Here is a 56,257-nt window from a genome sequence, read left to right on the forward strand (position 1 = left end):
ACGCCACCCGCGTCTTCCGGGGCGCGGAGCTGGCGCGCTTCACCCGGCTCACCGGTCAGGTGACGGCCCTGGAGCGCAAGGGGAAGTACCTGCTCCTCAGCCTGGAGGGCGGCCACGGCCTGATGGCCCACCTGGGCATGACCGGCAAGTTCGTGCGCCGCAAGGAGGGGGAGGCCGTCCCCTACAGCCGCGCCCGCTTCCACCTGGACGACGGCCACGTGGTCCACTTCGCTGATCCACGCCTCTTCGGCCGGATGGAGCCCGTGTCCGCGCAGGAGCTGTGGGAGCTGCCCGCGGTGAAGGCCCTGGGCCGCGACCCGCTGACCGACGGGCTCACCGGGCCCCAGCTCGAGGAGGCCGTGGGGGATTCCAAGCAGGACCTGAAGGTGGCGCTGATGGACCAGGGCCGCGTGGCGGGCCTGGGCAACATCCACGCCGCGGAGGCCCTCTTCCGGGCGGGGCTGCACCCGGCGCGAAAGCCCGGCACCCTCACGCCCGACGACTGGAAGCACCTGGCGAAGGCCATCCACGCCGCCTTCGACTTCGCCTTCAAGGAGCAGGAGGGCGAGGACATCACCTATCTGGAGGAGGCGGGCTCCGTGAACCGCTTCCGCGTCTACGGGCGGGCGACGGGGCCCTGCCCGAAGTGCGGGACGACGGTGGAGTCCTTCACCCAGGGTGGGCGCACCACGCATTTCTGTCCGAAATGTCAGCCGCTCTCCACCGTTCCCTCCCGCGCGTCCCGGAAGGGGCCGGCGGCGGGGAAGGGAACGGTCCCCGCCGTTGCAAGTACGAAGCCCCGCTCCCGTAGACGTTGACACCCCAGGGGTGCATGGCTTGAATCGCCCGCCCTTTACACCCGGCCGCGTCATGTCGCGGCCCCGGAGACCGTTGACCATGCCTCACGTCCTGCTGGCGGCGCTGCTCGTCGCCTCGTCCACGGCCACCGCGCAGACGCCGGTGCCCGATGGTGGCGCGCCCTCGGCACCCCAGGAGTCGGCGCCCGCCGAGTCTCCCGCCCCCGCGCCCGCCGCCCCGGCCTCCACCCCCAGCGAAGGCTCCGTCAGCCGCGAGGAGCTGGAGCAGCGCCTGGAGGCCACGCGTCAGGAGCTGCGCGAGGACATCCGCGCCCAGACGGCCACCCAGGCCGTGGCCAACAACGACTGGCAGGAGGAGTGGACGGAGGAGAAGCGCAAGCTGGAGCTGTTCACGCTCGACGGCTACCTGCGCGTGCGCCCCACGCTCTTCTACAAGTTCGACCTGGGCAAGCCCGCGCTGCCCTCCGGCACGCCCCTGGGCCGTCAGCTGTGGACGCGCTCGCCGCGCACCGCCTCCGAGCAGACCCAGGCCGGCGCCAACATGCGCTTCCGCCTGGACCCGTCCTTCAACGTCTCCGAGGACGTGCGCATCAAGGCGCAGGTGGACGCGCTGGACAACATCCTGCTGGGCTCCAACCCGGACAGCGCCTACAGCGGGGATGGCCGCAACACGTTCACGCTCTTCTCGGAGAACCAGTCTCCGTCCTCCTCCGCCGTCAACGCGTTCAAGGACTCCATCGTCGTGCGCCGCGCGTACGGTGAGGTGACGACGCCGGTGGGCATCCTGCGCTTCGGCCGCATGGGCAGCCACTGGGGCCTGGGCATGCTGCGCAACGACGGCAACTGCCTGGACTGCGACTACGGCGACACGGTGGACCGCATCCAGTTCGTCACCGAGCCCTTCGCCGGCTGGTACGTGACGCCCATGCTGGACTTCAACTCCGAGGGCCTGTCCACGGAGAAGGCCAACGCGCTGGGCGAGCCGGTGGACCTCACCCAGTCCGACGACGCGCACAGCCTGGTACTGGCCATCGCGCGGCGCGACACCGACCAGCAGCAGAAGGCCAAGCTGGACAACAACCAGGGCGTCCTCAACTACGGCCTGTACTTCACCTACCGCACGCAGCGCTACGCGACGACGACGGAGACGGGCGTGCCCTTCGAGGACGCCAACCCCTCCAACCCCATCAACACCACCGCGCCGGCGTTCGTCCCGCGCGGCGGCACGCTCTACATCCCGGACCTGTGGTTCAAGTACGCGGAGAAGAGCTTCCGCATCGAGGCGGAGTTCGCCGCGCAGCTGGGCAACATCGACGGGCGCGCGCTCACGGCCAACGACCCCACTACCCAGTCGCTGCGCGTCGCGCAGTTCGGCGGCGTGGTCCAGTCCGAGTTCCACGTCATCCCGGAGAAGCTGCACCTGGGCATCGAGCTGGGCTTCGCCTCCGGTGACAAGGCGCCGGGCTTCGGCAACTACCCGGGCCGCCAGGGCACCGGGACGGACGGCAACACCGCGCCGGGCGACGTGGAGGGCCGTCAGTACCGCTGCGACACCGGCGGCTGCAGCGACAACGCCATCCGCAACTTCCGCTTCAACCGCGACTACCGCGTGGACCTCATCCTGTGGCGGTCCATCCTCAACGGCGTCACGGACGCGTTCTACGTGAAGCCGGGCCTCAAGTACTCCATCGCGGAGGGCTTCGACGTCTTCGGCAGCGTCATCTACTCGCAGGCGTTCTACTCGGAGTCCACGCCCTCCTCCACGAGCAAGGCGCTGGGCCTGGAGGCGGACATCGGCGCGCGCTACATCACCGAGGATGGCTTCGTGGCGGGCATCGACTACGGCATCCTGTTCCCCCTGGACGGCCTGAAGGACACGGGCATCCCGGCGCAGGAGCTGAGCACCGCGCACGCCATCCGCGGCACGCTGGCCATCCGGTTCTAGAGCCCATGCGCACCTCGCTCATCCGGCTGTGTGCCGCCACCTGCGTGACGCTCGCGCTGGTGGCGTGCGGCATCAAGGGCAGTCCCCACGCGCCCCGTCCGGCGCCGCCGCCCGCGCCCACGTCGGAGACGGCGCCCATGCAGACCCCGCCGCGCGGGCCCATCGAGCCCTCCGGCCCCACGGTGCCGCCGTCCACCACGGACGGCGGGCTGCCCGAGTGAGCGCCTTCGCCTACAAGAAGGGCGCGCTGCACGCGGAAGGGGTACCCCTGTCCGCCATCGCGGACGCGGTGGGCACGCCCACCTACGTCTACGCCACCGCCGCCCTCGCGGAGCGCTTCCGCGAGGTGACGGACGCGTTCCAGGGCCAGAAGCACCTCATCTGCTACTCGGTGAAGGCCAACTCCAACCTGGCCATCCTGCGCCTCTTCGCGGGGCTGGGCAGCGGCTTCGACATCGTGTCCGGCGGCGAGCTGGCGCGCGTGAAGCAGGCCGGCGGCGAGCCCGGCAAGACGGTGTTCGCCGGCGTGGGCAAGACGCCGGACGAGATGGCCCAGGCGCTGTCCCAGGGTCTGCTGCTCTTCAACGTGGAGAGCGCGGAGGAGCTGGAGGCGCTGGACGCCGTGGGCCGCCGGCTGGGCAAGCGCGCTCCGTTCGCCCTGCGCGTGAACCCGGACGTGGACGCGCGCACGCACCGCTACATCTCCACCGGCCTGAAGACGTCCAAGTTCGGCGTGCCCTTCGAGGAGGCGGTCGCCCTCTACACGAAGGCGCGGAAGATGAAGGGGCTGAAGGCGCTGGGGCTGGACTGCCACATCGGCTCGCAGCTCACGCGCACCGCCCCCATGAAGGCCGCGCTCACCAAGGTGGCGGACCTCTACGCCACGCTCAACACCCAGGGCCACGCGCTGGAATACCTGGACGTGGGCGGTGGGCTGGGCATCACCTATTCGGACGAGACGCCGCCCAGCCCCCAGCAGTACGCGCGCACGGTGCTGGACGCGACGGAAGGCACCGGGGCCACGCTGCTGCTGGAGCCGGGGCGCTCGCTCGTGGGCAACGCGGGCGTGCTGCTCACGCGCGTGCTGTACCGGAAGCCCACCCAGGCGCGCACCTTCGTGGTGGTGGACGCGGGCATGAACGACCTGATGCGCCCGGCCCTCTACGAGGCGCACCACGAAATCCAGCCGGTGGTGAAGCGCCGCGGCCGGGACGTGGAGGTGGACGTCGTGGGGCCGGTGTGTGAATCCACCGACGTGCTCGCGCGGGCGCGCCCGCTGGTGCTGCCCCGCCAGGACGACCTGTATGCCTTCATGAGCGCCGGGGCTTACGGGATGAGCATGGCTTCCACCTACAACTCGCGGCCCCGGCCGGCGGAGGTGCTGGTGGACGGAGCGGCCTGGCGTGTCGTGCGGGAGCGCGAGCGCGTCGAGGACCTCTGGCGCGGCGAGCGGGCCTGAACGTATAAGCGCCGGCATGAAGACCTTCGAAGGCTCCATGACGGCGCTGGCCACCCCGTTCCTCAACGGGGCGCTGGACGAGGGGGCCTTCCGGGCCCTGGTCCGCTATCAGCTCGAGGGCGGCACGAACGTGCTCCTGCCCATGGGCACCACCGGCGAAGCGGTCACCATGGACGCGGACGAGCGCGCGCGCGCCATCGCCGTCGTGGTGGACGAGGTGAAGGGTCGCGTGCCGGTGGTGGCGGGCGCGGGCAGCAACAGCACGCGGGAGACGATTGAGTCCGTGCGCCGCGCGCGCGAGGTGGGCGCGGACGGCGCGCTCATCGTCACGCCCTACTACAACAAGCCCACGCAGGCGGGCCTGGTGGAGCACTACCGCGCCATCGCGAAGGCGCACCCGGGCTTCCCGCTGGTCGCCTACAACGTGCCGGGCCGCACGGGCGTGGACCTCTTGCCGGAGACGGCGCTGCGCCTGTGTGACATCCCGGAGGTCGTGGCGCTGAAGGAGGCCACGGCCAGCCTCATCCGCGCGGTGGACCTGGTGGAGAAGTGCGGTGACCGGCTGACGCTGCTGTCCGGTGACGACTTCACGGTGCTGCCCTTCATCGCGTGCGGCGGCAAGGGCGTCATCTCCGTGTCCTCCAACGTCGCGCCCCGCATGATGGCGGACCTGGTGGCGGCGGCGCGGAGCAACGACATCGCGAAGGCGCGCAGCCTCCAGGTGCGGATGAACGCGCTGCACCGGCTGCTCTTCGTGGAGTCCAACCCCATCCCGGTGAAGTGGGCGCTGCACCTGATGGGCCTGTTCGGCCCGGAAGTGCGCCTGCCGCTCGTGCAGATGGGCGAGGCGAACGCCGCGAAGCTCAAGGAAGAGCTGACCGGGCTGGGCCTGCTGAAGGGCTGAAGGAAGGGACACGCGCCATGACCCGCACCGTCATCACCGGCATCACCGGCCGCATGGGCAGCACGCTGGTCCGGCTGGCGAAGGCCGCCAGCGACCTGCCGGTGGTGGGCGCCACGGTGCGCCCGGGCAGCCCGCTGTCCGGACAGGACGCGGGGCTCGTGGCCCGGCTGGGCGCGCCGCTGGACGTGCTCGCGCAGGACGACCTGGGCCGCGCGCTGGACGGCGCGAAGGCGGACGTCGTCGTGGACTTCACCGGCCCGGAGGCCACGCTCCAGCACGCGCGCGTCTGCGCCGAGCGCGGCGTGGCGCTGGTGGTGGGCACCACGGGCTTCTCCGCCGAGGGCCGCGCGCAGCTGGAAGCGCACGGCCAGCGCATCCCCATCGTCGCGGCGCCCAACATGTCCGTGGGCGTGAACCTGGTCATCCGCATGGCCGCGGAGCTGGCGCGGGTGCTGGGCCCTTCGTTCGACGTGGAGGTGCTGGAGGCGCACCACCGCATGAAGAAGGACGCGCCCAGCGGCACCGCGCTCAAGCTGGCGGAGGTGCTGATGGAGGCGCTGGACCGCACGAAGGACGACCTCACGTTCGCTCGCGAGGGGCAGACGGGGGCCCGGCCGCCCGGTGAGATCGGCGTGCAGGCGCTGCGCGGCGGGGACGTGGTGGGCGAGCACACGGTTTACTTCTTCGGCGAGGGCGAGCGCATCGAGCTCACCCACCGCGCGACGAACCGTGATCAGTTCGCGCAAGGGGCGCTGAGGGCCGCGCGTTGGGTGGCGGGCCGCGCTCCGGGACTCTATGACATGGCCGACGTGCTCGGCCTCCAGGGGAAGACATGACCGCCCGTTACTGCCGCTTCCAGGTCGAGGGCCGCGCCAGCTACGGCCGCGTCGACGGCAACGAGGTGGTGGTGCTCACCGCCGCGCCCTGGGCCGGCGGCAAGGAGACCGGCCTGCGCCGCTCGCTCCAGGGGCTCACGCTGCTGACGCCCTCGGACGCGTCGAAGGTCGTCTGCATCGGCCAGAACTACCGCAAGCACGCGGAGGAGATGGGCAAGCCCATCCCCACGGAGCCGCTCATCTTCACCAAGCCCTCCACCGCGCTCAACGGCCCGGGCTCGCCCATCCGCATCCCCAAGGCGAGCCAGGAGGTGCACTACGAAGCAGAGCTGGCGCTGGTGATTGGCGAGCGGCTGAAGAACGCCGACGAGGCCACCGCCGCGCGCGCCATCTGGGGGCTCACCGCCTTCAACGACGTCACCGCGCGCGACATCCAGCGGAAGGAAATCCAGCACACCCGCGCCAAGGGCTACGACACCTTCGCCTGCGCGGGCCCCTGGGCCGTCACGGGCCTGTCCCCCGCGGACCTGCGGGTGGTGTGCCGGGTGAACGGGCAGGTGCGCCAGGATGGCCGCACGTCCGACATGGTGTTCAACGCCGCCCGCCTGGTGTCCTTCATCTCCCACATCATGACGCTGCTGCCCGGCGACCTGGTGAGCACGGGAACTCCCTCGGGCGTGGGCGCGCTCAAGGCGGGGGACACGGTGGAGGTGGAGCTGGAGGGAATCGGAACCCTGGTGAACCCGGTTGAGATGGAGCCTTGAGTGCGACCGTCTATGTAGGACTGGGTTCCAACGAGGGCGACCGCGAGTCCCACCTCGTGGCCGCCCTCTCCGCGATGTCCTGCATCGACGCGGTGTCGGTGCTCGGGTGTTCCTCCCTCTACGACACGGCCCCGGTGGGCCCCGCGCAGCCGCGCTTCCTCAACGCCGTGGTGGCGCTGGAGTGCGACCTGACGCCGCAGCGCCTGCTGTGCATCCTCCAGCGGATCGAGCAGGACCTGGGCCGCCGCCGCGTCCAGCGCTGGGGGCCGCGCACCATCGACCTGGACATCCTGCTCTGGGACGAGGAGGACCACTCCGTCGTCGCGGACGCGAACCTCCAGGTGCCCCACCTTGAACTGCACAAGCGCCGCTTCGCGCTGGAGCCCCTGGCGGAGCTGGCCCCCGACGCCCGCCACCCGGTGCTGGGCGTGACGGTGCAGGAGCTGCTCGCGAAGCTCGCCCCCCAGGACGTCCGCAAGCGCGAGGCCCTCTACTGGCCCGACATGGGCGCCCGTTTCCCCGTCCACGAACTATGAGCCTGTCCCTCGTCCTGGCCACGGCCGCGCTGCTCGCGGCCGAGCCCACCCCCCTGCCTCCCGGCCACCCCACGATTCCGCCCGGCACCCAGGCCTCGCCTACGGGCATGGGCTCGGGCGCGGGTGCCGCGAACGGCGCGCTGCCCCCCGGCCACCCCACGATGCCCGCGGGCTCTCCCGTGGCGCCGGGCACGCCGCTGCCGTCGGGCCACCCCACGGTGGACGCGAACAAGATGCCGCCCTCCGCCGAGGAGCTGATGAAGCAGCTCGACTCGTCCGAAGGGCTGCGCGAGCGCGAGAAGACCTTCGAGATCGCCTCGTCGCTGGGCAAGCTCTACTACACGAACGGCCGCAACGCGGAGGCGCTGACCTACCTGGGCCAGGCGCAGGCCAAGGCGGAGGGGCTGCGCTCGCTGTTCCTCGCGTCGAAGAAGAAGCTGGGCAAGGCCCCCATCGCCACGCCGGAGGCCGCGAGCTGCGGCTTCACGCCGGGCCAGGCGCTGGACGCGATGGAGGCCGTGGCGCAGGCCCGCGCGAAGTCCGGAGACACCGCGGGCGCCGCCGCGTGTGCTCGCGCCGCGCTGGTGCCCGCGCTGGACGTGGACGTGGTGCGCGGCAACGCGCTGTACCTGGGCGGTGACAGCGCCAACGCGCTGAAGGAGTACGCCCGCGTGCTGGAGGTGGAGCCGCTCCACGAAGAGGCGCTGTACGCGCACGCCTCGCTGCTCTTCGAGTCGAAGGGCGAGGACCTCCAGGCGCTCAAGGCCGCGCGCCAGGGCTTCGACACGCTGGTGGCGACGTATCCGCAGTCCCAGCGCGCGCCCATGGCCCGCGAGCTGAGCGTGCGCATCGAGGAGACGGTGAAGGCGGGCGGCCGCAAGAAGTGGCTCGCGTCGCGCGCCGAGGACCGCAAGGTGCGCCTGTCCCAGTCCACCGCGCAGGCCGCCGCGATGCCGCCGGACGCGCCGCGCCCGCTGACGCCGGAGATGGTGGACGCGGTGAAGAACACCGAGCGCACGCCGGAGCTGGAGGCGGGCCTCACCAAGCTGGTGGAGGAGGGCGAGGAGCACCTGGCGCGCGGCCGCTACCAGGAGGCCCTGGCCAACTACACCCGCGTGGTGCCCTTCCAGCCGGAGAACGGCCGCGCCAAGGCGGGCATGGCCTGGGCGCTCGTCGGCCTGGGCCGTCCCATGGGCGCGCGCGTGTGGAGCGTGGCGCTCCAGTCGGACGCGGGCGCGGTGGAGAAGCTGGGCGACACGCTGCTCGCCAAGGGCGACGCGAAGGGCGCCAAGGCCCTCTGGGAGAAGCTGTCCCAGGACGTGCCCAACTACCCCAACAAGGCGCAGCTCCAGGCGAAGCTGTCGCAGTAGCCCGCCACCAGGGCCTCCCGTCGGAGGCGCCGCCCACGAACTGGTCCGACAGTCGGACCAGTTGGGCCCGCTTCCGGCCGGAGGCGGGCCGCCTGGATGTCCAGGCGCCTAGACGAACTTCGCGGCCAGCAGGTCCTGGACGTCGAGCAGGCCCACCGCCCGGCCCTCGACGTCCACCACGGGCAGTTGGTCCACCTTCAGCTCGCGCATCTGCGCGGCGGCGGTGAGCACCAGCGTGTCCGGGGTGATGCAGCGCGGACGCTTGCCCATCACCTGTCGCACCGGCACCTCGAAGTCCGTGTGGCCGCGCTCCACCAGCCGGCGCAGGTCTCCGTCGGTGAAGATGCCCTCCAGCCTCCCGTCGCGGTCCACCACGCACGCGGCGCCCGGCCGGCCCGGCGTGTTGGTCATCACCACCACCGCCTGGGACAGCCGCGCGGTGTCCAGCACCAGCGGGTTCGCGGGGCCCGTGCGCATCAGCTCGTAGACGCGCAGCACGGAGCGCCCCAGCTTCCCGCCCGGGTGCAGGAGCGCGTAGTCGTCGCGTCCGAAGGGGCGGCTTCTGAGCAGCGTCATCGCCAGTGCGTCGCCCACGGCGTGCAGCGCGGCGGTGGACGCGGTGGGCACGAGGCCCATGGGGCAGGCCTCTTCAATCCGGCCGATGTCCAGCACCACCTCCGCGCCCTTCGCGAGCGCGCTGTCCGCGTCCCCCGTGAGCGCCACCACCGGCGTGCCCATGCGCTTGAACAGGGGCAGCAGGCGCAGCAGCTCCTCCGTGCTGCCGCTGTTGGACAGCGCGAGGATGACGTCGCCCTGGCCTACGCGGCCCAGGTCGCCGTGCACGGCCTCCGCGGGGTGCAGGAACACGGAGCGGATGCCCGTGGACGCGAGCGTGGAGGACAGCTTCTGGCCGATGTGGCCCGCCTTCCCCATGCCCGTCACCACCACCTGGCCGGGGCAGTCGCGCACCAGCCGCAGCGCGCGCAGGAACGCGTTCCCCAGCCGGTCCGTGACTCCGAGGATGGCGCGGGCCTCCGCCTCCAGCACGCCGCGCGCGTAGGTGAGCGCGGCCTCGTCGTCGGCGCTGCGGGCTTCGGCGCGCACGGCGGCGGGGGAGGGCGCGCGGCCGGGGAGGGCGCGCAGGCGGGGCTGCTTCTTGGCGGTGGAGCGGGGAGCGCGGGCCATGGCTGGGCGCTACCTCTAACCCAGCCTCCCCGTGGGCGGCCATCCTTGACGCATGGGGGGGCCTGGGCTACGGCCTGCCCGCCCGGCCGCCCGTGGCCGGAAAACACCAAGGGGACGGCATGAAGTTCTTCATCGACAGCGCGGACGTCGGCGAAATCCGCAAGGCCCACGAGATGGGCTGCGTGGACGGCGTCACCACCAACCCGTCACTGCTGGCCAAGGTCGGGCGCAACCTGGAGGAGACCATCCGGGAGATCTGCTCCATCGTGGACGGTCCCATCAGCGCCGAGTGCGTGTCGCTGACCGCCCCGGAGCTCATCAAGGAAGGCCAGGGCCTGGCGAAGATCCACGACAACGTCGTCGTGAAGATTCCCATGGGCGTGGAGGGCATGAAGGCCGTCAAGGCGCTCACCGCCGACGGCATCCGCACCAACGTCACCCTCTGCTTCTCCGCCAACCAGGCCCTGCTGTGCGCCAAGGCCGGCGCCACGTACGTGTCGCCCTTCGTGGGCCGGCTGGACGACATCTCCCAGGACGGCATGGAGCTCATCGCCCACATCCTGGAGATCTACCAGAACTACGACTTCACCACGCAGGTGCTGGTGGCCAGCGTGCGCAACCCCGTCCACGTCCTCCAGGCCGCGCGCCTGGGCGCGGACGTCGCCACGCTGCCCTACAACGTCATCACCCAGCTGGCGAACCACCCCCTCACCGACGCGGGCATCCAGAAGTTCCTCGCGGACTGGGAGAAGGTCCCCAAGCAGGCGAAGCCCGCCGGGAAGTAGCCGCCCGGTCGTCTCCCCCGCCGTTCCGGTGTCCCTGGAACGACGGGGGGACCCTCGCGGGGGCTGGCGCCAGGACGCCGGGAGCGGTATGGCAGTGGGAGCGGATTGATATTTGAATCAACCCTCCCGGAGCCCCGCCCATGGATTTCCAGCTCAGCGAAAATCAGCGCGCCTTGCAGGAAGCCGCGCGCAAGTACGCCCGTGAAGTGGTGCGCCCCAAGGCCCCCCACTACGACGAGACCTCCGACTTCCCCAAGGACCTCATCTCCGCGGCCTTCGAGCTGGGCCTGCTGAACATGGCCATCCCGTCCGAGTACAACGGCGTGGGCCTGACGCACCTGGAGCAGGTCATCGTCTGTGAGGAGCTGGCGTGGGGCTGCGCGGGCGTGGCCACGTCCCTCATCGCCAACGACCTGGCGAACCTGCCCATCATCCTGGCGGGCACGGATGACCAGAAGAAGCGCCTGCTGGCCCCCTTTGGGGAGAAGCTCAAGCTCAGCTGCTTCTGTCTCACGGAGCCCGCCGCCGGCTCCGACGTGGCGGCCATGGGCACCACCGCGCGCCGCGAGGGTGACGAGTACGTCCTCAACGGCAGCAAGTGCTTCATCACCAACGCCGGCTACGCGGACCAGTTCACCGTGTTCGCCACGCTGGACAAGGGCAAGAAGCACAAGGGCATCACCTGCTTCGTCGTGGAGGGCCGTCCGCAGGGCCTGACCACCGGCAAGCACGAGAACAAGATGGGCCAGCGCGCCAGCAACACCACCACCGTCACGTTCGACGAGGTGCGCGTCCCGGTGAAGAACCGCATCGGCGAGGAGGGCGAGGGCTTCAAGATCGCCATGGCCACGCTGGACAACAGCCGCCCGCTGACGGCGAGCATCTCCATCGGCATCGCCCGCGCGGCGCTGGAGCACTCGCTGGAGTACTCCGCCCAGCGCCAGACGATGGGCAAGCCCATCCGCGAGCACCAGGCCGTCCAGTTCATGCTGGCGGAGATGGCCATGAACACCCACGCCGCGCGCCTGCTCACCTACGAGAGCGCCCAGGTGCTGGACGAGGGACAGCGCAACACCCTCCAGTCCAGCTATGCGAAGTGCTTCGCCGCGGACATGGCCATGAAGGTCGCCACGGACGCCGTGCAGGTGTTCGGCGGCTACGGCTACATGAAGGAATACCCCGTGGAGAAGCTGATGCGCGACGCCAAGCTCATCCAGGTCTACGAGGGCACGAGCCAGGTGCAGCGCCTGGTCATCGCGAAGGAACTGTTCAGGTAGAAAAGCAAAACTGTGCCCGGCGGGGCTTTCCCGTTGCCGCCGCCGTGTACGGATGTCTATTACTCCCGCCCTGATGCGCGGCGCGTCAAGCCGCCCCGAATTCCAAACACTCCCCACTGAGGAGAGCCCGCCGTGAAGATTCTCGTCACCGCCAAGCGCGTCGAAGATCCCGAGTCGAAGATCAAGGTGAAGCCGGACGGCTCGGACATCGTGAAGGAGGGGTTGAAGTACAAGATCAACCCCTTCGATGAAATCGGCGTGGAAGAGGGCCTGCGCCTTGCCGCGAAGCACACCGGCGAGGTCGTCGTGGTCTCCATCGGCGGCAAGGAGGTGCAGGAGCAGCTGCGCCACGCGCTGGCCATGGGCGCCAACCGCGCTGTCTGGGTGAACCACACGGGCCCGCTGGATCAGCTGGGCATCGCGGGGCTGCTCCAGAAGGTCGCGGAGAAGGAGAAGCCGGACATCGTCCTGCTGGGCAAGCAGTCCATCGACGACGACCAGAACCAGGTGGGCCAGTACCTGGCCGAGTTCCTGGGCTGGGGCCAGGCCACGTTCGCCTCCAAGGTGGAGTCGCTGGAGAGCGACCAGGAGAAGAACAAGGTCCCGGCGGTGGTGCTGTCCGCGGACAAGAAGAGCGTCCAGGTGGTGCGTGAAGTGGACAACGGGCTTGCCACCCTGGAGGTCCAGCTGCCCGCGGTCGTCACCACGGACCTGCGCCTGAACCAGCCGCGCTACGCCAGCCTCCCGGGCATCATGAAGGCCAAGAGCAAGCCCATCGAGGAGCTGACCCCGGCGGGCCTGGGCGTGGACGTGGCGCCGAAGATTCAAGTGCTCAAGCTGGCGTCGCCCCCGGCGCGCAAGGCGGGCATCAAGGTGCCGGACGCGGCCACCCTGGTGGAGAAGCTGCACAACGAGGCGAAGGTCGTCTGACCCGCGCTGCCAACCCTTCCAACGATTCCGGAGACAGACACCATGTCCATCGTCCTCATCGTCGCCGAGCAGCAGCCGGACGGGAACCTGCGCAAGGCCTCCCTGAACGCCATCGCCGCGGGCAAGCAGCTGGCCGACAAGGCCGGCGCCGAGCTGCACCTCGTCCTGCTGTCCAAGGACCCGTCCAAGCTGGCGGAGGAGCTCAAGGGCTCCGGCGCCAAGGCCATCCACACCGCGGCCGCTCCTGAGTTCGAGCACTACCTGGCCGAGGTCTACGCCCCCGTCGTCGCGGGGCTGGCGCAGGAGCTGAAGGCCACCTTCGTGGGCGCGGCCTCCACGGCGCAGGGCAAGGACCTGCTGCCGCGCGTCGCCGCCCGGCTGAAGGCCGCCATGGCCACCGACATCACCGCCATCAACGGCAGTGGCGCGGACATCACCTTCACGCGCCCCATGTGGGCCGGCAACGTGTTCGCCGAGGTGAAGCTGTCCACGCCCGTGCAGGTCATCAGCATCCGTGCCACGGAGTTCTCCGCCGCGGAGGCCGGGGCCGGGGCCGCGGAGGTGAAGTCCTTCCAGCCGAAGCTGGAGGCCTCCAAGACGAAGTTCGTCAGCTTCAACGAGGTGAAGAGCGCCCGTCCGGAGCTCACCGAGGCCAGCGTGGTGGTGTCCGGCGGCCGCGGCACCAAGGGCGACTTCAAGGAGATTGAGGCGCTGGCGGACCTGCTGGGCGCCGCGGTGGGCGCGTCCCGCGCGGTGTGCGACGCGGGCTGGGTGCCCAACGATTACCAGGTGGGCCAGACGGGCAAGGTCGTCGCGCCGAAGCTGTACATCGCCGCGGGCATCAGCGGCGCCATCCAGCACCTGGCGGGCATGAAGTCCTCGAAGACCATCGTCGCCATCAACAAGGACCCGGAGGCCCCCATCTTCCAGGTGGCCGACTACGGCCTCGTGGACGACCTCTTCAAGGTCCTGCCCGCGCTGCGCGAGGGCATCCAGAAGCTGAAGTAGTCCGCGGCGGACCGTGACTCACCGTGGGGCGCGTCACCGGGAACCAACCCCGGGGGCGCGCCCTTCGTCATTTCCTACAGCTCGATGTCGCTGCCCTGGCCGGGCTTCTTCCGGGCCGGCGGCTCTGAAGGCTCCGGCGGCATTCCTTCCGGGTCCACCTCCTCGTGCGTGTCCGGGGGTTCCCCGGCGGGAGCGTCGCCCGTGTCGAGCAGGTCGATGCGCTGGCCGCCCTCCACCTGGACATAGAGGGTGCTGAAGGTCCACGCCTCGCCGTTCTTGTCGGCCACCGCGTGGAGGTTGCCGTCCGCCTTGGGGCCGTCCAGCGGCACGACGAACTCCGCGTGGGAGCGGCCGTTGACGTTGCTCACCTGGGTGCTGCTGGGGAAGCCCGGCTTGAAGGTGCCGCCCAGGGCCTGCTGCACGTGCGGGTCCTCCTGGGCCTCGGTGATGGCGTCCGTGTACGCGTCCATGTCCTTGATGGACGAGTAGCCCCAGCCCACCGCGATGGCGGCGAAGCAGAAGCACGAGCCCACCATCCCCAGGCAGCCCACGGGCAGCGCCCACTTCCAGTTGCGGCTCCACCACCCCTGGCGGGGCACGGGGGCGTAGTCACCCTCGGGACTTGTCTGCGACGGCATGGGCCCTCCTGGCCTGGACCTGGGGCCGTGTCATAGCCGGTTCCGGACGAAGCGGGAGCGCGGCCTGCACCGGGGGCGGGTTTCGGGGGCGCCTTCATGACAGAGTGGGTGCCATGCCCTCTGGTGGCGTCTCGACGGCCGAGCTCGCGGACCTGCTTGCGGCGCTGCCCTTCGGCCACCGGCTGTGGGTGCGCGGCATGGGGCGGTGTCTCTACCCGCTCTTGCGCAGCGGGGACGCGGTGCGGCTCTTGCGCTGCGGACCGGAGCGGCTGGCGCGCGGGGACGTGGCGCTGGTGCGGCACGGGCCCCGGCTGGCCGCGCAGGTGGTGCTCTCCACCCGGCCCTGGGTGACGGAGTCGCTGTTGGGCGGCACGGACGTGGCGGGCGGGGAGCTGGTGGGGCGCATCATCGCGCTCAAGCGGGGGCGGTGGGTGGTGCGGCTGCCCCGGCCCACGCGGCCAGCGCTGTTCCTCATGCAGCGCACCCTGTCCGGCGTGTGGACGAAGCCCGCGTCCCGCGCGGTGTTCCGCCACCTGCGCGACCTGTTCTCCGGGTGGACGAAGCCGCTGCGCCGCCACTTCGTGGGCCCGCTGGAGGTCCGGCTGGTGCGCCCGGAGGACCTGGACGCGCTGCTCGCCTTCGCCACCGAGCGGCTGGTGGTGTCCGGCACCTTCCTGCGCCGCCAGCTGCGCGACCGCTGGGGCCTGCCGCCGGACCAGCGCATCGGGGCGGCCGCGGGCGCGTTCGACGCCGAGGGGAACCTGCTCGGCTTCGCCTGGGCGGACGACTACCACCAGGAGGGGCTGGCCCTGGACGGCTTCTGGGTGCGCTCGCTGGTGGTGTCCCCGAAGGTGCGGCGCATGGGCGTGGCCACCGCGCTGGTGCGCTGCCTGGTGCAGGAGGTCCAGCGGCAGGGCGCGGACCGGATCCACGCGGACATCGACGAGGACAACACCGCGTCCTTGAGGACCTTCTCCGGCCTGGGGTTCCGCCCCGCGCCGGAGGCGCTGACCACCGCCACGAACCAGCAGTGGGACGCGGCGGGGGGGAGCAAGCGACTGGTCGTCCTGGTGCGTCCGCTTTCGGGCTGACGCCTGCCCGGCGGTTGCACCCGCCCGGCGGCTGGGCCAAAAGCACCCCGTCTCCATCACCCCCCGCGTCTTCCTGCTGGCGAGGCCCTTCGTGAGCACTCCCGCGTCCGTCACCCCGTCCTCGCCGGAGGGCGAGTCCCAGGGCGGCTTCAACGTCGACCGCCTGTTCCTGGGCCTGCTGGCGGTGTTCTTCCCGCTGGCCATCGCGTCGCACTTCTTCTTCCCGGGCGTGTGGACGTTCGTGCTCTGCGCGGTGGCGCTGGTGCCGCTGGCGCGGCTGATGGGCGAGGCCACGGAGGTGATTGCCCACAAGCTGGGCAGCGGGCTGGGCGGCCTGATGAACGCGTCGTTCGGCAACGCCGCGGAGCTCATCATCGCGCTGGCGGCGCTGCGCTCCGGTCACGGAGACGTGGTGAAGGCGTCCATCACCGGCGCCATCCTGGGCAACCTGCTGCTGGTGCTGGGCGCGGCCATCCTCGCGGGCGGCCTGAAGTACCCGAAGCAGAAGTTCAACATGACGGCGGCCCTGTCCGGCTCCGCCATCATGTTCCTGGCGCTCACCGCCATGTCCATCCCGGACCTGTTCCACTCGGTGCGCGGCCCCGCGGCGGACAGGGTCCTCTTCCCCATGTCGGTGGCCATCTCCGTCATCCTGCTCATCGTCTACGCGCTGTCGCTGCTCTTCTCCCTGCGCACGCACTCGCACCTGTACGCGGGCGAGGCGGACGGCGAGCCGGAGGAGATGCCCGTCTGGAGCACGAAGAAGGCCACGCTCGTCCTGCTGGGCGCCACGCTGGGCGTGGTGGTGGTGGCGGAGTTCCTGGTGCACGCCATCGAGGACGCCATCGCCGCGTTCGGCTTCACGCACACCTTCGTGGGCGTCATCATCATCGCCATCATCGGGAACGCGGCGGAGCACTCCACCGCCATCCTGATGGCGCTGAAGAACAAGATGGACCTGGCGTTCAACATCGCCTTCGAGTCCTCCAAGCAGATCGCCCTCTTCGTCGCGCCGGTGCTGGTACTCGTGTCCATTCCACTGGGCCAGCACCTGACGCTGGAGTTCAGCCATATGGAGGTGCTGGGCATCGCCATCGGCACGGGCGCGGCGACGCTCATCGCGCTGGACGGCGAGTCCAACTGGCTGGAAGGCGTGATGCTGCTGGGCGTCTACGCCATCCTCGGCGTGGCGTTCTTCTTCATTCCGTAGCAGGGGCAGGGTGGACCGGTGACGCAGGAGAGCAGCGGGGCGAGGTGGAAGGCGGACGGGGCGCTGTTGCTCCTCACCGTGTTCTGGGGCCTGACGTTCGTGGTGGTGAAGGACGCGCTCGCGTTCGCGGACCCCTTCACCTTCATCACCCTGCGCTTCGTCGTGGGCGGGGGGGTGATGGCGGCCGTCGCGCGCGGGCGGATGTTCGCGCCCGGCATCATGTCCAAGGGGCTGCTGCTGGCGGGGGTGCTGTTCATCTGCTTCGCGCTCCAGACGGTGGGCTTGCAGACCACCACGCCGTCGCGCGCGGCGTTCCTCACCGGGCTCAACGTCCTCTTCGTCCCCCTGCTGTCCATGGTGCTGCTCCGGCGGCTGCCCCGGCTGGGGACCGCCGTGGGCGTGGTGCTGGCCGCGGTGGGCCTCTACTGGCTGACGCGGCCCACCCCGAACGACGCGGTGACCGGGGACGCCGGCATGGGCGGCCTGCAACTGGGGGACTGGCTGTCCATCGGGTGCGCGCTGGCGTACGCGGGGCACATCCTGCTCACGGAGCGCTTCGCGTCGCGCGACAACACGGTGGGCCTGGTGGCGGTGCAGCTCGTCGGCGTGGCGGTGATGTCCGCGCTGTGCCTGCCCTTCGTGGAGCGCAAGCTGGAGTGGACCCAGCCGCTGGTGGTGGCGGTGCTCACGTGCGGGGTGCTCGCCAGCGCGTTCGCCATCCTCGTGCAGACCTGGGGCCAGGCCCGCACCTCCGCGGTGCGCGCGGCGCTCATCTTCGCCATGGAGCCGGTGTTCGCCTCCGCCTACTCCGTGGCGGTGGGCCACGAGGTGCTGGGCGTGAAGGAGTGGCTGGGCGGCGCGCTCATCGTCGTAGGCGTCTTCGCGTCGGAGCTGGGCACGGTGGTGTGGGACGGATGGCGGGCACGGGGCCGCACGCCCGCCGCCTGAGCATGCGACGCGCGGGGTGGGGGGGCCCGGCCGGGAGCGCGAGCGGGCGGGCCGCGCTATAGACAGCGCCCATCCCATGAGCGTGGAGCTGAGACGAAACGGCCTGCACCTGACGGGCACGCCCCTGTCGCTGGACGCGAAGCGCAAGTCGCCGCTGTCCTTCGTCAGCCACGGGCACTCGGACCACATCGCCCGCCATGAGAGCACCATCGCCACCGCGGCCACGCTGCGCTTCATGGCGCACCGGCTGGGCCCGGTGGCGGCCCCGCTGTCCGTGCCCTTCCGCCGCCCGTTCGAATTGGGCTCGCTGCAACTGGAGCTGCTGCCCGCGGGCCACATCCTGGGCAGCGCCCAGCTGCGCGTCACCCGCGCGGACGGCAAGCGCATCGTCTACACGGGGGATTTGAACACCGCGCCGTCGCTCACCGCGGAGGCCACGGAGGTGGCCACCTGCGACACGCTGGTCATCGAGTCCACCTTCGGGCACCCGCGCTACCGCTTCCCGCCGCGCCCGGAGGTGATGGGGCAGGTGGAGACGTGGCTGCGCGCGCAGCTCCACCGGGGCGTGACGCCGGTGCTGCTGGGCTATCCGCTGGGCAAGAGCCAGGAGGCGATGAAGCAGCTCGCCGGCCGGGGCTTCCTGCTGGTGGCGCACCCATCCATCTTCGAGGTCGCGGAGCTGTACGCGGAGCTGGGCGTCCCCATCGAGAACCTGCGCCGCTACGACGGCCGCGTGGAGCCTGGGGAAGTGCTCTTCTTCCCGCCGCACCTGGCGCGGGGCGGGGCGCTGGCGCCGCACTGGCCCCGGGCCACGGCGGTGCTCACCGGCTGGGCCATGGACCCCGGCGGCGCGCGGCGCTACGGCGCGGACGTGGCCTTCCCGCTGTCGGACCACGCCGACTTCCCGTCGCTGATGCGCTACGTGAAGGACACCGGCGCGCGCGACGTCATCACCTGCCACGGCTTCGCGGAGGAACTGGCCCAGGCGCTGCGGGACGCGGGCACGGATGCCCGGCCGCTGGGCAAGCCACAGCAGATGGCCCTGTTTTGATTTTGCCGCGTCGGCGTGTTGGAACGGGCGCCCGATATGCCCACTCCTGCTCCCTCGCTGACCGGACACCTGGCCAACGTGCTGCTGTGCACGGACGCTGAACCCAAGCGCTTCGTCACCCGGGAGGTGCCCGAGGTGAAGCTCACCTTCGAAGGCATCGAGGGGGACCGCCACGCGGGCCTCACGCGCAAGGCGGACGTGCGCGTGCCGTGGTTCCCCAAGGGGACAATCATCCGCAACACCCGGCAGCTCTCCATCGTGTCTCGCGAGGAGATGGTGGAGGTCGCGCGGACGCTGGGCGTGCCGCACGTGCTGGCGTCGTGGCTGGGCGCGAACCTGGAGCTCGTGGGCGTGCCGCGCCTGACGCACCTGCCGCCCGGGACGCGGCTGTTCTTTCCGGAGGACGCCACGCTGGTGATGGAGGGGGAGAACCAGCCCTGCGTGGGGCCGGGCCGCGTGATTGAGGCGCACTACCCGGACATGAAGGGCCTGGCGGGCCGCTTCGTGAAGGCCGCGTGGCAGAAGCGCGGGCTGGTGGGCTGGGTGGAGCGCCCGGGCCTCATCCGCGCGGGCGACGAGGTGCGCGTGATGCTGCCGCCGCCCGTCACGTACTCGCTGCCCTCCGCGCCGGAGAAGTCGGAAGCGGTGGGCTGAAAAGCAGAAGGCCCGGCGGGACGCGCTTCAGGAGCGCTTCCGACCGGGCCTGCTGTCACATCCTCACGGCGCCGGAAGGGCTCAAGCCTCCGGCGACTGGACGATGAGCTTCTCCTTGCCGCACACGTCGCAGCGCACGTGCACGAAGAGGTCGTCGTCGCTGTCCTCGGGGACCTCGCCCTCGGGCACGCCCAGCTCCGCCTTGGCCAGCGCGGGCACCTTGGCCGGGATGTCCTGCGCCTTGAGCGACTGCACGTAGGTCATCTCGCGCTCGTGGCACTCGCGCACTTCCGGGCCGGACAGCCACTGCGGCTCCATGCCCTCCGGCAGCCGGCTGAGCAGCTCCAGGTTGGACACGGACTCCGCCAGGTACGCCAGGCGGCGCAGGCGCGCCTCCTCCGGCAGGGCCGCGAACACCTGGAAGCCCTCCAGCAGGGCCTGACGGTCCTCGCCCGTGGCCGCGTTCGCCAGCTCCAGCGACGCGTCCGCGGACTCCAGCGCCTCGTCCCAGTTGTTCTCCGGGTTGAAGCCCGCCTCCAAGAGCGACGTGTACAGCTGCGCGGCCGCCAGCCGGCGACGCACCTCGTGCAGGTGCTCCACCACCTCGTGCGTCAGGCGCAGCTCCAGCAGCGCCCCCGTGGTGCGCGGATCAATGGAGCCCGTGAGGTCGTCCACCTCCACCTCGGTGCGCAGCTCGCCCTTGAGCTGCTTCGCCGCGGCGAAGCGGAACAGCGGCAGCACGCCCACCTCGCGCAGGTACACCGCCGCGACGTTGGCCTCCTTGCCGCCCATGCGCAGCGCCTTCTGCGCGCGCTCCACCGCGCCCGGGTCCGCCGCGGGCTTCTTGTTCTCCAGCCGCGTCTTCACCGCCTCGCGGTAGAGCGTCTCCAGGGAGCTGCCCGGCGGCAGCCGCTGCGGCAGGAGCGGACGCAGGCCCGGCACGTCCAGCACCCAGAGCGGGGGCGCGCCCACGCGCTTGAGCGCCCGGAAGAAGAGCGAGCCCGGCGGGTCCTGCGGACGGAACGGGGGCAGCTCGTCCGGGTGCGCGGAGGCCGCGCCGTCCATGGCGCCGCCCGCGTGCGTCTGGCCGAGCATCTTCTCGCGCTGCTCACGGGTGAACGCCGTGATGCCCTGCACCGGCGGGGGCGGCGGCGGCGGGGCTTCCTCGCCGTCCAGGCCCGTCACGCGGTCCATGTCCACGTCGTCCATCTCCAGGTCGTCCAGACCCTTGGCGCCCGTGAAGTCACAGCGCAGGAGCTTGAGCTTCTCGAAGACACATCCTTCCAGGTTGGCGCCGCGGAAGTCGCAGTCCTGGAGGCGGCCCCCGTGGAAGTAGGCGTTCGTGAGGTCCGTGTCCCGGAAGTTCATCTTCGACAGGTCACAGCGCTCCCACTCGGAGCCCACCAGCTCCAGTCCGGAGAGGTCGGCGTTGGCGGAGAACAGCTGCGTGAACGTGGCGCCCGTCTGACCGGTGGGCGCCTGGCCGGACTTGCGCAGCTTGTTCCATTCGGCGGAACCGTTCTGGAGCAGCTTCTCGATAGTTGGGGCTTTCGGCATGGACCGCGAATTATTCGTGTGGTCTGGTCCAGGCGCCAGCACAAATGATCGAGTACCGAATCGAAGCCGACACCGTCGGGATGCGGCTGGACAAGCACCTGCGCAAGCGGATGCCCAACGTCCCCGTCAGCCACCTCTTCAAGATGATCCGCACCAAGAAGGTGCGGGTGAATGGCAAGCGCGCGCAGCCAGAGCAGTTGCTTGCCGAAGGAGACGTGCTCACCATCCGCGGCACCGAAGAGCAGCTCACCCTGGCGGAGCGTCCGAAATCGGACCGTCCGCCACCCCCGCCGCCACCGGTAGACCCCTCCCGGCTGGTCATCCTGAAGGAAGACGACTGGCTCATGGCCGTGGACAAGCCCAGTGGCATGGCCGTCCATACCGGCAGCGGCATCACCGGGGGCACCCTGGTGGACTACGTGCGCGCCTACCTGGGCCCCAAGGCGACGCGGAATGACTTCACCGCCTCACCCGCCCACCGCCTGGACCGGGAGACCTCCGGCGTCATCCTGGTGGCCAAGCGCCGCCCGGCGATGGTGCATTTCACGGAAATCTTCACCCACGGCCACCCGAAGAAGCGCTACCTGACCCTGGTGAAGGGGAAGATGCCCAAGGACTCGGGCGTCATCGACCTGCCGCTCGCCGAGCACCAGCAGACGGCCGAGAGCAAGGCCCGTCGGGGAGTGAACATGCAGGAGGCCGTCACCCGCTGGAAGGTCGTGCGCCAGTCGAGCGAGGCAGCCCTCCTCTCCTGCACCATCGAGACCGGGCGCACGCATCAGATAAGAAGGCACCTGGTCGCCGTGGGGCACCCGGTGGCGGGTGACAAGAAGTACGGAGACTTCGCCTTCAACCGCGACGTGCGGGCGCGCTGGGGGCTCAAGCGTTTGTTCCTGCACGCCGAGCGCATCGAATTTCCGCACCCCGAGGATGGAAGGAAGGTCGTCGTGGAGACCCCCATGCCACCCGAATTGACGGACGTGCTGAAGCGGGCGGCGCTCCTCTAAGCCTTGAGCCCAGGACTCGACACAAACACGCATGGCCGACCCGAAGATTGACCGCAGCCGCTCCAAGCTGGTGCTCGACGGCGTTCCGCCCAAGCGCAACATCCTCGTGCGCTTGATGAAGCTCTTCGCGGTGCTGGGCCTCATGGGCGCCACCGCGGGCGTGCTCGCCGTCGTGGGCGCCTACTACGTCTTCTCCGACGGGCTGCCCGCCATCCCGAAGGTGGACGAGTACTGGCCGCCCATCGTCACGGAGGTCTACACCGACGACGCGGTGCTCGCGGGCGAGTTCTACAACGAGCGGCGCAAGGTGGTGCCCTACGAGCGCATCCCCAAGCGGCTCGTCCAGGCGTTCATCGCCAGCGAGGACTCCAGCTTCTTCGACCACTTCGGCGTGGACGTGCTGGGCACGACGCGCGCCGTGTCGAAGACGGTGCTGACGAAGCTGGGGCTGCGCGGCGGCGGCGTGCAGGGTGGCTCCACGCTCACGCAGCAGACCGCGAAGGCGGTCCTCATCTCCGCGGAGGGCTACAAGGAGGCCACCGCGAAGACGCCCAAGCGCAAGATTCGCGAGGCCATCCTCGCCTTCCGCCTGGAGCAGGCGCTGACCAAGGAGGAGATCCTCTATCTCTACCTGAACAACGTCTTCCTCGGGCACCACAGCTACGGCGTGCAGAGCGCGGCGGAGAACTACTACCGCAAGGACGTGCGCGACCTGACGCTGGGGGAGATGACGCTCATCGCGGGCCTGCCCCAGGCGCCCAGCCGCTACTCGCCCTTCCTGCGTCCGGAGGCCGCGAAGAAGCGCCGCTCGTACGTGCTGGGCCGCATGCTGACGGAGGGCATGATCTCCAAGGCCGAGCATGACCAGGCCAACGCGGAGCCGGTGAAGGTGTACCCGGTGGAGGACGTCTTCCACGAGTTCGCCCCGTACTTCGTCGAGCAGGTCCGCAAGGACGTGGTGGACCGCTACGGCAACCCCGTGCTGCTCAAGGAAGGCCTCAAGGTCTTCACCACCATGGACAGCGAGCGGCAGCGCGCGGCGCAGGACTCCGTGCTGGACGGCCTGATGTCCGTGGACAAGCGCCAGGGCTGGCGCGGCCCGGTGATGCAACTGGCCACCGACGCCGAGCGCAACGCGTTCATCGCCAAGGCCAAGAAGGCCATGGGCAAGGAGGAGCTCGTCGAGAACCGCCTCTACGTGGGCGTCGTCACCCGCATCGACGACGACGGCAAGGGCGCGGACGTGCAGGTGGGGCCGCACCAGGGCCGGCTGCCGCTGCTCGGCATGCGCTGGGCGCGCAAGGTGAACCCGGAGAGCTACTACCCGGCGAGCATGATCACCTCCGTCAAGAAGGCCGTGGCGGTGGGTGACGTTGTCGTCCTCCGTCACGTGGTGAAGAAGGAGCTGACGGACGACAAGGAGCAGTGGGACAAGAAGCTCGCGGAGGACATCCCGGAGGAGGGCGTGAAGCTCTTCCGGCTGGAGCAGACGCCGGAGGCGCAGAGCGCGCTCGTGTCCATCGACCCGCATCGCCAGTACCTCACGGCGATGGTGGGCGGCTACGACTTCGACGACAACGAGTTCAACCGCGCGTTCCAGGCGTGCCGTCAGCCGGGCTCGTCCTTCAAGCCGTTCGTGTACTCGGCGGCGCTGGAGCAACTGGAGTGGACGGAGGCCACGGTCATCGTGGACTCGCCCATCGTGGAGCACGACCCGGACAACAAGGTGTCGTGGAAGCCGGCCAACTACAGCGAGGAGTTCGTGGGTGACGTGCTGCTGCGCACCGCGCTGGTGAACTCCATGAACATCCCCGCGGTGAAGACGTTCGGCGCGGTGGGCGTGCACAACATGGCCGAGTGGTCCAAGAAGCTGGGCCTGACGACGCCCATGAACATGGACTTCTCCGCGGCGCTGGGTTCGTCCTGCGTCTACCCGTTCGACCTGGCCAGCGCGTACGCGACCTTCAACCGCTACGGCCGCAAGAAGCCCACGTACTTCATCCGCAAGGTGGAGGACCGCTTCGGCCGCACGCTGGAGGACCACACCGCGTTCGACGACGCGTGGGCCCCGCTGCAGGACCGCGTGGCCGCGGGCTACGCGCGCCTCTTCGAGCCGGGCGAGCAGGTGATGTCCGCGGAGACGGGCTTCATCCTCACGCACCTCTTGCGCGGCGTGGTGCTCCAGGGCACCGGCGGTCCCGCGCAGAAGCTGGGCAAGCCCGCGGCGGGCAAGACGGGCACGACGAACGACTCCTTCGACGCGTGGTTCGCGGCCTACACCAAGGACCTGGTGACGGTGGCGTGGGTGGGCTACGACCTGAACCCGCACCCGCTGGGCCGCTATGAGACGGGCGGCCGCGCGGCGCTCCCCATCTGGCTCAACTACATGAAGCGCGCGCTGGAGGGCCGGCCGCAGCCGGAGTTCTACCCCTGGCAGTCCATGCAGCTGGCGCGGCTCTACATCGACAAGAAGACGGGCAAGGTGGCCCACCCCGGCGCCAAGGGCGCGGAGCTGATGTTCTTCAAGAAGGGCACCGAGCCGAAGGAGGCCGTGCCCGACAAGAACCAGGTCGGCGTGGACCAGTTCATGATGGGCGCGCAGTAGCCCTTCGCGCCCCATCCCCAACGCAGTGCCCGTCAGGCGCCTTCGCGGAAACTCCGCGAGGGCGCCTGATGTGCTTCCAGGGCCCGCTTCAGCGCGGCCACGTCCGGCCCCGCCTCCAGCACGGAGCGCGCGGCGGTGGGAATCACCTGCCGCTCGCGGCCGGAGAAGAGCTTCGGCAGGTCTCCGAAGCCCGCGCCCTGCGAGCCGATGCCCGGCGTGAGCATCAGCGCGCCGCCCAGCCGCTCCACCACGTCGCGGTCGGCCGGAGGCAGCGTGGCGCCCATCACCGCGCCCGCCGGGTACAGCCCTCGGCCAGCCTTGTCGTTGAGCTTGCGCAGGCCGTCCGCCACCGCCTGGGCCACGGTGCGGCCATCCTTGCCCACGGCGTTCTGCAGGGGCTCGCCCTCCGGGTTGGACGAGCGCACGACGATGAAGGCGCAGGCGCCGTGGTAGCGCGCCAGCTCCACCGTCTTCGCGAGCGCGCCCAGGCCCAGGTACGCGGTGAAGGTGGCGGCGTCCACGTCGTAGGCGCTGTCCTTGCCGAACAGCGATTGTGCGTAGGCGTCCATGGTGGAGCCGATGTCGCCGCGCTTCACGTCCAGCAGCGTGAGGGTGCCCGCGGCGCGGAAGCGCTTGAGCACGCGCTGGAGCACGACGAGCCCCTCGGGGCCGTGGCGCTCGAAGAAGGCGCTCTGGGGCTTCACCATGGCGAGCGTTTCTCCGGCCGCGTCGGCCAGCCGCTCGCAGAAGTCGGACAGGCCCTGCACGGTGTCCGGCAGGTTCCAGCGGGCGAGCACGTCGCGGGATGGGTCCAGGCCCAGGCAGAAGGGGGAGCGCTCGTCGGCGCGCTGCTGGAAGCGGTCCGCGAAGGACGGGGGCGGGAACGTCGTCATGGCCAGGCTCCTCTCACTTCAAGCGGCGCGCGGTGGCGTCGAACAACGGGTTGGGCATGACCTTCAAGAGGCGCATGGGCGTGGCCAACTGCCAGGGGAAGCTCACCTCCGCGGCGCCCGCGAAGATGCCCCTGCCCATGAGCGCCACCGCGTCCTCGGTCTCCATGAGGAAGGGCATGGGGAAGTTGTTCTTGGCCGTGAGCTCGCTCTTCACGAAGCCCGGGTAGACGCACGTCACCTGGACGCCGGTGCCCTTCAGGTCCACGCGCAGGCTCTCCAGGAAGGTGGCGAGGAAGGCCTTGGACGCGGAGTAGGCGGCATGGCCCGCGAGCCCCCGCATCCCCGCGAGGCTGGACACGCCGACGACGTGGCCCCGGCGGCGCTCCACCATCTGCGGCAGCACCGCGCACAGCGTGGCGGCGGCGCCGGTGACGTTGGTGTCGATGATGGCGCGCGTGCGCTCCCAGTCCATGCGCTTGCCGTGCGTGGGGCCGCCGATGCCGGCGTTCGCCACCACCAGGTCCAGGCCGCCGCACTCCGCGTCGATGGCGCGGATGCGCTCCTGGGTGGCTTCCGCGTGGTTGACGTCCATGACGACGGGCTCCACCGCCGCGCCCGCGGCCTGGGCCTCCGAGGCCAGGGCCTGCAGCTGCGACAGCCGCCGGCCCGTCGCGAACACGCGCACGCCATGCTTCGCCAGCCACAGGGCCAGTCCACGTCCCAGCCCGCTCGAGGCGCCAGTCACCAGCGCCGTCCGGTAGGTCATCTCCGCCATGCCGTCCTCCAGGGGTGTCTCTAGCGGCCTGCCTTGTCGCACGGTTGCGCGCCCGAGGGCACGCAAAACCCCTCCCCCTCACCGGGGGACGAGGTGCATTGCTCCACGCGTTGACAGACTGGAGGTCCGTGGAAGGGGAGATTCTCGGCATGCCCTGGTGGAACTGCATCCTCGTGGTGGACGACGACCTGGACCTGCTCCGGGCCTACAAGGAAGCGCTGGAGCTGGACGGGCACGAAGTGGCGCTGGCGCGCAACGGCTTCGAGGCGCTGCGCCTCTTGCAACAGGGCCTGCGCCCGGCGCTCATCCTCCTGGACCTGCTGATGCCGGGAATGAACGCGTGGTCCTTCCGCTTGCGTCAGTTGGAGGACCCGGCGCTCGCTTCCATCCCGGTCATCGTCCTGTACGCGCAGGACGCGGGGGCTCGGGCCATGAGCGCCCTGGGCGTGGACGGCCTGCTGGAGAAGCCGGTGGACCTGGACGTGCTCCTGGCCGCGGTGTCCGCCTACGTGAAGCCCGCCCGGGCCACGGCGCAGCATCCGCAGTAAGCGGCCCTACCGGAACGGCGGCACCGGCTGGCCCTTGAACCACTCCGTGGCCTTCAACAGGTGCAGGTCGTGCTTGCCGGGCCGCAGCTCGATGCCGCCCGTCACCGCGCCCAGCGTCGCCAGCAGGGCGCCCGTCATGTTGCCCTGCACGAGGTCCAGGTGGCCCTCCAGGGAGAAGCCATCGCCCTTGGCCTTCAGCTCGCGCAGCTGCAAGCCGCGCTCGTCGATCTGCACCTGCCCCGTCACCTCCACCTTCGGGATGTTGAGCAGCGACGTGAGGAAGCCGGGCAGCTTCTTGGACGAGGTGATCAACGCGACCAGGGGCTGCGTGTCGGTGAGCTGGCTTGCGAAGCGCGCCTTGAGCACCGTGGGGGAGAGGGAGAGGCTGGCGCGGGGCAGGGTGAAGTTCCCGCTCCAGGAGCGGATGGGCACGTTGCCGTTGGACGACACCTGGCTCAGCCGCAGCGTCGTCCCGCTCAGCCCCAGGTCCGTCATGTCCCACGACAGGTGCCGCGCATCCACCTCCACCTCCGCGCGCAAGAGGACCTTGTTCTGCCCCATGCGCCCGGAGACGAGGTCCGTGTCCATGCGCAGCTCCAGCGCGTTGCGCGCCTTCGCGCCCTTGGAGGGCTCCTCGCTGCGGATCGTCACGTGGCCGGAGTCGATTTCAATCGTCTGCCCCAGCCACGGGTTGAGCACGCGCAGGTCCAGGGGCTTGCTCTTCGCGACGCGCAGCTCGGGCTCCAGGTCCAGGCCCGCTTGGCCTTCGCGCCGCCGCGCCTGCACGGTGAGGGCGACCTCTGGCACCTCCACGTCGTTGCCCTTGGCGCCCGAAACGCGCACGGGCGCGAACGCGAGCCGCAGCGAGCCCGACGGCGGCCCCTGCTGCTCGGGGGGCATGGACGCCTCCAGGCTCCACGGGGCGCGGGCGCGCATGGGGCCCGCGCGCAGGTCCAGCTCCGCGCCGGAGGCCTTGAGCTGGCTGCCGGGCTCCAGCGTGTTGCGCTGCATGCGCACGTCCAGGTCCACGCGGCCGGCGCCGCCGCGCAGGGACACGGGAGCGCTCGCGCCCAATAGGTCGTTGATCCAGTCCAGCGGCAGCACGTCGACGTGCGTCTTCACCTGGCCGCTGAGCGCCTGGGAGAGGTCGTAGCCCTTCTCCTTCTGGAAGGGCGCGTCGAGCCGGGCGCGCGAGTCGAACGCCGTGAGCCTCGCGACGCGCTTGCCGTCCACCTCGATGAAGCCTTCGCCGACGCGCACCGATGGCAGGTCCACCTGGAGCCGTTCACGGGACTGGAGGTTCAGCGTGCCGGTGACGTCCAGCGCGCCCGCGAAGCGCACGCGGCTGAAGTCCAGCTCGCGCACGTCGTGCAGCGTGACGTCCTTCAGGTGGATGACCCAGGGCTTGCTGTTCGGGTCGGACGGCTCCGCGGGCGCGCTGGAGGGCTCCAGGTGGAAGCTGGCGCCGTGTCCGTCGATGCCGTCCACGGCCACGCGCTTTCGCAAGAGGCCCGTGAGCGACATGCCCGCGGTCAGCTCCTCCACCTCCACCTTCCACCAGACGTTCGCGTCCTGCTGGGTGAGCGTGAAGCCCTTGAGGTGCAGCCGGCCCACGGGCCACAGCCACCACGCGCGCTGCCACGTCAGTTGGGTGCGGTCCGTCGCGCGGCCCATGATGGCCTGGGTGACGCCGGTGTTGAGCGCGATGTTGAGGGCGACCTCCAGCACCACGACCGCCACCAGGGCCCAGAGCCCGGCGCGGCGCCAGCGCCTGCCTCGAGGGGCTGCGTCAGGGGAGGGTGTGTCGGTCATGTCGCGAGGTTCCGGGAAGAGCCCCCTGGATGCCTCAAGCGTCCGACACGCACAAGGCGTGTTTCCTCGCGAAGCTGGATGGGAGACACCGTCCCGTGGCCCCGGCGCGAAGGCGTGAGGCAGGCCTTCGCGCCGGCCCTGCCTCAGTGCACTGGCGCGGCGGTGCCGCTCTCCATCTTCGCCATCACCTGGTCGATGGAGAAGCTGGCCGGGTGCTGGCGTGACGGGAACTCCTTGAAGGAGGCCAGGAACCGGCCCACCACCGCCTGGGCGGGCACCAGCACGAAGACGCGGTCGATCATCCAGGAGAAGTAGCCGACGGAGTCCTCGGAGCGCTCCAGCGGATCCGCGCGCAGGTCGAAGATGAGCGGGACGCGGCGGGTGGTGAAGGGCTGCGACCACACCTCGATGCCCTTCGCCTTCTGCTCCTCGAAGACGAGCTTGAAGCGCTTGTAGCGCACGGCGACCAGCTCGCCGTCGTCACCGAAGTAGTAGAACTCCTCCCGCCTGGACTCCTGCGACTGGCCGGACAGCAGCGGCGTCTGGTCGTAGCCGTCCAGGTGGACCTTGAAGTGCTTGGGGCCCGCGTCATGGCCGTCCAGCAGCTTCCGCACCACGTCCGGCTCGCCCGCGGCGGACAGCAGCGTGGGAAGCCAGTCCTCGGAGGAGAACAGCTCGTTGATCTGCGTGCCGGGCTTCACGGTGCCGGGCCAGCGCACGAGGCACGGCGCGCGGAAGGCGCCCTCCCAGTTGGTGTCCTTCTCCCCGCGGAAGGGCGTCATGCCGCCGTCCGGCCACATGCTCGTCATCGCGCCGTTGTCGGTGGTGTAGATGACGAGGGTGTCGTCCGCGATGCCCAGCTGGTCCAGCTTGTCGAGCAGCCGCCCCACGTGCCCGTCGTGCTCCACCATGCCGTCCGGGTACAGCCCGAAGCCCGTCCTGCCCTTCGACTCCGGCTTGAGGTGGGTGTGGATGTGCATGCGGGTCGTGTTGAACCAGATGAAGAAGGGCTTCTGGTCCTGCTGCGCGCGTTCGATGAAGTCCAGGGTCGCGACTAGGAACTCCTCGTCCACCGTCTCCATGCGCTTCTTCGTCAGCGGACCGGTGTCCTCCACCTTCTGTCCGCCCTTGCCGTCCGCCTTGCTCCTGAGCACGCCGCGCGGGCCGAACCTCGCCTTGAACGCGGGGTCCTTGGTGAAGGCGGCGCGGCCCGCGGTGCAGCTCTGCTGGGCGTAGTAGTCGGTGAAGAGGGCTCCCTCCTTCGCCAGCCGGTCGATGTTCGGCGTGCGGTAGCCCATGACGCCCAGGTTGTAGGCTCACGTTCCAGTAGCCGATGTCGTCTCCGAAGATGACGAGGATGTTGGGACGCTTCTATTGCTTCGCGGGTTGGGTCGCCATGCCGGCACGCTCCGGTGGGGTGTGTGTTGTGGCAAAGGGGTGGAGACGCGAAAGGGATTGGACAATTCGTGGGGGAGCGGCATGGCGGGCGGCGGGCGTGCCTGGAAGTCATTGCCCCCAGGGCCATGGCTTCCCATCCTCTCGGAGAACCCCCTTGGGGAAGGACCGGTGTGCCGATGGGAATCGCGGGCCGCACGGGACCCATGGAAGCGCTCCGCAACCTGGCCCTGTCGCTGCAACAACTGGCGGCGAGCGGGATTGCGACGGGCGTGGTGCGTGGCACGGCCGATGGGATCCGCAAGGAGGTGCCGGAGCTCGACGGGCAGTTGCACACGCTGCTCCAGGACGTGCTCACGGTGCTGGGCCGCCTGGCGCACGAGGCCGCCTTGCACGAGCACGGCGAGCCGGTGGAGGCCACCCAGGCGCTCGCGGAGGCCGCCACGGAGGGGGCGCTGAAGGCGTTGGAGCGGGAGTGGAACGACGGCGGCCTACCCCTGCACGGCTTGATGGTGCGCCTGAACCATCTCTTCGACGAGGTGGTGTCGTTCGCCCACTCCCGCACGGATGAAATCCGGACCCCGGGCGAGCGGGCCCAGGCGATGTCCCGGGGCGTGGTGAAGGCGGCCACGGAGCAGCTGCACGAGTCCCTGCCCGTCATCCTGAAGGACGCAGGCTGCCTGGCGCCGCTGGGCGAGGAGGTGGCCTCGAAGGTGGGGCGCGGATTGGTGGAGGGCGTCGAAGGCAAGCTGCGCGACGACGCGGACCCGTTGCTGGACCTGGTGGAGCGGGCAGGGCGAGGCCTGGTGCGAGGCATTGCCTCAGGGGTCCGCGAGGAGCTGGCGGCCAGCCCGATGGCGTCAGGGGAAGCGCTGGGCGCGGCCTTGGAAGCGCTGGCGGAGCGCACCGCCGCCGCCATCCTCCGGGGCGCGGGAGGCGCATTGTCGGAAGAGGAGCGCCGCTGGAGGGAAGCCCCCCGCAACCAGGAGCTGTTGCGGCGCACGAGCCGGGAGGTGACGGCGGGCGCGCTGGAAGCCTTGGGAGCCCGCCTGCGCCGCCCCCTGCTGGCGCTCGCGGGAGCAGGCAGCGCGCTCGTGGCGATGACGGTGCTGTCCGCCCGCTGGCGCCACGCCTGACCGCGGTCATTCCGCTCCCTCCTGGTTCGAGCTATGGAACTGGGAGAGGGCTCCAGATGCTTCCACGCGGGTGGTGGGTCTTACTGCTGGTCGTGCTGTCCGGCTGTGGAAGCGTCCGCCCGGTCGTGACGTTGGATACGGGCACGGACCGGAGCGCCATCTTCGTTCCGCGCCAGGATGCCCGTGTTGTGGAAACGGGTGATGCCGAGGCCATGCTCAAGCAGCGTGCGCTGCACGCCCGGCCGTCCTCTCGTCCGCAGCAGGCTGCTCGTGAGCTCTTCCAGATGGCGGCTCGCAGTGGCTCCTATCGCTACGAGCCACGCGAGCGGCGCATCACTCCATTGGGAGCCGGCGAGTCACTGGAGGTCATCGACCCTGGCGGCGAGGGAGGCCTCACTCGGGAGTATCTGCGCTGGTGCGAGCGCACGCAGCGGCCCGGAGATTGTCTGCGACTGCTGTCGGAGACGCCCATCCTGGACGGAGATGGCCGCTACGTGCTCGCCATGGCGTTGGCCCGGGGCGTCGTCCTCACGGAGATGATGGACGCCTTCAAGGACATGGCCGACCCCGAGGCCATGATGGCCGCCGTGCTCTGGACCTGGACCACGTACATGGTCCTGCTCGCGGTGCCTGAGCCCATCTCCAAGGGGATCGCGGCGGTGATGACCGCCACGCTCATCTCCTATGTGGGCATCGACACGTTCTGGGGCCTCATCATCGGCTTCAGACAGTTGGTGGAGGCCGCGGACCGGGCCCTTACTTTCGATGACCTGCGTCAGGCGGGCGAACGGTACGGCAAGGTGATGGGCCGCGACGCGGCACGTGCCTTCGTGATGCTGGCCACGGTGGCGATGGGGAACACGGCTGCCGGGCTGGCGCGAACCGTTCCCGCGCTGCCGGGAGCCGCACAGGCCTCCGTGCAGGCGGGAACGCAGCTGGGCATCCGCCTCTCCGCAGTGGGCGAGGTGCGGTCTGTCGCGGTGGGGGCGGGAACGGTCACGCTCGCATTGGCCCCAGGCGCGGTCGCGATGGCGGCCCAAGGGGAAGGAAGTGCTCCTCCAACTCGCGGTGTCAGGTCATGGGGGGCGTTCAGTGGCTTCAAGCAGGCCATGGGGCCCGCGGGAGCGGGCAAGCAGTGGCATCACGTCGTCGAGCAGACCCCAGGGAACGTGGAGCGTTTCGGCCCGCACGCGCTGCACAATACGGACAACGTCATCCGCTTGGAGACGTCACTCCACAAGAAGGTCAGTGCCCTTTTCTCGATGATCCGTCCAGAGCTTACGAGTTCGACACTGACGGTGCGTCAGTGGCTGAGTACACAACCTTTCGCGACGCAGTATGAGTTCGGACTGCGAGCCATCAAGAATGTCCAGATGGGGTACTGGTGATGGAGACCAAGGCACTCGTGGAGCAGTTCGCGCACCATGTCGTGGCCCAGAACGAGGCCCTGTTCCGCGATGACCCGAGGGCGGGCAACAAGCACGCCCGGAAGTACATTGCCGCGGTCAGCAAGCTTTTTGCGTCGGGCGACACTGGCCGTGAGGCCCTTTGCGTGTTGCTCAAGCACGAGCGCATGGATGTCCGTGTGATGGCGGCGGCATTCCTGCTGCGCTATCGCACCGAGGAGTCCAAAGCGGTGCTGGAGGAGGCCGCGAAGGGAACAGGGCTCGTTCCCTTTGGAGCACAGCAGACCCTTCGATTCTGGGCCGAAGGAACCTGGTCGCTCGACCTGGGTTGAGCAGGCGCCAGTCGCATGCCTGATGCGTTGCCCGGGTCCTTGGTCTGCTCCAGCCCCCCCTACCTTCATTGATCGTGTAAAGGCAGGCGTCCGGCCTCGTCACCGGACACCTCCGTACGACCCGGGTTCCGTGGCGACGGCCTCCACTTCCTCACCAGCTTCATCCCCGGGCGCGGCACAGGCAGGGGGGAAGTCATGATGGCGGGAGTCCGGACGCGCGGTTCGCGGCTCGGACTCAGCGGGGGCCTGTGCCGCGCCGTTTCCGATGACAGACAGGCGCAGCGGGCCCTCCTCCCGCGCCCTCCACGCTGTGTTGTGAAGGCGCCGCTTCGTTCCCAACGTCCTGAAGTCCGGGATGGCACGGGAACAGGAGGCAGCCGTGGAACGACGTGCGTGGAAGAAGCCGGCCGGGTTCCTCGGGCCGCTCCTGCTATTGCTCTCCGTTCCCCTCCAGGCGCTGGCGGCGGATCCGCTGCCGTCCTGGAACGACGGCCCGGTGAAGCAGTCCATCATCGGCTTCGTCACCCGCGCCACCACCGAGGGAGGTCCCGGCTTCATCCCGCCGGAGGAGCGCATCGCCACCTTCGACAACGACGGCACGCTCTGGCAGGAGCAGCCCGTGGTGCAGGGCGCCTTCCTCCTGGAGCAGGTCAAGGCCCGCGTGAAAGAGGACGCGTCGCTCGCGAAGCAGCAGCCCTTCAAGGCCGTGCTCGAAGGGGACCTGGCGCTGCTCTCCACGATGGAGGAGCCGGAGTTGATGGCGCTCGCCGGGGCCACGCATCAGGGCAAAACGCAGGAGGAGTTCGCTCGCGAGGCCCGCGCGTTCTTCCAGAGCGCCCGCCACCCGAAGCTGGGCGTGCCGTACACTCAGCTCGTCTACGCACCCATGCTGGAGCTGCTCCAGTACCTGCGCGCCCATGGCTTCCAGACGTGGATTTCCTCGGGCGGCGGCATGGACTTCATGCGCGTCGTCTCCGAGGACCTGTACGGCGTGCCACCGCAGCAGGTCATCGGCAGCAGCCTGAAGGAGAAGTTCGACGACGCGGGAGGCCACCCGGTGCTGCGGCGCGAGGCGCGCCTGGACCACGTCAACGACAAGGCCGGCAAGCCCGTGGGCATCGAGCAGCACATCGGACGGCGGCCGGTGTTCGCGGCGGGCAACGTGCGCTCGGGGGGCGACATCCAGATGCTCCAGTACACGCAGGAGCAGCCGCGCGCGGGCTTCACCCTGCTCATCCACCACGACGACGCCGAGCGCGAGTTCGCCTACGAGGAGAAGAACGACGCGTCGCTGAAGGCCGCGCGCGAGGGCGGCTGGACCGTGGTCAGCATGCGCCAGGACTGGAAGCGCATCTTCCCCGGGGGCCGGTGATGCACGCGCTCCAGGACTTCGCCGGGCTGATGATCGCCACCTTCATCGTGGCGCTCGGGCTGTCGCAGGGGCTGTCGTGGCACCTGGAGGACCTGGGCCGGGGCGCGCGGCAACTGGCGTTCGCGCGCGGGCTGGGCGTGTGCATCGTGGGGGTGCCGCTGCTGGCCATCGTGGTGGCGAAGGTGCTGCCGCTGGGGCCCGTCGCGGCGGCCGTCATCGCGCTGATGGCGTTCTGCCCGGGGCTGCCCATGGCGCTCAACCTCGTGTCCCAGCAGAAGGGCAACCTTCCGCTGACCCTGGCGCTGTCCATCACGCTGTCGCTCGTCGCCATCGTGTCGATGCCGCTCTCCCTGGCGCTGCTGGCCCGGCTGTTTCCCGTGGCCATCCAGCCGCCGTCGTACGGGGCGCTCCTGGGCAGGGTCATCCTCCCTTTCCTCGTGCCCTTCGCGCTGGGCATCGGGCTGCAGAAGCTGTCGCCGGTCTGGGCGCGGCGGCTGGTGAAGCCGGTGAAGCTCTACTTCAACGTCTCGCTCGCCGTGGCCGGGCTGGTGCTGCTCGTGGCGGGCTTCCCGCTGCTCAAACACCTCCACTTCTGGAGCATCGTCGCGATGGTGCTGGTGACGCTGGGCTCCGCGGCGCTGGGGCACGTGGCGGGCCGGCCGCGGCCCGAGGACCGCACGGCGCTGGCCATCTCCGCCGTCTTCGGCAACCCCGCCTTCGCCTTCTGCCTGGGCGGCAGCACCTACCCCATGAAGAGCCTGCTGGGCGTCATGGGGCTATACCTCGTGATCCGCACGCTGGCGCTCGTTCCGTACCTGCTCTGGAACCAGCGCCACCAGGCGTCCGAGCGCGGCGGCGGCACCTCACTGCCGCCAGGCAGGCGGGCTCCCGCGAACCCGTGAGCATTCCGTGTCGGGGAGCCGATGCGCGCCACGCACCCGGGGGAGGATGCCGTGAGGCCCGGGGGCCCCCACCCTTTCTCGCGTCCAGGAGGCCAGCCGCATCGGCCGCATCCGCGTGGGGGAGGGAGGGCCATGAAGCACATCGCGGCCACGCCCATGCCCCTGCTGGGGCGGGTGCTCCCCGGCGTCGAGCAGGCGCGGACGTATGAGCGGCGGTGGCTGCGCGCGGACGTGCTGGCCGCGCTCACCGTGGGCGCGATGCTGATTCCCCAGGGCCTGGCCTACGCGCAGATTGTCGGCGTGCGTCCCGTGGCGGGGCTGTACGCGGGCGTCTTCGCGATGCTGGCCTACGCCCTGTTCGGCCCGTCGCGCCACCTGCTGGTGGGGCCGGAGGCGGGCGCGGCCATCCTCACCGCGACGGCGCTGGGCCCGGTGGTGGCGGGCGGTGGACCGGAGCGGCTGGCCTCGCTGGCGGCGCTGCTGGCGGTGATGGTGGGCGCGCTGAGCCTGCTGGGCGGGCTGTTCCGGGCGGGGGCGCTGGCGGACTTCCTGTCGCGGCCCATCCTCATCGGCTACGTCAACGGCGCGGCGCTCATCATCATCGGCAGCCAGCTGGCGCGGATGCTGGGGCTGGAGCGCAAGTCGAACGAGTTCGCGGGGCAGCTCCACGAGGTGGCGGCGAACGTGGACCGCACGCACGTGCCCACGCTGCTCCTGGGCCTGGGCATCGTCGCGGCGCTGGTGGCCATGCGCCGCTTCCTGCCGCGCTGGCCCGCGCCGCTGGTGATGGTGGCGCTCACCACGCTGGTGGCCTGGCGGTTCCAACTGGAGAACGGCGGCGTGAAGGTGGTGGGCCCCATCGCCACCGCGGCGCCCGCCTTCGGCCTGCCCGCCATCGGCTTCGAGGACGTGCGGGCGCTGCTGCCGGCGGCCTTCAGCCTCACGCTGGTGAACTACGCCAGCTCCGTGCTCGCGGGCCGCATCTACGCGGACCACTTCGGCTACCGGCTGGACACGCACCAGGAGTTCCTCGGCCAGGCGGCGGCCAACCTGCTCACCGGCCTCACGCAGGGCTTCCCGGTGACGGGCAGCGACTCGCGCACGGCGGTCAACGCGTCCATGCACGGGCGCACGCAGTTGGTCGGCGTGGGCGCGGCGGTGATGGTGCTTGTGTTCACGCTGTTCCTCACGCCGCTGCTGTCGAAGCTGCCGCTGGTGACGCTGGGGGCCATCGTCATCGTCGCGGCGGTGTACCTGCTGGAGTGGAGGCCCGTCGTCGCGCTGTGGCGCGTGCGGCCGGTGGAGGCGGTGCTCGCGGGGGTGACGACGCTGGGCGTGCTCTTCCTGGGCATCCTCCAGGGCATCCTCATCGCGGTGGCGCTGGCGCTGGTGGACCTCATCCGCCGCGCGGCACACCCGCATGACGCCGTGCTGGGCGAGCGCGAGGGGCTGCCCGGCTGGCACGACGTGGAGGGCCACGCGGACGCGGAGACGGTGCCAGGCCTGGTCGTCTACCGCTTCGACGCGCCCCTCTTCTTCGCCAACGCGCGCTTCCTGCGCGAACAGGTGCGCCGGCTGGTGGCGGACTCACGGCACCCGGTGCGCTGGTTCGTGCTGGACGCGTCCTCCGTGTTCGACCTGGACGTCACCGCCGCCGAGAGCCTGGAGAAGGTGTGGCACGAGCTCACGGACCAGGACATCACGTTCGCCGTGGCCCAGGCGCGCGCGCCAATGCGCAGGATGCTGCGGCGCTCGGGGTTGCAGGACCTGCTGGGCCAGGACCTGCTCTTTCCCACGGTGGGCGCGGCCGTGCGCGCCTACCTCGCCGCGAGGGATGACGCGCGGGCCGTCCCGGACGGCGAGCCCCTCTCCTCGCCACAGGTGCACTGACGGCCATGACCGCGAACCAATCCAGGGCTGCATGGGGTGTGGTGCTGGGACTGCTCGTGTCCGCGACGGCGCTGGCGCAGGACGCGCACTACACCACCCGGCAGTTCGGCAACCGCGCGTGGCTGCTGGGCGGCGCCTTCGTGGGCAACCCGGCCGACATCAGCGCCGTCTATTACAACCCGGGGGCGCTGGGGCTGCTGGGCGCGCCGGAGCTGGAGCTCACCGGCAGCGTGTATGAGTTCTCGAACGTCCGCGTGAAGGACGGGCAGGGGCAGGGCAAGAGCCTGTCGGACTCCAGCGTGGACGTGCTGCCGTCGTTGGTCGCGGGCTCGCTGGACTTCCAGTTCCTGGGCAAATCCCGGCTGGCCTATTCGCTGCTCACGCGGCAGGGCTTCTCCTACACCCTGCAGACGCGCGGCTCGCGGACGGGCACGGACCTGGGCGGCGTGCAGGGCCTGGACTCGCTGTCCACGGACGTGCGCCTGGACCAGTCCGTGAGCGAGTACTGGGCAGGCCTCTCCTGGGCCACGCCCGTGCGCGAGCACCTGGGCCTGGGCGTGAGCCCGTTCTTCGCGTACCGGCAGCAGGAGCTGCGCTTCCAGACGCTCGCGGAGGGCTCCGGTGCCGCGGGCCAGCAACTGCTGGCGACGCTGGGCCGCGACATGGAGCTCAAGCACCTGCGGGTGTTGTTGAAGCTGGGCGCCAGCTATCAGCAGGGCCCGTGGGCCGTGGGGCTGACCGTGACGACGCCGAGCCTGGCGCTCTGGGGACGGGCCTCCGCGGGCTACAAGCGCGCCCTGCTGACCCAGGGACTGGTCACGAACGCGCCCGCGCAGGTGTTCGACTTCCAGGACGGACTGCCGGCGCACTTCCGCAGCCCCGCGGCCGCCGCGGTCGGCGTCAGCCGGCGCTTCGGCGCGACCACGCTGCACGCGTCCGCGGAGGGCGTCCTGCGCGTCTCCGCCTTCAAGGTCGTGGACACCGCGCCCATCGTGCCGCGAGGCACGACGGAGTCCTTCGACGAAGACTACGAGCTGGCGCTCAAGCCGGTGCTGAACGGCGCCGTGGGCGTCGAGCATCGGCTGGGCGAGCGGTTGCGGGTGTACCTGAGCGGGCACACGGACTTCAGCGCGTTGGACCAGACGCAGGGGACGAACGCGCTGCTTGGCGGCTGGGACCTGTACCACCTCGCCTCGGGGGTGCACTTCCCCGTGGGCCGCTCGCGCTTCACGCTGGGGGCCAACGTGGCCTGGGGCGGCAAGCAGACGGAGCGGCTGGCGGAGGCGCTTCGGCAGACGGGCCTGGAGTCCTCCCTGAGCAGCCAGGACGTCCGCTTCTTCCAGGCCACGCTGCTGGTGGGCGCGAACTTCGCGCTCGGGGGCCAGCGCGAGACGGGCGACGACGCCAACGCCGGGGCCCGGTGAAGCGCGAGCACGACACTCCGCCGGAAGTGGACGAGCAGGCCGCGTCCGCCTTCCTGCTGGACCTGGCGAAGGCGCTGCACCTGGCCTACCAGCCGTCGCTGCTGGTGGAGGAGCGCGTGCGGCGGGCGGCGAAGGCGTGGGGGCTGAAGGTGGAGGTCTTCACGCTCCAGAGCCTGGCGATGACGGAGGTGCTGTCCCCGCGGCGCTCGCACGTGTCCTTCTCGCGGCTGCCCTTCAATCCGCACTGGAACCTGGGCCGGGCCGCGGCGCTCCTGCGGTTGGCGGACACGCTCGCGAGCGGGGGGCTGCGGCTGCCGGAGGCTCGCGCGGAGCTGGACCGCATCGAGGCGACGCACTCGCCGTATCCCGAGTGGCTCGTGTTCGGGGTCTACGGCGTCTACGGCGCGGCGGTGGCGGCGCGGGTGGGCGGCGCGTGGCTGGAGATGGCGGTGGCCTTCTTCGTGGGCATGCTCGCGGGCGTCATCCACTTCGGGACGCTGCGCTCGCAGTGGGTGGACCTGCAGAAGAGCTTCCTCGCCGCGTTCCTGGGGACGCTGGTGGCGCTGGGGTTCACGTTCGTGCTGCCGCCCTTCAACGCGGTGCGGGCGCTGTTCGGCGGGGCGACGCTGCTGGTGCCCGCGATGGTGGTGACGCTGGGCTCGCTGGAGCTGGCCATGGAGTCGGTGGAGGCGGGCCTGCCCCGGCTGATGTACGGCCTTTTGCGCTTCATGATGCTGGGCGTGGGCATCGCGGCGGCGGGCACGCTGTGGGGCTTCGTCTGGCCGCTGCCGCCGCACGTGGACGCGCATGCGCTGCCGCCGCTCCTGGTGCTCTTCCTGGTGGCGGTGGGAGGCGTGGCGCTGTCGGTGTGCATGGCGGGACGGCCGCGCGACGTGGGGTGGATCGTGGCCGGCGTGGTGCTGGCCTATGAGACGCAGGCGGTGGCGAAGGCGCTGCTCGGGGACCGGGGCAGTCCGCTGCTGGCCGCGTTCGTGCTGGGCGTGGTGGGGCTGCTGTACGGGCGCGGCCGGGACCGGATGCCGATGACGGTCATCATGCCCGGGATGCTGCAGCTGGCGCCGGGCTTCATCGGGACCGAGGCGGTGGTCGCGCTGCTGGGCGGTGGGGGCGCGAACGACGCCCGGCTGTTCAACGTGTTGCTGGTGGCGCTCCAACTGGTGCTGGGCCTGGTGTTCGCGACGGTGGTGGTGCCGCCGCGCTTCTCCCGGGAGCGCGGCGCCCGCGCGTAGCGGCTACGGGCGCACGATGCAGCGGAAGCCGATGTGGCTGGCGCCGCTGTCCACGGCCTGGGGCGAGCGCGCCGCGGGCCGGTAGCGGCGGCAGTAGTTGGGCGCGCACAGGTGGCTGCCGCCCTTGAGGACGCGGCGGGGAAGGGTGATGGCGGGCGTGGAGGGGTCCTGGCTGCCCTGCGCCGTCGCGGGGCCGCGCGGGTTGACGGGGATGCAGCACGCCTTGCCTTTGTTGCCCTGGTGGCGCTCCTGGTACCAGTCGGTGGTCCATTCCCAGACGTTGCCGGCCATCTCGTGCAGGCCGTAGCCGTTGGGAGGGAAGGTGCCAACGGGGCAGGTGCCCTCGTGGCCGTCCTCGCGGAGGTTCTGCCATGGGAAGTAGCCCTGCCAGGTGTTGGCCAGGTGTTCGCCATGGGGAGTGAAGTCATTGCCCCAGCAGAACTCGTTGCGGTCCAGGCCGCCGCGAGCGGCGCGCTCCCACTCCGCCTCGGAGGGGAGGGCCTTGCCGGCCCAGGTGGCATAGGCCTCCGCGTCCTCGTAGGCGATGTGGACGACGGGATGGTCGCGGCGGTGCTTCACGGAGGAGCGGCGGCCCTCGGGGTGTTTCCAGCAGGCCTCGGGGACATAGCGCCACCAGTGGGTGACGTTGCCCAGGTCCACGGGGCCCGGGGGCTTCTGGAAGACGAGCGAGCCGGGGACCAGGGACTCAGGAGTGGCGCCAGGGTAGTCCGCCGGGTCGAGGGGCCGCTGCGCGACGGTGACGTAGCCGGTGGCCTCGACGAAGCGGGCGAACTGTTCGTTGGTCACGGTGAAGCGGTCCATCCAGAAGCCGGAGACGGTGACCTGATGGGCGGGGGCTTCCTCGGGATAGTGGTGGTCGGAGCCCATCCAGTAGGTGCCGCCAGGGATCCACACCATGTCCGGAAAGGGCGCGCGACCCGGGCGCGCGGCGGTGTCGGTGGACTCCACGTCGGGCGAGGAGTCACGGATGTCGTTCCGGTGCATGGCTTGAAGTCCTCCAATGGAGAACATCCGGCCCGGCGCTCGGAATGACACTCGCACTGGAGGCCGGGTAGGGTGTCCGCACGCTGACGCACGTGTTGGAGCCTGGATGTCCAGCAACGTCCGAGACAGCAGAGCAGCCCTACCCAAGGCTCTTGGCGCGTGGGCCTTGCTTGCTGTCGCTACCGCGGGCGGGTGCTCTCATGCCCAGAAGCCAGAGCGACGTGTCTATCTCATCGCGGAAGATGCGGGTGGCATCGGCGGCGGTGGCGGACGCGACTGTGATGCCGAGCATGTCGCGTGCTTTGACCGATGCTGGAACTCCGCCCCTCCATTGACGAGCATCAAGTGGGGCTCCGGCAAGCACCATGAGTACTGCACGGAGGAGTGCCGCGAACGCTACATGGATTGCATCCAGGCACTGGAGCGAGCCCCGAAGAAGGGCGACGTCCAGGAGCTTCGGTTCTCGAACATCGAGGCCGCGCTGGATTGGTTGCGGACGCACCGGTCGGAGGTGGCGATGGGGACCGTCGTCGTCATCGCGGGCGTCGCGTTCGTCGTCGCCACTGGAGGATCAGGCGCGTTGATTCTCGCTCCACTTGCGCTTTAGTGACCGCGAACAGGACGAGGCCATGACTGCTCCCAACGAATTTGAGATGGAGTCGACGCTGAGGATCCTGGACGCCGTGAGCAAGAGCTATCCGCCCGGTTCGAAGGAAGAAGCCGCTGTCCAGCTCGCGGCTGTTTCGCTGCTCTACCTTCGCCGCATCAAGAAGCTGGATGGATTTCTCGAGTACCATCGCGAGTTCTCCGATCCCTCGGCGCATGTCCCCCTTGCGAAGGAGTTCGTGACCCAGGCGGAGGCGGATGCGTGGCTCGCCGGTGGAGAAGCAGTGGATGGTGCGCTCGTCAGGATTGAGGGGAAGGGCTTCCAGGTCATCCAGCTGCCCAAGGGACTGAAGTTCCTTCGGACGCCCCTTCCAGAGGAGTTGGGGCCTCCAGCTCTGAAGTAGGCGCAACACCGCCACCGCCGTTGAAGCTGCATCCGACGGTGGCGGTCGCCGTGCGCTACTGGTGCGACTGATGGACGCGGTGGAGGAGTTGCTCCACCTCGTTGGCCAGCGACATGACCTGGTCCCCGATGCTGGGCTCCTGCTTGTTCTGGAGCGCCTCCGCCATCTTCTTCTTCACGCGCTCCTTGAGCGGCCCGATGCTCAAGCTGCCCGGGGCCTGGCTGGGCGGGTAGTCGATGAGGCTCTCCGCGAACTCCTTCACCAGCGCCTGCGCCGGCACGAACGTGAACATGCGCTCGCCGTACCACGACGTGTACAGGCCGGAGTGCGGTCCGTACTCGAAGGGATCCGAGCGCAGGTTGATGAGGTAGGGCCACGCCGGGTTGAAGCGCTTGCCGCTGAACCACATGTCCGGCCCCTCACCATCCTGGTAGCTGAAGATGATCTTCCAGTCCTTGTACCGGACGGCCGCCAGGTCCCCGCTGTCGAGCACGTAGATGAACCGGTCGCGGCGCCCCTCCTCCGAGCCCGCCAGCAGGCCTGTCTGGTCGTACCCATCCAGGTGGACCCGGAAGGTCTTGGACCCGGCCGTGTAGCCCTGCTTGCACTGCTCCACCAGGTCGGTGGGCCCGCCCGCGGCGGCCACCAGGGTGGGCATCCAGTCCTCGTGCGCGAAGATGTCGTTGATGACGCGCCCGGGCTCCACCACGCCCGGCCAGCGCACCACGCAGGGCACCCGCACGCCGCCCTCCCACGTCGAGCCCTTCTCCCCGCGGAACGGGCTGTTGCCTCCGTCCGGCCAGCCCATCTTCTCCACGCCGTTGTCGGTGGAGAAGACCACCAGGGTGTTGTCCGCGATGCCCAGCTCGTCCAGCTTCGCGAGCAGCGCGCCGACGATGTCGTCCAGCTCCCGCATCGCGTCCGCGTAGAGGCCGTAGCCCGTCGCGTTGCGGTACTTCTCCTGGAGGAACGTCCACACGTGCGTGCGCGTGGTGTTGTGCCAAAGGAAGAACGGCTTGCCCTCCTTCACGGAGCGCTCCATGAAGTCCAGCGCCCCCTCCAGGAACTCGCCGTCCACCGTCTCCATGCGCTTCTTCGTGAGCGGACCTGTGTCCTCGATGCGCTGGTGGCCCACCACGCCCCAGCGCGGATCCTCGGTGGCGTCATTGCGCTCGGTGGCCCAGGCGTGCAGCACGCCGCGCGGGCCGAACCTCGCCTTGAAGGCCGGGTCCTTGGGGTAGTCCGGGCACTCGGGCTCGTTCTCCGCGTTGAGGTGGTAGAGGTTGCCGAAGAACTCGTCGAAGCCGTGCACCGTGGGCAGGTAGGGATTGGAGTCGCCCAGGTGGTTCTTGCCGAACTGGCCGCAGGTGTAGCCCAGCGGCTTGAGCAGCTCCGCGATGGTGGGGTCGGAGTCCTGCAGGCCGTACTTCGCGCCCGGCATGCCAATGGTGGTGAGCCCCGTGCGCAGCGGGTTCATGCCGGTGATGAACGCCGCGCGGCCCGCGGTGCAGCTCTGCTGGCCGTAGCAGTCCGTCATCAGCGCGCCTTCCTTCGCGATGCGGTCGATGTTGGGCGTGCGGTAGCCCATCATCCCCCGGTTGTAGGCGCTGACGTTCCAGAAGCCGATGTCGTCTCCCCAGATGACCAGGATGTTGGGCTTCTGCTTCGCCGGCTTCCCGTGGCCATTGCCGTGTCCGTTGCCCGAGGGCTTCGCCTTGCTCGCCATGAACGACCTCCTTGCGTGGGACTGCTCAATGTCTTGACCCGGAGGGCCCCTCGTCATCGGCCGGTGGATGGGGCAGGTGCCGCAGCAGCTCCTGCATCCGCGTGTCCGCGTCATCCAGCCGCACGAGCAGCTCCTCCTGCCGGTAGCGCTCCTCGCCGTGCAGCGCCGCGCCCGCTTCGTCCACGCGCGAGCGCACCAGGTACAGGCCGTCCTGGATGAGGCGCCACTCCTGCCAGGCCTGGGATTCGTGACGGACCATCCACGCCTCCACGCCTGCTCGCACGTGCGGATGGACGTGCTCCCGGCCCACCTTCGCCAGGACGCCCGTGCGCTCCAGCAGCCGCTGCGCCGGTGCGTGCACCCGGGCCAGTGACAGCGTGATGCCCCGGTTCGACAGGTCCTCGTGCAGCCCGGCCAGCATGTCCGCGCCCGGCACGTCCAGGTCGTCCGTCAGCTCCAGGTCCAGCAACACCTCGCGCACCGGCACCTTCGCGTCGCGCACGCGCGAGAGCACTTCGTCCCGCAGTGACGTCGCGTTGGCGAAGAACAGCCCTTCTTCCGGCCGGAAGACGTGCAGGCCGGGCAGGGTGATGGCCGAGGACTCCCGGTGCGTGGCCGCCAGGTCCAGCGTCCCCGGCACCCGCCCCAGCTCGCTCAGGCGCGGCCGGCTGGCGCGGTACACGGTGAGGAACAGCGACAGGCCCACCGCGATGAGCAACCCGGGCAGCACGTCGAAGGCCAGCACACCCACGAGCGCCACCGCCGCGCCCACGAAGTCCGCCCGGCGCATCCTCGCCAGCCGCACCATCTCCTTCACATCCATCATCCCCAGGATGGCCACCACCACGATGGCGCCGAGCGTCGCCTCCGGCAGCGCGCGGAACAGGCCCGTGAGGAACAGCGCCACCAGCAGCGTCAGCCCTGCGGTCACCAGCGACGACACCTGCGTCGTGGAGCCCGCCTGATCATTCGCGGCGGACTTGGACAGGCTGCACCCCATGCCGAAGCCCCGGAACAGCCCGCCGCCCAGGTTCGCCGCGCCCAGGCCCACCAGCTCGCGGTTGGGGTCCACTTCGTACCCATGCTTCGCGGCGAACATGCGCGCGGGGCCAATCGCCTCCGCGAACGCCACCAGCGCGATGCCGCAGGCTCCCGGCAACAGCTTCATCAGGTCCCCGAAGCCCACGTCCGGCACCTGGGGCGGCACCAGTCCCGCGGGAATGTGTCCCACGATGGCCACCCCCTTCGCGTCCAGGTGCAGCCACGAGGACACGGCGATGCCCACCACCAGCACCGCGAGCGCGGCGGGGATGCGCCGCGACACCCGCGCCAGGAGCAGCAGCGCCGCGATGCTCGCCGCCCCCACCGCGAGCGTCAGCGCGTGCGTCTGGCCCAGGTGGGAGAGGATGAAGCCCAGCCGCTCGAAGAAGCCGCCCTTCGCGCCCTCGATGCCCAGCAGCTTCGGCACCTGCTTGATGGCGATGATGAGCGCCAGCCCGAACACGAAGCCGCTGAGCACGGAGGCGGAGAAGAACTGCGCCACGCGGCCCAGCTTCAGCACGCCCGCCAGCGCGGCCACCGCGCCCGCCATCAGCGCCAGCGCGGCCGTGAGCGCCACGAAGCGCGGGGAGCCCTGCTGCGCCATTGCGCCCACCGTGGCCGCGGAGAGCACCGACACGCTCGCGGACACCGCGATGATGAGCTGCCGCGAGCTGCCGAACAGCGCGTAGAGCGCCAGCGCCGCGGGGGTGGAGTACAGCGCCGCCTGAGGGGGCAGCCCGGCGAGCTGCGCGTACGCCATGCCCTCCGGGATGTGCAGCGCCGTCACCGTGAGCGCGCCCACCAGGTCCTTCTTCAGGCGCGACCGGTCATAGCCCCGCAGCGAGGCGAGGAACGGGCTGACGCGAGCGAGCCACGAAGCGCCAGCCGACGGACGCGGGTCTTCTCCCATGGCCACGAAGTGCCCACCCGGCTGGTCGCGGCCATCGTCCTGCCGGCAGGGGCGGACGGCGGCGTCCATGGCTTGTGCTCCTGCTCGCATCCGATGGAAGAACAAACATGACGCTGGTCATGCCTACCGGAGTAACGGGAGGCTGCCAGGCATGATCACCGTCAGTGCTTTCAAGTGGGTGCCGCCGTTCGCGCAGGGCCTGGTCCGCGACCTCCGCGTGCGGTGGGCGCTGGAGGAGGCGGGCCTGCCGTATCAGTCGAGGCTGATTGACAGGGAGGTCCAGCGCTCGGCGGACTACCGCATGCAGCAGCCCTTCGGGCAGGTGCCGGTGTTCGAGCAGGACGGCCTGACCCTGTTCGAGTCGGGCGCCATCCTGGTCCACATCGCATTGAAGAGCGACGTGCTCCTCCCCACGGACGAGGCGGGCCGGGCGCGTGCGCTCTCGTGGTTGTTCGCGGCGCTGAACTCGCTGGAGATCCACATCCAGCAGCTCGCGGAGATCGACCTCTTCGTCCCGGATGCCGAGTGGGCGAAGCTCCACCGTCCCGACGTGGTGAAGAACATCCACCAGCGCCTGGGCGAGCTGGCCTCGTGGCTGGGGGACCGCCCGTACCTGGAGGACCGCTTCACCGTGGGGGACCTGATGATGACCACGGTGCTGCGCATCCTGCGGCACACGGACGTGCTCGACGCCCATCCCACGCTCAAGGCCTACAAGGAACGCTGCGAGGCGCGGCCCGCGTTCCAGCGCGCACTGGCGGCCCAACTGGGAGCGTTCCAGCAGCACGAGCGGCGCAAGGATTAATGGATTTACGGTTTCGATATATTCCATGCTGGCCGCGGAGCGCTCCGGGGCCGAGCGCTCGCTGCTGGCGGGACGGGGACTGTCCGAGGCCCGGCTCGAGGGGGACGTGAAGGCCGCGCAGGCCCTGCTGGAGCGCGCGCCCCGTGCCTCCTCCCTCCGCCGCCTCTTCACGGAGGACGAGCCCGCGCTGGCGCTTCGCAAGTCGCTGGGTGAATCCCGGAGTGGCCGCCAGCTGGCGGACCTCGACCTGTACTACGCGGTGCCGCTCGTGCCGGGCACCACCGCGGAGCGCGTGGCGGAGCTGGTCGCTTCGCTCAACGCGCTGGACAGCGTGGAGATTGCCTACGCGGAGCCTCCCGCCGAGCCCGCCATGGTGAACTTCGGCATGGAGCCCGTGCTGCGCGGCCTGCTCGCGGCGGGGGACATCCCTCCCACGACGCCGCAGTACGTGGGCAACCAGGGCTACCTCAACGCGGCCCCCATTGGCGTGGACGCGCGCTATGCCTGGACCCTGGCCGGTGGCAACGGCGCGGGCATCTTCTTCGTGGACATCGAAGGGGACTGGCGCACCACCCACGAGGACATGCCTCCCCTCTTCATCCAGATGGGCACGCCGCACACCGACCTCATCTGGCGCAACCACGGCACCGCGGTGCTGGGGGAGGTCGTGGGCACGGCCAACGGCTACGGCGTGACGGGCATCGCGCACGGCGCGACGGCGGGCGTGTCGTCGTACCTGCAGGGGACCGCCGCCGCCATCTCCAACGCGGCGGCGGCGGTGGAACCTGGCGGCGTCATCCTGATTGAACTGCACATGCTAGGTCCGGCGGACAGCACGCCGTGTACCTGCAACCAGGACCAGTGCAACTTCATCGCGGTGGAGTACTGGCAGGCCAACTACGACGCCATCGCCACGGCCACGGCGAACGGCGTCACCGTGGTGGAGGCGGCGGGCAACGGCAGCGTCAACCTGGATGAGGCGGCCTACGGCGGCGCCTTCAACCGCAACATGCGCGACTCGGGCGCCATCGTGGTGGGCGCGAGCACCGCCACCACGCGCGTCCCCATGTGCTGGACGAACTTCGGCTCGCGCGTGGACGTGCACGGCTGGGGTGAGGGCGTCGCGTCCATGGGCTACGGCGATCTGTTCAGCTTTGGCGAGGACCAGTATTACACGAGCACCTTCGGCGGCACGTCCAGCGCGGCGCCCATCGTCGCCGGCTCGGCGCTGAGCCTCCTGGGCGTGGCGAGTGGCCGCGGCGTGGGTTCGCTCGACCCGCGCACCCTGCGCGGCCTGCTGGCCAGCACGGGCACGGCGCAGGCGGCGGATGCGCGCAACATCGGCCCGCTGCCCAACCTGCGCCAGGCCCTCCAGGCGTTGCCGCACTTCACCTGGTCCTCCGCGGGCTCCATCCCCGGCCAGTACTGCACCCACGTGTACGAGGCGCTGGACCCGGACACGTGGGATGACAACTACCTGTGCTCCCCGGTGGACCACGGCATCCAGTGGAGCTACGCGGGCCCCATCGCCGGCATGCGCTGCACGCAGGTCACCGAGCCGTCCGAGCCCGCCGAGCACACGTGGCACGACAACTACCTCTGCGTGCCGACGAACAGCCCGCTGCATTTCTCCTGGTCGTGGGCGGGTCCCATCCCGGGCAAGCTCTGCACGCTCATGTTCGAGCCGTCGGACCCCCACGCCTGGGGCGACAACTACCTCTGCTACTGATGGATGTTTGAAGTTCGGACACGCCGTGTGTGACGCGGCGTGTCCGGACGCGGGCGCCCCGCGTTATCCTGCGCTTCCAGTTCCCCCCTCAGGAGCGCCCCCATGCCCCGCGGAATCTCCAGGTCCGGCTCAGGCCCCTCGCTGCCGGTGAAGCGCAAGCACGACGAACTCACCTCCACCATCCGCAAGCCCACGGTGGAGGGGCCTCCGCTGAAGAAGCAGCGGACCCAGGGGCCTGATGCCACGCCGCAGCCGCCGGTGAAGAAGCCGACCACGGACCCCTCGATGCACGCCGTCTACGACAAGATGGCGCACGAGGAGATGCTGAAGAACCCGAAGTACGCCGCGCTGGTGAATGACGCCGCGGCCGCCTCTGGTGGCAAGCCGGTCAATGTCGTCACCAAGGACCAGGTCCACGGCGGCATGTTCTACACGAAGGACAACCAGATCGGCCTGCGGCCGGACCTCACGGGTCCCAAGCGCGCCAGCGTCATGGCCTTCGAGGCCACCAACGTGGCGCAGCAGAAGAAGTTCAGCAAGGTCACGAGCGACGCCTTCCGCAACGAGCTCAACGGCGCGCTGGGCAAGCAGACCTTCGGCGGCGACCTGAACGCCCGGCGGGAGAACTTCGCCATGGGCATGGAGCGCATCGAGTACGACGGCATCAAGCGCCACCATGACGTGATGAAGCACGGCATCGACAACCAGGGCTGGCCCAAGGAGATGGACCGCTTCGGCAAGCGCCTGGAGGGCTCGGACCCCAGCTTCAAGAGCTACTGGGACCGCCAGAACGTCCCGGACGCCAAGACGGGCAAGAGCCACTCGGACGTGTACCGCGCCCAGTTCGACAACATCCACGCCACCGCGCAGAAGGCCGCGGCGGAGATGAAGGCGAAGCAGGGCATCAAGTAGGCCTGCTAGAAGGGGGGCATGTCCTCCGCCATCCAGACCCGTTCCCGCAGCGAGCTGGCCCACGGCCGTTTCGGTCAGACCCGCTTCATGATCCGCCGAAAGTTCTTCAAGCTCTTCGGCGGCGCGTTCCACATCTACGACGAGGCGGGCAACGTCGCCTTCTACTCGAAGATGAAGGCCTTCAAGCTGAAGGAGGACCTGCGCATCTACAGCGGCGAGGACATGCAGGAGGAGCTCCTCACCATCCAGGCGCGCAGCATCCTGGACTTCGGCGCCACCTACGACGTCACCGACGCGGCCACGGGCGAGCGCGTGGGCGCGCTGCGCCGCAAGGCCCTGAGCTCCATGCTGCGCGACACCTGGCTGGTGCTGGACGTGGACGGCCAGGAGGTGGGGCGGATTGAAGAGGACAGCATGCTGCTGGCGCTCGTGCGGCGCTTCCTCACCAACCTCCTGCCGCAGACCTTCACCGGGACGCTGGGCGGCGAGCAGGTGCTCAGCTTCCGGCAGCACTTCAACCCGTTCATCCAGAAGATTGATTTGGACTTCTCCATGGACACGCAGCGCCGGCTGGACCGGCGCCTGGGCATCGCCGCGGCGGTGCTCCTGTGCGCCATCGAAGGCCGCCAGTCCGGCGGGTAGGGCCGCCGCGTCACCCGGAGTGACGCGCGCGGTACTCGCGGGGTGCGCAGCCGAAGCGCGCACGGAAGGCCCGGGCGAAGCGGCCCGGGTCTCCGAAGCCGCAGGCGAGCGCGGTCTCCAGCACGGAGGCGTCCCGCCGCAGCCGGATCCGCTCCGCCGCGCGCTCCAGCCGGAAGCCCTGGAGGTACTGGTAGGGGCTCTCGCCCACGCTGGCGCGGAAGGCGCGCAGGAAGGAGTAGCGGCACATGCCCGCGGCTTCGGCCAGGTCCTCCACGCGCAGCGCGTCCGCGTACTCCCCCGCGATGCGCTCCAGGGCCCGCTGGATGCGCGCGTCCCGCTGACGGTGCTGACGCTCCGGAGCGCTCCCGCGCACGAGCCCGTACAGCAGCGAGTCCATCAGCGCGCCCAGGCCCGGGTCGCTCGCGGGGACACCGCTCTCAATCTCTTCCATCACCAGCCGGATGTGCGCGGTGAGGCGTGAGTCCGCGGGGTGGACGGCGGAGAACCGGGGCACGCTCGCGCGAGGGCCCAGGGCGCCGGCCGCCTCCTCCAGCCACGTCCCGGGCAGCCAGAGCTGGTGGAGCACCGCGGCCCGAACCACGGGGGTGTTCTCCCCGTCGTCGGTGAGGACGACGCACGTGCCCGCCGCCGCGTCGAGCGTGGAGCGCCCCAGGTCGAACTGGATGTGGCCCTGCTGGACCCAGGTCAGCTCGAAGGACTGGTTGGCGTGCTTGGGGCCCCGGCCGACGCGGCTCCCCGCGAAGGCGCGGCGCAGGTGGAAGAGGGGCCGGTGTGCTGCCTCGCTCATGCGGTGGAAGGTAGCACCGCACGGAGCGAGTCACGATTCGCCGGATGGACCACCCGTTGCGCCAAGACCCGGGGGCGGCCGGGCGCTATGTCTCCGGGCATGCAAGCCCATCCCTCGCAGGTGCATCCGGTTCCCGTGCTCATCGTCGGCGGCAGGCTCGTGGGGCTGTCGACCGCGTTGTTCCTCGCGCATCACGGCGTGCGCGCGCGGGTTGTCGAGAAGCACGCGGGCACGTCGCTCCATCCGCGTGCACGCGGCTTCCATGCGCGCACGTTGGAGTTGCTGCGGTCCACGTGCGCGGGCGAGGAGGTGGAGCGGGCCGGCGCCGTCCCCGAGGGCACGGTCATCGGAGAGCTGGTGGCCGCCACGCTCGCGGGGCCGGTGCATTCGTGGAAGACGCGGACGGTCTCCACCCAGCGGCTGGACCTCAGCCCGCGCCCGATGGTCTTCCTGGGGCAGGACCGGCTGGAGCCCATCCTCCTGAAGGCCGTGAGGAGCCTGGGCGTGGAGGTGCGCTTCCGGCAGGAGCTGACGGGCTTCACGCAGGATGCGCAGGGCGTGCGGGCCACGGTGCTCGACCGCGACACGGGGGCGGTGTCCACCGTGGAGGCGGCGTATCTCATTGGCGCGGACGGGGTGCGCAGCCCGGTGCGCGAGGCGCTGGGCATCGGTCAGAAGGGCAGGGGTTCCTTTGGCCACAACATCTCCACCCTCTTCGACGCCGACCTCTCGTCCGTGCAGCGCGAGGTGCCGCTGGGCTTCGCGGTGCTCACGCATCCGGAGGCGGGCGGCGTCCTCGTGGCCACGGACGTGAAGGACCGGTGGCTCCACGCGACCCGCATCGACATCGCCCGTGAGACGGCCGCCGACTTCACGGAAGCCCGGTGGACGCAGCGGCTGCGCACCGTCACGGGCATCCCGGACCTGAAGCCCACGTTCCACGGAACGTTCGTGTGGGAAGCGGCGGAGCGGGTCGCGGAGCGGTTCAGTTCAGGCCGGGTCTTCCTCGCGGGAGACGCCGTGCACCAGATGCCGCCCACGGGAGGCTTTGGCGCCAACACCGGCATCCACGACGCGGCGGACCTCGCCTGGAAGCTGGCCGCGGTGTTGAACGGCCACGCGGGCCCCGCGTTGCTGGACACCTACGACGCGGAGCGAAGGCCCGTGGCGGCAGCCATCGCGAGCCAGGCCGCGCTGCTCTCCCTGCAGATGATGAAGCAGGCGCTTCCGGAGGGTGAGGTGATTGTCGACGACGATGCCGTCACCCTCGGCTACCGCTATGGTGAAGGGCCGCCGCTGCCGAAGACGTTCGTCCCCACGGGGGAACCCGGCACGCGCGCGCCGCACGTCTGGCTGGAGGACCGCAAGTCGACGCTGGACCTCTTCGGCAACGGCTTCGTCCTGCTCGCGGGAAGTGAGGCGTGGCGCGGCGCGGAGCGCATGCCGCTGCGGGTCCACGTGGTCCAAGGCTGGCAGCAAGCGTATGGGGTAGGGGACGGCGGCGCCTGCCTCGTGCGCCCGGACGGCATGGTGGCGGCACGGTGGGCTGAACCCGTCGGGAACGCGGAGCAGGTACTCTCTGCCACGCTGAAAGCACTGCTGTTCCGCGAGGATTGAGCAGGGACTGTCTGGGACCCATGAAGGCATCCGCCATCACTGCGTTGGGACTGCTGCTGCTCGGGGCCTGCACCACGGCGCATCCGCCGGAGTCGCTGGCCACGCTCCCAGAGGAGGAGACGGAGTCGAGCATCGTCAAGACCGACCGCCTGGGCACCCGCACGTGCCACACCGAGAAGGGAGTGAGCTGGCCCGACCTGCTTCCTCAAGGAGCCCTCACCCAGCGCCTGACGCGGGACCCCGACAGGCGTCAGCGGGAGCAGAATGCGCGGGACCGTACGCAGTGCTGGCTCTCGTACAAGCTCCTGGCCTTGGAGGAGGCCTCGCTGCTGCCCCTGGATCCGGACAAGGAGGTCTACCGCTTCACCTGGATCCCCTCGTTCCACGGGAACAGGGTCATTCGCGTCGAGCACTGGGGGAACATCCACTCCCTGCACGTCAAGGTTGAAGGGACTGCCGACGGCGCCTTGTCCATGGACCGGCGCGTCCTGCTTACGCCCACCCAGTGGGAGGCACTCCAGCAGCGGCTAGAGCAGGCCGGCTTCTGGACGCTGGAGCGCTTCACCCTCCCTCACTCCGTGTATGCCAGCGACGGCGCCTCTTGGCTGTTCGAAGGAGGCCGACAGGGACGCTACCGGGCGCTGGACATCGGCGTTCATGGCCCTGACGGGCGTACAGGGCCCTTTCACGACCTGGGAGCGTTCCTGGTGGAGCTGTCCGGCATCCCCGTGACCGATGACACGCCGTACTGAGCGGCTTGAAGAGGAGGGGGCTTGAAGGCATCCGCCATCGCTGCCTTGGGACTGCTGCTGGGGGCCTGCACCACGGTGCGGCCGCGGGCGGATCCGCCTCTGGGTTTCATCGAAGAAGGATTCCCGAGCAGCGGACCCTGCGGCACCGCGTGGCCGGCCGACATGCCCGATGCCTTTCCGCGAGGGGCTTTTGCCCTGGCGCTGTGGCCCGGTCTGGAGGCGGAGTTCCTCGACGCGCATAGGCAGGAGTTCATGCACTGCTGGTGCTCCGGCATGCTGCGGGCCTTGAAGGAAGGGCCGCTGCTGCCCCTGGCACCCGGCAGCGAGGTCTACCGCTTCACGTGGATCCCTTCTTCCCGTGAGTCCTTCGTCATCCGCATCGAGCGCCGGGGCCCCGTCCACTCCCTGCACGTGAAGGTGTCCGGCATGGAAGAAGGGTTGCTGACCGTCGACCGGCGCATCCTGCTCACGCCCACCCAGTGGCAGGCCGTGCAACAGCATCTGGACGCAGCCCGCTTCTGGTCCCTGAATCGCTTCTTCTCGTCGAGCGGCCGCGTCTACCTGGACGGGTCGGAGTGGCTGCTCGAGGGAGGGCGGGAAGGGCACTACCGCGTGCTGAGCATCCACAGCCCCGACCCCGAGGGCCCCGAGCGCTCCATCCGTGCCCTGGGCGCGTTCCTGCTGGAGCTCTCCGGCATCACGCTGGCCAGCGGCGGGCTGTACTGAAACACCTCGTCAGCGCACGCTGGCCCAGTACGGCTTGAGCGCTTCACGGCTCGTGGCCAGCGCGGCCCTCGCGTCCGCGTTGGTGGCTCCGGACGCGAAGCTGTCATCGCGCCCCGCCAGCACCTCGATGCACGCGTGCACGGAGTTCGACAGGCCCTCCAGCGAATAGCCTCCCTCCAGCACCAGCACCAGCTTGCCGCCGGAGACCTCCTCCGCCAGCTTGCGCACCGCCGTGCACATCGCCGCGAAGCCGCGCTCGGTGACGTCCATGCCGCCAATCGGATCCGCGCGGTGCGGGTCGAACCCCGCGGACACCAGCACCAGGTCCGGCCGGTACGCCTGCGCCACCGGGAGCAGCAGCTCCTGGAAGATCATCCCGTAGTCCGCGTCCGTGTTGCCGCCCGGCAGGCCGCAGTTGACCGTGAAGCCCTGGCCCTCTCCCCGGCCCACCTCCGGCGCCGCGCCGCTGCCCGGGTAGTAGGGGAACTGGTGCACCGACTGGTACATCACGTCCCGCCGCCCCCAGAACGCCGCCTGCGTGCCGTTGCCGTGGTGCACGTCCCAGTCCAGCACCAGCACGCGCCCGGCCCCCAGCCGCCGTCCAGCCTCCGCCGCGATGGCGACGTTGTTGTAGAGGCAGAAGCCCATCGCCCGGTCCGGCTCCGCGTGGTGGCCGGGCGGACGCACCAGTGCGAACGCGTTCCTCGCGTGCCCCGCCATCACCTGCTCCACGGCCTGCACCGCCGCGCCCGCCGCCAACCGCGCCGCGTCGATGCTGTCCGGCGACACCGCCGTGTCCTCGTCGATGCGCTCGAAGCGGCCCCCCAGCCTCTCCATCGCTTCGAGGTGCGCCGGGGTGTGCACCGCGAGGATCTCCGCGTCCGTGGCGGAGCGGGGCTGCGCCATCGCCGTGCCCTCGACGGGGTTGCGCGCCAGCATCTGGAGGATGCGCCGCAGGCGGGCGGGCGACTCGGGGTGGCCCTCACCGGCTTCGTGCTGGAGGAAGAGCGGGTCGGTGAGCAGCAGCGTCGCGGTCATCCCCTGGACCTTACGCATCCTCCCTCCGGGAGCCCAGCGTCCGGCCCTGACAGGCGGGGAAGTCCGTTCCTTGCCCGGACGGGCCGCCCTCCCTACAGTGGGCCGGCCTTGCCACGTCGCCTCAAGAAACCCGGTCTCCGGGGCATCCTCCTGGGTTCGTTCGGTCTCGCGCTGGCCGTCATCCTCGGGACGCTCTACTTCGTCGTTCCCCTCCAGGTGGACAACCACCTGAGGGAGCGCATGGCGCTCCATGCCCAGAACAAGGCCAAGGAGGTCAAGGCCCTGGTCGAAAAGCAGGCGAAGACCCAACCGGTCCCCAACCTGGAAGGGCTCTACCTGGAGGATGACGACTTCAGCGTCATCGCCGTCCTGGATGCCCAGGGCGTGCCCCGTGCCACCTACCCCGCGACGCCGCCCCAGTGGTTCACCCAGGGCCTGGAGGAGCGCCTCAAGTCGCGCCCCTTGCCTCCGCTGACGGAGACGCACTTCGACTCCAAGGACTGGGCCGTGTCCGAGCCGGTGTTGCTCGCGGACGACGTGCCCGGTGAGGTCGTCGTGGTGGTGGCCGGGGCCCGGCTGGCGGGCGTGCTCGAGTCCCTGCGCCACACGGTGCTGCTGGCCTTCGTCGTGGGCCTGGTGCTCTTCCTCCTGACGGCGTTCCTCATCTCGCGCGCGTTCATCCTCCACCCGCTGGACGCGATGATGTCCATGGCGCGCAAGCTGGCGGAAGCCGACCTCACCGGCCGCGCGGAGGTGCGCAACAGCAAGGACGAGCTGGGCCAATTGGCCGAAGCCCTCAACCGCATGGCCCAGTCCTGGCGCGACACGCTGGGCCGCGTGCGCGGCGTGTCCGACGTGGTGGCCGGCGTCATCGAGCAGATCCACCGCACCGGCACCACCGTGTCCTCCGGCGCGGGCACCGTGCAGTCACGCGTGGAGGAGACGTCCTCCTCCATGGTGGAGATGATGGCCTCCTTGCGCGGCATCGCGGAGAACGTGGAGGTCCTCTACCAGAGCGCGGAGGAGAGCAGCTCCTCCATCATGGAGATGGCCGCCACCAACGACGAGGTGGCGGAGAACGTCCAGGCCATGGCCGCCAGCGTGGAGGAGACCACCAGCGCCATCGAGGAGATGACGTACTCCATCAAGGAGGTGGCGAAGAACATCGAGGACCTCTCCGCGTCCACCGAGGACACGTCCTCCGCCATCAGCCAGATGGACGCCGCCATCGGTCAGGTCGACGCCAACGCCAACGAGACGGCCCGCCTGTCCGAGCAGGTCTTCGAGGACGCGCAGACCGGCGTGGAGGCCCTGCGCAAGACGCTCTCCGGCATCGACCGCATCAAGGAGACCAGCCGCACCGCCGCGGGCGTCATCGACAGCCTGGGCCGGCGCATCAGCGAGATTGGCAACATCCTCAACGTCATCGACGACGTGGCGGAGCAGACGAACCTCCTGGCCCTCAACGCCGCCATCATCGCCGCGCAGGCGGGCGAGCACGGCAAGGGCTTCGCGGTGGTGGCCGAGGAGATCAAGGACCTGGCCGAGCGCACCGGCGCGTCCACCAAGGAGATCGCCGAGCTCATCCGCGGCGTGCAGGAGGAGAGCCGCAACGCCGTGGTGGTGATGAACCAGGGCGTCAAGAGCGTGGAGGAGGGCGTGCAGCTGGGCCGCGAGGCGGAAGGCGCCCTGCGGAAGATCAACGACAGCACCCAGAAGTCCACGCAGATGGTGAAGGCCATTGCCCGCGCCACCGTGGAGCAGGCGCGCGGCAGCAAGCAGGTGACGGCCGCCATCCACCGCATCTCCGCCACCGTGTCGAT

Annotated in this window: 51 protein-coding genes (2 of these 51 cut by a window edge); 39 read left to right on the forward strand and 12 right to left on the reverse strand. The window is 70.2% G+C overall.

The features are described from left to right. The 9 genes from mutM to JYK02_RS00730 all read left to right on the forward strand — a co-directional run. Positions 1 to 818: the 3' portion of a bifunctional DNA-formamidopyrimidine glycosylase/DNA-(apurinic or apyrimidinic site) lyase gene (gene mutM / locus JYK02_RS00690; protein WP_207047924.1), read on the forward strand. 85 nt of this gene lie to the left of the window's left edge; the window shows 818 of its 903 coding nt (coding positions 86-903); its start codon lies beyond the left edge, outside the window; its stop codon occupies positions 816 to 818. A gap of 79 nt (positions 819 to 897) precedes the next feature. Further along, a complete protein-coding gene (locus JYK02_RS00695; RefSeq protein WP_242588281.1) occupies positions 898 to 2,763 on the forward strand; it encodes a TIGR04551 family protein in 1,866 nt (621 codons plus the stop codon). A gap of 5 nt (positions 2,764 to 2,768) precedes the next feature. Then, complete coding sequence (locus tag JYK02_RS00700; RefSeq protein ID WP_207047926.1) at positions 2,769 to 2,984, forward strand: hypothetical protein; 216 nt, start codon at positions 2,769 to 2,771, stop codon at positions 2,982 to 2,984. After that, positions 2,981 to 4,222 (forward strand): diaminopimelate decarboxylase, encoded by a 1,242-nt coding sequence (gene lysA, locus JYK02_RS00705; RefSeq protein ID WP_207047927.1) that lies wholly within the window; start codon positions 2,981 to 2,983, stop codon positions 4,220 to 4,222. Before JYK02_RS00700 ends, lysA begins: the two co-directional genes overlap by 4 nt. Positions 4,223 to 4,238: 16 nt before the next feature. Next, entirely contained in the window at positions 4,239 to 5,126 is an 888-nt protein-coding gene (gene dapA / locus JYK02_RS00710) for a 4-hydroxy-tetrahydrodipicolinate synthase (protein WP_207047928.1), read from the forward strand. Positions 5,127 to 5,143: 17 nt separating this feature from the next. Continuing rightward, complete coding sequence (gene dapB / locus JYK02_RS00715; RefSeq protein ID WP_207047929.1) at positions 5,144 to 5,962, forward strand: 4-hydroxy-tetrahydrodipicolinate reductase; 819 nt, start codon at positions 5,144 to 5,146, stop codon at positions 5,960 to 5,962. Then, positions 5,959 to 6,726, forward strand: coding sequence for a fumarylacetoacetate hydrolase family protein (locus JYK02_RS00720; RefSeq protein WP_207047930.1), 768 nt, complete (start codon positions 5,959 to 5,961; stop codon positions 6,724 to 6,726). Before dapB ends, JYK02_RS00720 begins: the two co-directional genes overlap by 4 nt. Then, positions 6,723 to 7,262, forward strand: a complete 540-nt coding sequence (folK, locus tag JYK02_RS00725) for a 2-amino-4-hydroxy-6-hydroxymethyldihydropteridine diphosphokinase (RefSeq protein ID WP_207047931.1) — start codon at positions 6,723 to 6,725, stop codon at positions 7,260 to 7,262. Before JYK02_RS00720 ends, folK begins: the two co-directional genes overlap by 4 nt. Beyond that, positions 7,259 to 8,632, forward strand: coding sequence for a tetratricopeptide repeat protein (locus tag JYK02_RS00730; protein WP_207047932.1), 1,374 nt, complete (start codon positions 7,259 to 7,261; stop codon positions 8,630 to 8,632). The genes folK and JYK02_RS00730 overlap by 4 nt, the downstream gene beginning before the upstream one ends. A 108-nt stretch (positions 8,633 to 8,740) precedes the next feature. Here the strand turns inward: JYK02_RS00730 and JYK02_RS00735 are convergent, their stop codons facing one another. Then, positions 8,741 to 9,817 carry a KpsF/GutQ family sugar-phosphate isomerase gene (locus tag JYK02_RS00735; protein ID WP_207047933.1) on the reverse strand — a complete coding sequence of 359 codons (1,077 nt, stop codon included), beginning with the start codon at positions 9,815 to 9,817 and terminating at the stop codon, positions 8,741 to 8,743. 119 nt (positions 9,818 to 9,936) lie between these two features. Here JYK02_RS00735 and fsa point away from each other — a divergent pair, with 119 nt between their 5' ends. The 4 genes from fsa (at position 9,937) to JYK02_RS00755 (ending at position 13,817) form a co-directional block, all read left to right on the forward strand. Then, positions 9,937 to 10,602 carry a fructose-6-phosphate aldolase gene (gene fsa / locus JYK02_RS00740; RefSeq protein ID WP_120530299.1) on the forward strand — a complete coding sequence of 222 codons (666 nt, stop codon included), beginning with the start codon at positions 9,937 to 9,939 and terminating at the stop codon, positions 10,600 to 10,602. Positions 10,603 to 10,742: 140 nt separating this feature from the next. After that, complete coding sequence (locus JYK02_RS00745; protein ID WP_207047934.1) at positions 10,743 to 11,879, forward strand: acyl-CoA dehydrogenase family protein; 1,137 nt, start codon at positions 10,743 to 10,745, stop codon at positions 11,877 to 11,879. A 132-nt stretch (positions 11,880 to 12,011) separates the two neighbouring features. Beyond that, positions 12,012 to 12,809, forward strand: coding sequence for an electron transfer flavoprotein subunit beta/FixA family protein (locus JYK02_RS00750; protein WP_207047935.1), 798 nt, complete (start codon positions 12,012 to 12,014; stop codon positions 12,807 to 12,809). Between the two features lie 42 nt (positions 12,810 to 12,851). Next, a complete protein-coding gene (locus JYK02_RS00755) occupies positions 12,852 to 13,817 on the forward strand; it encodes an electron transfer flavoprotein subunit alpha/FixB family protein (protein WP_207047936.1) in 966 nt (321 codons plus the stop codon). 74 nt (positions 13,818 to 13,891) lie between these two features. On the opposite strand, the gene JYK02_RS00760 is transcribed toward JYK02_RS00755, so the two are convergent. After that, positions 13,892 to 14,455, reverse strand: coding sequence for a cytochrome c oxidase assembly factor Coa1 family protein (locus JYK02_RS00760; RefSeq protein WP_207047937.1), 564 nt, complete (start codon positions 14,453 to 14,455; stop codon positions 13,892 to 13,894). 113 nt (positions 14,456 to 14,568) lie between these two features. On the opposite strand from JYK02_RS00760, the gene JYK02_RS00765 reads away from it, so the two are divergent. From JYK02_RS00765 to JYK02_RS00785, 5 genes are all read left to right on the forward strand, one after another. Next, on the forward strand, positions 14,569 to 15,546 hold the full coding sequence (locus JYK02_RS00765) for a GNAT family N-acetyltransferase (RefSeq protein ID WP_207047938.1): 978 nt from the start codon (positions 14,569 to 14,571) through the stop codon (positions 15,544 to 15,546). A gap of 91 nt (positions 15,547 to 15,637) precedes the next feature. Continuing rightward, positions 15,638 to 16,756 (forward strand): calcium/proton exchanger, encoded by a 1,119-nt coding sequence (gene cax / locus JYK02_RS00770; protein WP_207047939.1) that lies wholly within the window; start codon positions 15,638 to 15,640, stop codon positions 16,754 to 16,756. Between the two features lie 18 nt (positions 16,757 to 16,774). Further along, a complete protein-coding gene (locus JYK02_RS00775) occupies positions 16,775 to 17,704 on the forward strand; it encodes an EamA family transporter (RefSeq protein ID WP_207047940.1) in 930 nt (309 codons plus the stop codon). A gap of 76 nt (positions 17,705 to 17,780) precedes the next feature. Further along, positions 17,781 to 18,755, forward strand: coding sequence for an MBL fold metallo-hydrolase (locus JYK02_RS00780; protein ID WP_207047941.1), 975 nt, complete (start codon positions 17,781 to 17,783; stop codon positions 18,753 to 18,755). 36 nt (positions 18,756 to 18,791) lie between these two features. Continuing rightward, a complete protein-coding gene (locus JYK02_RS00785; protein WP_207047942.1) occupies positions 18,792 to 19,409 on the forward strand; it encodes an MOSC domain-containing protein in 618 nt (205 codons plus the stop codon). An 81-nt stretch (positions 19,410 to 19,490) separates the two neighbouring features. Here JYK02_RS00785 and JYK02_RS00790 read toward each other — a convergent pair whose 3' ends face one another. Then, positions 19,491 to 20,966: a pentapeptide repeat-containing protein gene (locus JYK02_RS00790; RefSeq protein WP_207047943.1), complete on the reverse strand. Its 1,476-nt coding sequence runs from the start codon at positions 20,964 to 20,966 to the stop codon at positions 19,491 to 19,493. A 44-nt stretch (positions 20,967 to 21,010) separates the two neighbouring features. Between JYK02_RS00790 and JYK02_RS00795 the strand changes: the two genes are divergently transcribed. After that, on the forward strand, positions 21,011 to 21,973 hold the full coding sequence (locus JYK02_RS00795; RefSeq protein ID WP_207047944.1) for an RluA family pseudouridine synthase: 963 nt from the start codon (positions 21,011 to 21,013) through the stop codon (positions 21,971 to 21,973). 31 nt (positions 21,974 to 22,004) lie between these two features. Next, positions 22,005 to 24,578 (forward strand): penicillin-binding protein 1A, encoded by a 2,574-nt coding sequence (locus JYK02_RS00800; RefSeq protein ID WP_207047945.1) that lies wholly within the window; start codon positions 22,005 to 22,007, stop codon positions 24,576 to 24,578. A 32-nt stretch (positions 24,579 to 24,610) separates the two neighbouring features. Here JYK02_RS00800 and pyrF read toward each other — a convergent pair whose 3' ends face one another. Further along, on the reverse strand, positions 24,611 to 25,471 hold the full coding sequence (pyrF, locus tag JYK02_RS00805) for an orotidine-5'-phosphate decarboxylase (RefSeq protein ID WP_207047946.1): 861 nt from the start codon (positions 25,469 to 25,471) through the stop codon (positions 24,611 to 24,613). A gap of 13 nt (positions 25,472 to 25,484) precedes the next feature. Next, entirely contained in the window at positions 25,485 to 26,246 is a 762-nt protein-coding gene (locus tag JYK02_RS00810; RefSeq protein ID WP_207047947.1) for an SDR family NAD(P)-dependent oxidoreductase, read from the reverse strand. 149 nt (positions 26,247 to 26,395) lie between these two features. Here JYK02_RS00810 and JYK02_RS00815 point away from each other — a divergent pair, with 149 nt between their 5' ends. Further along, positions 26,396 to 26,794 carry a response regulator gene (locus JYK02_RS00815; protein WP_207047948.1) on the forward strand — a complete coding sequence of 133 codons (399 nt, stop codon included), beginning with the start codon at positions 26,396 to 26,398 and terminating at the stop codon, positions 26,792 to 26,794. 6 nt (positions 26,795 to 26,800) lie between these two features. Here JYK02_RS00815 and JYK02_RS00820 read toward each other — a convergent pair whose 3' ends face one another. Continuing rightward, positions 26,801 to 28,606, reverse strand: coding sequence for a hypothetical protein (locus tag JYK02_RS00820; protein ID WP_207047949.1), 1,806 nt, complete (start codon positions 28,604 to 28,606; stop codon positions 26,801 to 26,803). A gap of 143 nt (positions 28,607 to 28,749) precedes the next feature. Next, the gene (locus JYK02_RS00825; RefSeq protein WP_242588282.1) at positions 28,750 to 29,904 is read right to left on the reverse strand and encodes a sulfatase-like hydrolase/transferase; all 1,155 of its coding nucleotides are present in this window, start codon (positions 29,902 to 29,904) and stop codon (positions 28,750 to 28,752) included. A gap of 276 nt (positions 29,905 to 30,180) precedes the next feature. Between JYK02_RS00825 and JYK02_RS00830 the strand changes: the two genes are divergently transcribed. From JYK02_RS00830 to JYK02_RS00865, 8 genes are all read left to right on the forward strand, one after another. Further along, positions 30,181 to 31,137, forward strand: a complete 957-nt coding sequence (locus JYK02_RS00830; protein WP_207048645.1) for a hypothetical protein — start codon at positions 30,181 to 30,183, stop codon at positions 31,135 to 31,137. Between the two features lie 56 nt (positions 31,138 to 31,193). Then, entirely contained in the window at positions 31,194 to 32,525 is a 1,332-nt protein-coding gene (gene sitA5, locus JYK02_RS00835; RefSeq protein ID WP_207047950.1) for a SitA5 family polymorphic toxin, read from the forward strand. Then, positions 32,525 to 32,875, forward strand: a complete 351-nt coding sequence (locus JYK02_RS00840) for a DUF2019 domain-containing protein (protein WP_207048646.1) — start codon at positions 32,525 to 32,527, stop codon at positions 32,873 to 32,875. The genes sitA5 and JYK02_RS00840 overlap by 1 nt, the downstream gene beginning before the upstream one ends. Positions 32,876 to 33,254: 379 nt before the next feature. After that, positions 33,255 to 34,247 (forward strand): HAD family hydrolase, encoded by a 993-nt coding sequence (locus tag JYK02_RS00845; RefSeq protein ID WP_347402400.1) that lies wholly within the window; start codon positions 33,255 to 33,257, stop codon positions 34,245 to 34,247. Continuing rightward, positions 34,247 to 35,149 carry a bile acid:sodium symporter family protein gene (locus JYK02_RS00850; protein WP_207047952.1) on the forward strand — a complete coding sequence of 301 codons (903 nt, stop codon included), beginning with the start codon at positions 34,247 to 34,249 and terminating at the stop codon, positions 35,147 to 35,149. Before JYK02_RS00845 ends, JYK02_RS00850 begins: the two co-directional genes overlap by 1 nt. Positions 35,150 to 35,281: 132 nt before the next feature. Continuing rightward, entirely contained in the window at positions 35,282 to 37,039 is a 1,758-nt protein-coding gene (locus JYK02_RS00855) for a SulP family inorganic anion transporter (RefSeq protein ID WP_207047953.1), read from the forward strand. A 5-nt stretch (positions 37,040 to 37,044) separates the two neighbouring features. Beyond that, the gene (locus JYK02_RS00860; protein WP_207047954.1) at positions 37,045 to 38,463 is read left to right on the forward strand and encodes a hypothetical protein; all 1,419 of its coding nucleotides are present in this window, start codon (positions 37,045 to 37,047) and stop codon (positions 38,461 to 38,463) included. Beyond that, on the forward strand, positions 38,460 to 39,713 hold the full coding sequence (locus tag JYK02_RS00865) for a threonine/serine exporter family protein (RefSeq protein WP_207047955.1): 1,254 nt from the start codon (positions 38,460 to 38,462) through the stop codon (positions 39,711 to 39,713). Before JYK02_RS00860 ends, JYK02_RS00865 begins: the two co-directional genes overlap by 4 nt. Before the next feature lie 3 nt (positions 39,714 to 39,716). On the opposite strand, the gene JYK02_RS00870 is transcribed toward JYK02_RS00865, so the two are convergent. Further along, the gene (locus JYK02_RS00870) at positions 39,717 to 40,718 is read right to left on the reverse strand and encodes a formylglycine-generating enzyme family protein (protein WP_207047956.1); all 1,002 of its coding nucleotides are present in this window, start codon (positions 40,716 to 40,718) and stop codon (positions 39,717 to 39,719) included. A 106-nt stretch (positions 40,719 to 40,824) separates the two neighbouring features. On the opposite strand from JYK02_RS00870, the gene JYK02_RS39385 reads away from it, so the two are divergent. After that, positions 40,825 to 41,325 (forward strand): hypothetical protein, encoded by a 501-nt coding sequence (locus JYK02_RS39385; RefSeq protein ID WP_242588283.1) that lies wholly within the window; start codon positions 40,825 to 40,827, stop codon positions 41,323 to 41,325. Positions 41,326 to 41,347: 22 nt separating this feature from the next. Beyond that, complete coding sequence (locus JYK02_RS00880; RefSeq protein ID WP_242588284.1) at positions 41,348 to 41,728, forward strand: hypothetical protein; 381 nt, start codon at positions 41,348 to 41,350, stop codon at positions 41,726 to 41,728. A gap of 55 nt (positions 41,729 to 41,783) precedes the next feature. Here the strand turns inward: JYK02_RS00880 and JYK02_RS00885 are convergent, their stop codons facing one another. Then, positions 41,784 to 43,454 (reverse strand): arylsulfatase, encoded by a 1,671-nt coding sequence (locus tag JYK02_RS00885; protein WP_207047957.1) that lies wholly within the window; start codon positions 43,452 to 43,454, stop codon positions 41,784 to 41,786. A gap of 25 nt (positions 43,455 to 43,479) precedes the next feature. Continuing rightward, positions 43,480 to 45,474 carry a SulP family inorganic anion transporter gene (locus tag JYK02_RS00890; RefSeq protein ID WP_242588285.1) on the reverse strand — a complete coding sequence of 665 codons (1,995 nt, stop codon included), beginning with the start codon at positions 45,472 to 45,474 and terminating at the stop codon, positions 43,480 to 43,482. A gap of 82 nt (positions 45,475 to 45,556) precedes the next feature. On the opposite strand from JYK02_RS00890, the gene JYK02_RS00895 reads away from it, so the two are divergent. From JYK02_RS00895 to JYK02_RS00910, 4 genes are all read left to right on the forward strand, one after another. Beyond that, positions 45,557 to 46,210 carry a glutathione S-transferase family protein gene (locus JYK02_RS00895; RefSeq protein ID WP_207047958.1) on the forward strand — a complete coding sequence of 218 codons (654 nt, stop codon included), beginning with the start codon at positions 45,557 to 45,559 and terminating at the stop codon, positions 46,208 to 46,210. A 25-nt stretch (positions 46,211 to 46,235) separates the two neighbouring features. Further along, positions 46,236 to 47,939: a S8 family peptidase gene (locus tag JYK02_RS00900; protein WP_207047959.1), complete on the forward strand. Its 1,704-nt coding sequence runs from the start codon at positions 46,236 to 46,238 to the stop codon at positions 47,937 to 47,939. Positions 47,940 to 48,041: 102 nt separating this feature from the next. Further along, entirely contained in the window at positions 48,042 to 48,851 is an 810-nt protein-coding gene (locus JYK02_RS00905) for a hypothetical protein (protein WP_207047960.1), read from the forward strand. A gap of 18 nt (positions 48,852 to 48,869) precedes the next feature. Beyond that, positions 48,870 to 49,493 (forward strand): hypothetical protein, encoded by a 624-nt coding sequence (locus JYK02_RS00910; protein ID WP_207047961.1) that lies wholly within the window; start codon positions 48,870 to 48,872, stop codon positions 49,491 to 49,493. Between the two features lie 10 nt (positions 49,494 to 49,503). On the opposite strand, the gene JYK02_RS00915 is transcribed toward JYK02_RS00910, so the two are convergent. Continuing rightward, positions 49,504 to 50,301: a helix-turn-helix domain-containing protein gene (locus JYK02_RS00915; RefSeq protein WP_207047962.1), complete on the reverse strand. Its 798-nt coding sequence runs from the start codon at positions 50,299 to 50,301 to the stop codon at positions 49,504 to 49,506. A 99-nt stretch (positions 50,302 to 50,400) separates the two neighbouring features. Between JYK02_RS00915 and JYK02_RS00920 the strand changes: the two genes are divergently transcribed. The 3 genes from JYK02_RS00920 (at position 50,401) to JYK02_RS00930 (ending at position 53,396) form a co-directional block, all read left to right on the forward strand. Then, a complete protein-coding gene (locus tag JYK02_RS00920) occupies positions 50,401 to 51,918 on the forward strand; it encodes an FAD-dependent monooxygenase (RefSeq protein ID WP_207047963.1) in 1,518 nt (505 codons plus the stop codon). 20 nt (positions 51,919 to 51,938) lie between these two features. Next, positions 51,939 to 52,670 (forward strand): hypothetical protein, encoded by a 732-nt coding sequence (locus JYK02_RS00925; protein ID WP_207047964.1) that lies wholly within the window; start codon positions 51,939 to 51,941, stop codon positions 52,668 to 52,670. Positions 52,671 to 52,832: 162 nt separating this feature from the next. Continuing rightward, the gene (locus JYK02_RS00930; protein ID WP_207047965.1) at positions 52,833 to 53,396 is read left to right on the forward strand and encodes a hypothetical protein; all 564 of its coding nucleotides are present in this window, start codon (positions 52,833 to 52,835) and stop codon (positions 53,394 to 53,396) included. A 9-nt stretch (positions 53,397 to 53,405) separates the two neighbouring features. Here the strand turns inward: JYK02_RS00930 and JYK02_RS00935 are convergent, their stop codons facing one another. Continuing rightward, on the reverse strand, positions 53,406 to 54,452 hold the full coding sequence (locus tag JYK02_RS00935) for a histone deacetylase family protein (protein ID WP_207047966.1): 1,047 nt from the start codon (positions 54,450 to 54,452) through the stop codon (positions 53,406 to 53,408). 90 nt (positions 54,453 to 54,542) lie between these two features. Between JYK02_RS00935 and JYK02_RS00940 the strand changes: the two genes are divergently transcribed. Next, positions 54,543 to 56,257: the 5' portion of a methyl-accepting chemotaxis protein gene (locus JYK02_RS00940; RefSeq protein ID WP_207047967.1), read on the forward strand. It continues 349 nt past the right edge of the window; only the first 1,715 of its 2,064 coding nucleotides appear in the window; it begins with the start codon at positions 54,543 to 54,545; the stop codon falls past the right edge of the window.

The sequence above is a fragment of the Corallococcus macrosporus genome (assembly GCF_017302985.1).
In the GTDB taxonomy this organism is placed as follows: Bacteria; Myxococcota; Myxococcia; order Myxococcales; family Myxococcaceae; genus Corallococcus; species Corallococcus macrosporus_A.

Bases quoted from the DNA above. Each gene is read 5' to 3' on its own strand.
- JYK02_RS00895 (WP_207047958.1), top strand. From the start codon at position 45,557: ATGATCACCGTCAGTGCTTTCAAGTGGGTGCCGCCGTTCGCGCAGGGC.
- JYK02_RS00765 (WP_207047938.1), top strand. From the start codon at position 14,569: ATGCCCTCTGGTGGCGTCTCGACGGCCGAGCTCGCGGACCTGCTTGCG.
- JYK02_RS00700 (WP_207047926.1), top strand. From the start codon at position 2,769: ATGCGCACCTCGCTCATCCGGCTGTGTGCCGCCACCTGCGTGACGCTC.
- JYK02_RS00730 (WP_207047932.1), top strand. From the start codon at position 7,259: ATGAGCCTGTCCCTCGTCCTGGCCACGGCCGCGCTGCTCGCGGCCGAG.
- JYK02_RS00925 (WP_207047964.1), top strand. From the start codon at position 51,939: ATGAAGGCATCCGCCATCACTGCGTTGGGACTGCTGCTGCTCGGGGCC.
- JYK02_RS00760 (WP_207047937.1), bottom strand. From the start codon at position 14,455: ATGCCGTCGCAGACAAGTCCCGAGGGTGACTACGCCCCCGTGCCCCGC.
- JYK02_RS00850 (WP_207047952.1), top strand. From the start codon at position 34,247: ATGCACGCGCTCCAGGACTTCGCCGGGCTGATGATCGCCACCTTCATC.
- JYK02_RS00915 (WP_207047962.1), bottom strand. From the start codon at position 50,301: ATGAGCGAGGCAGCACACCGGCCCCTCTTCCACCTGCGCCGCGCCTTC.
- JYK02_RS00790 (WP_207047943.1), bottom strand. From the start codon at position 20,966: ATGCCGAAAGCCCCAACTATCGAGAAGCTGCTCCAGAACGGTTCCGCC.
- JYK02_RS00745 (WP_207047934.1), top strand. From the start codon at position 10,743: ATGGATTTCCAGCTCAGCGAAAATCAGCGCGCCTTGCAGGAAGCCGCG.
- JYK02_RS00795 (WP_207047944.1), top strand. From the start codon at position 21,011: ATGATCGAGTACCGAATCGAAGCCGACACCGTCGGGATGCGGCTGGAC.
- JYK02_RS00820 (WP_207047949.1), bottom strand. From the start codon at position 28,606: ATGACCGACACACCCTCCCCTGACGCAGCCCCTCGAGGCAGGCGCTGG.
- JYK02_RS00785 (WP_207047942.1), top strand. From the start codon at position 18,792: ATGCCCACTCCTGCTCCCTCGCTGACCGGACACCTGGCCAACGTGCTG.
- JYK02_RS00695 (WP_242588281.1), top strand. From the start codon at position 898: ATGCCTCACGTCCTGCTGGCGGCGCTGCTCGTCGCCTCGTCCACGGCC.
- JYK02_RS39385 (WP_242588283.1), top strand. From the start codon at position 40,825: ATGTCCAGCAACGTCCGAGACAGCAGAGCAGCCCTACCCAAGGCTCTT.
- JYK02_RS00870 (WP_207047956.1), bottom strand. From the start codon at position 40,718: ATGCACCGGAACGACATCCGTGACTCCTCGCCCGACGTGGAGTCCACC.
- JYK02_RS00900 (WP_207047959.1), top strand. From the start codon at position 46,236: ATGCTGGCCGCGGAGCGCTCCGGGGCCGAGCGCTCGCTGCTGGCGGGA.
- JYK02_RS00810 (WP_207047947.1), bottom strand. From the start codon at position 26,246: ATGGCGGAGATGACCTACCGGACGGCGCTGGTGACTGGCGCCTCGAGC.
- JYK02_RS00815 (WP_207047948.1), top strand. From the start codon at position 26,396: ATGCCCTGGTGGAACTGCATCCTCGTGGTGGACGACGACCTGGACCTG.
- JYK02_RS00780 (WP_207047941.1), top strand. From the start codon at position 17,781: ATGAGCGTGGAGCTGAGACGAAACGGCCTGCACCTGACGGGCACGCCC.
- dapB (WP_207047929.1), top strand. From the start codon at position 5,144: ATGACCCGCACCGTCATCACCGGCATCACCGGCCGCATGGGCAGCACG.
- JYK02_RS00855 (WP_207047953.1), top strand. From the start codon at position 35,282: ATGAAGCACATCGCGGCCACGCCCATGCCCCTGCTGGGGCGGGTGCTC.
- JYK02_RS00905 (WP_207047960.1), top strand. From the start codon at position 48,042: ATGCCCCGCGGAATCTCCAGGTCCGGCTCAGGCCCCTCGCTGCCGGTG.
- sitA5 (WP_207047950.1), top strand. From the start codon at position 31,194: ATGCTTCCACGCGGGTGGTGGGTCTTACTGCTGGTCGTGCTGTCCGGC.
- JYK02_RS00825 (WP_242588282.1), bottom strand. From the start codon at position 29,904: ATGGGCTACCGCACGCCGAACATCGACCGGCTGGCGAAGGAGGGAGCC.
- JYK02_RS00830 (WP_207048645.1), top strand. From the start codon at position 30,181: ATGGGAATCGCGGGCCGCACGGGACCCATGGAAGCGCTCCGCAACCTG.
- JYK02_RS00720 (WP_207047930.1), top strand. From the start codon at position 5,959: ATGACCGCCCGTTACTGCCGCTTCCAGGTCGAGGGCCGCGCCAGCTAC.
- JYK02_RS00935 (WP_207047966.1), bottom strand. From the start codon at position 54,452: ATGCGTAAGGTCCAGGGGATGACCGCGACGCTGCTGCTCACCGACCCG.
- JYK02_RS00910 (WP_207047961.1), top strand. From the start codon at position 48,870: ATGTCCTCCGCCATCCAGACCCGTTCCCGCAGCGAGCTGGCCCACGGC.
- JYK02_RS00920 (WP_207047963.1), top strand. From the start codon at position 50,401: ATGCAAGCCCATCCCTCGCAGGTGCATCCGGTTCCCGTGCTCATCGTC.
- JYK02_RS00755 (WP_207047936.1), top strand. From the start codon at position 12,852: ATGTCCATCGTCCTCATCGTCGCCGAGCAGCAGCCGGACGGGAACCTG.
- JYK02_RS00890 (WP_242588285.1), bottom strand. From the start codon at position 45,474: ATGGACGCCGCCGTCCGCCCCTGCCGGCAGGACGATGGCCGCGACCAG.
- JYK02_RS00735 (WP_207047933.1), bottom strand. From the start codon at position 9,817: ATGGCCCGCGCTCCCCGCTCCACCGCCAAGAAGCAGCCCCGCCTGCGC.
- fsa (WP_120530299.1), top strand. From the start codon at position 9,937: ATGAAGTTCTTCATCGACAGCGCGGACGTCGGCGAAATCCGCAAGGCC.
- JYK02_RS00800 (WP_207047945.1), top strand. From the start codon at position 22,005: ATGGCCGACCCGAAGATTGACCGCAGCCGCTCCAAGCTGGTGCTCGAC.
- JYK02_RS00885 (WP_207047957.1), bottom strand. From the start codon at position 43,454: ATGGCGAGCAAGGCGAAGCCCTCGGGCAACGGACACGGCAATGGCCAC.
- JYK02_RS00880 (WP_242588284.1), top strand. From the start codon at position 41,348: ATGACTGCTCCCAACGAATTTGAGATGGAGTCGACGCTGAGGATCCTG.
- JYK02_RS00930 (WP_207047965.1), top strand. From the start codon at position 52,833: ATGCCCGATGCCTTTCCGCGAGGGGCTTTTGCCCTGGCGCTGTGGCCC.
- pyrF (WP_207047946.1), bottom strand. From the start codon at position 25,471: ATGACGACGTTCCCGCCCCCGTCCTTCGCGGACCGCTTCCAGCAGCGC.
- JYK02_RS00840 (WP_207048646.1), top strand. From the start codon at position 32,525: ATGGAGACCAAGGCACTCGTGGAGCAGTTCGCGCACCATGTCGTGGCC.
- JYK02_RS00860 (WP_207047954.1), top strand. From the start codon at position 37,045: ATGACCGCGAACCAATCCAGGGCTGCATGGGGTGTGGTGCTGGGACTG.
- dapA (WP_207047928.1), top strand. From the start codon at position 4,239: ATGAAGACCTTCGAAGGCTCCATGACGGCGCTGGCCACCCCGTTCCTC.